Here is a 54814-nt window from a genome sequence, read left to right on the forward strand (position 1 = left end):
CGAGGAGCGAGCGGACGCCGTACTGGCGGACCTCGTGGTCCAGGGACTGGGAGTAGCCCTCGATCGCGTGCTTGGACGCGCCGTAGACGGCCATGTAGGGAGCGGGGATGAACCCCTGCACGGACGAGAGGTTGATGATGCGCCCGCGTCCCCGGGAGCGCATGTGCGGCAGCACCTCCTTCACCATGCGCATGACACCGAAGACGTTGATGTCGAAGACGCCCTGGGCCTGCGCGAGGGAGGTCTCCTCGGCCGCGCCGATCGAGCCGACACCGGCGTTGTTGACCAGGACGTCGATCCGCCCGAACCGCTCGATCACCTCTCTGACCACGGCGGCGGCCGACTTGTCGCTGACCACGTCGAGGTCGAAGAACGTCACCCCGCCCAACGGCGCGACCCGCGAGGTGTCACGGCCCGTGCCGGCCACCTCGAAACCCGCTGCGACCAGCGCGAGCGCGGTTTCCCTGCCGATGCCGGAGGACGCGCCCGTCACCAGGGCCACTGGCCGATTTGTTGTCATCATGCACTCCCGAAGTCCTTTTGGAAACCGATCGGTTTCTCGTGCCCTCACTGTAAACCGATCGGTTTCCAATGCACAAGCTCAAGCACGGAACTGATCCCAGGCCGCGCCACCGGTCGGTTTCAGGTGGAGCCGACCGGCGCCCACCGGCATGGCGGCACGGACCGGACGAGCAGGCAGGACATACGCGAGAGCGTCATCCCCAAGCGTGTCGGTGTCCCGCAGCGCCGATGAACGCCGAATACACCGTGATGTCCGTCCCGGCGTAGAGCTGACCGCTCTCGACGTCGACCACCCACCCCGCTGGCCGGCACAACCGCCGTATTCGCCCGCCGCCGACAACGAAGAACGGGCTGCTCACCCCGCGACGCCGGCCAGCGACAACAAAGCTTGGGACCGATGCTGCCGGCGACGCTCACTGTGAATTACCTATCCCCTGGTCAGCGGGGTGTCCGGGAGGGAAGGTGAAACGGGACGGGACAAGCGAAGCCGAGAGTGGGGGAGCGACCAGCCACGGACGGCCCGCAGGATCAATACCGCACTTCCCGCGGAGCGCTTAGCTGCCGAAGTTCTTGCTCTTCGGCATGAAGTTGCTGGCGGTGAACGTCGCGCCCTGCTGGTCGCCGATGACGGTGATGCGGATCGCGTACGTATCCGTGGACCAGGGCGCGTCGAACGGCGGGACGATCACCCTTCCGCCGAGCTCAGTGGCCTTCTCGGCCGTGGCGTCGGCGTCGGCGGTGGCGAAGCTCACGCTCCACTGCGGCGGCGTGTCGGGCTGGTTGTCCGCGATCGGAATGACTCCCCCGACAACGTCCTCGAACCCCTCTGGGGCTCCGGCCCTCGCCAGCCGTCGGCGCAGTCCCGGGTGGTGCTCGCGCGCAAGCCAGTCGCCGTACCCGGGCAGGGTCCACCCCTCGGCCCTGCCGCCGATGTCGGCCGTCCGCCACCCGAAGACCGATCCGTAGAACGATCTCGCCCCTTCGGCATCACGGGTGTTGAGGCTGTTGAAGACCACCGCGCCCGGGTCGTTGACCAGCCGCGCACCCTTGTGTTCCCGTGCCTCCCAGACGGAGAACGCCGCCCCCTCGGGGTCGGTCAGGACGGCCGTCCGGCAGGCATCGAGGAAGTCGAAGGGCTCCGCCACGACGCCCCCGCCGGCCTCGCGAACCCTGGACACGGTCTCGTCGGCACCGTCGACCCAGAAGTAGGTGCTCCACATCGCGGTCGGTGGCGCTCCCTGGGGGATCGACCGGATGGCCGCGACATCGCCGCTGCGCGGTTCACCCGACGTGTCGAAAATCGACGAGCCGACCGTCTCGCCCCGCGCGATGAAGTAGTTGCCCGCCACGCTCGGCGGCATCACGTCCTCGAACTCCCACCCGAACAGGCCGCCATAGAACTCGCGCGCCGCATCGAGGTCGGGCTCGCTCACATCCACCCAGCAAGGGACGCCCGGTATGTACCCGTCACGTTGGGGCATCGGGGCTCTCCCACCGATCGCCTAAACCGCCTCAAGAACAGTGAGACGGCTAAGGCCCCGACCGCACAGCCCCCTCTCAAAGCAGGGCAACGCGGACCACCCCACAAGGGGCGCGAGGAACTGCGCGACAAGCCACAACGAACCCGCACCCACCAACCCACAGCCAGTGGCCCAGCCCAACCCAGTGGAACGCCTACGCAGACTTGAAGGCCTGCCGCTGCCGCCCCAACCCCTCAATCTCCAACTCCACAACATCCCCCGCCCTCAGGAACGGCTTCGGCTCAGGCTGCCCGAGAGCAACCCCCGCCGGCGTACCCGTGTTGATGACATCCCCCGGGTACAACGTCATGAACTGGCTCACATACCGCACCACTTCAGCGACCGGGAAGATCTGGTCGGACGTACTGCCGTCCTGCTTCAACTCCCCGTTGACCCACAGCTTCAGCCCGAGCGCCTGCGGATCGGGAACCTCGTCCGCCGTCACCAGCCACGGCCCGAGCGGATTGAACGTCTCGCAGTTCTTCCCCTTGTCCCAGGTCCCGCCCCGCTCGATCTGGAACTCCCGCTCGGACACGTCATGTGCCACCGCGTACCCGGCGACATGCGCGAGCGCCTCCTCGTGCGAACCGAGATAGCGCGCAGTACGTCCGATGACAACCGCCAGCTCGACCTCCCAGTCGGTCTTCACCGAGCCGCGCGGCACCAGCACGGTGTCGTGCGGCCCGACGACGGTGTCAGCCGCCTTGAAGAAGATCACCGGCTCGGCGGGCGGCTCGGCCCCGGTCTCGGTGGCGTGGTCGTGGTAGTTGAGGCCGATGCAGACGATCTTGCCGATCCGGGCGAGCGGCGGACCGACCCGCAGCCCGGCCGCGTCCAGCACGGGCAGCCCCCCGGCACCGTCCCCGGCCTCGGCCGCGGCGCGGATCCGGCCGAGCGCCGCGTCGTCGGCGAGCAGCGCCCCGTCGATGTCGGGCACGATGCCCGACAGATCCCGCAGGACTCCCTCGGCATCGAGCAGCGCGGGCCGCTCAGCCCCGGCCGTACCGACTCGCAGCAGCTTCATGAGCACAATCTCCTCTGATCGCGGGCAGCCCGACCGATGGGTGCAGCCATCGGAGGACTGGTCGATCCTCCAAGCTCCACGTCCACTCCGCAATACCCGGTTCACAACCTGGACCATTACCTGACGGTAGTCACAGAGCCGCTCACCAGCCGCTCATCCCCCGGTGGCAGCCGCGAGCGGCGACGCCCCCGGCATGTCCCGGTACAGGACGGCCCGCTCGACCGCGCTCCACGTCGTACTGGTCACCACGTACAGCGCGGCCGCGAGCGGCACCACCGCCACGGTGAACAGCGTCATGAACGACATCAGCGGCATGAACTTGGTGATGGCACCCATGCCGGGCACCTGCGGACCATCAGTGTCCGCCGCGGGCACGGCCGACGCGGCGGCGACCGCCATCTGCCGCTTCGTACGCCGGTAGTTGAAGGTCGCGACGACGGTGACGATCACGAACAGCGCGACATACACCAGCCCCTCTGCCCCGAACATCCCACCGGCACCGAGCGCGTCCGCCCACCGGTCGCCCAGCGGCGCCGCGAACAGCTTGTGGGAGAGCAGGGAGTTCGCCTCGCCGCCGATCGTCGAGTTGGAGAACAGGTGGTAGAGGAGGAAGAAGGCAGGCAGCTGGAAGAAGCTGGGCAGACAGCCGGAGAGCGGCGACACCTTCTCCTTGGTGTGCAGTTCCAGTACGGCCTTCTGCAGTTTCTCCGGGTTCTTCTTGTGCTTCTTCCGCAGCTCGGCGATCTGCGGCTGCAGCTTGGCGCGCGCCCGCTGCCCGCGCGCCGAGGCCCGCGACAAGGGGTGCACGAGAAGTCGTACGAACGCGGTGAACAGGACGATCGCGGCGGCCGCCGCGGAGGCCTGGAACAGCGGCTGGAGCAGTTCGGCCAGCCCTTCGACCAGGCCGGCGAAAAGGGACATGAAATCGGACAGGACAGCGGACATGGATGAGCCCTCCGTGGGTCTCGTCGTGCCGGGATGTGGAATGCGGCATGACGACCCGCGAGGGGTTCTGAGAGTTCTGAGGGTTCTGAGAGGGGTCCTGCGCCTGCGAAAAGCGGTGGTTCCCTGAATCCCTGCGAGTCCCTACGCGGCCGTCAGGAGGGGACGGCCGGGTGCTCGGGGACGCCTGCGCCCCCGGGCGTCGGGATCGCGCTGCGGCAGGAACGCCGTGCGCTTCTCACGGTCGCGGATGGCCGTACGGACCCGGGTACGGGGCACGGCGGGCGCGAGCCGTGAGGCGATGAGGGAGCAGGCGGCGAGCGCGGACCCGGCGGCGGCGGTCGCGGCGAACGCGACGGCCCCGACGAGGCTGCCGGAGTCGAGGAGCGCCACCTCAAGGAGGAGGACGAACAGCACGGCGGCGGGCTTCAGGTGCGCCCAGGTCCGCGTCATCGGCTGTCCTCCCTCCATCCTCCGTGTCATTTCATGCTCCAAGCCTTCTTGCCGTTATACAGGATCGACCCGTCCCGAACATACGACCGTACGGGCCGTACACAGATCACGTCCCGGCCGGCTCAGCGGGGCCGCATCGAGCGCAGCTGCCCCCAGACCACCAGGCGGTACCTGGAGGTGTACTCCGGAGTGCAGGTGGTGAGGGTGAGGTAGTAACCGGGGTCCGTGTAGCCGTACTGCCGGTGGACGGTACTGCGAGGGACCGGCCGGATGACTCCCCCGTCCCCGGGCAGGGTCTGCGACAGCGATCTGTCGACGACGTACGTGTACACGGCCGACCGCGTCTCCACTTCGATCCGGTCCCCCTCCCGGAGCCGGTTGATGTACCGGAAGGGCTCACCGTGGGTGTTCCGGTGCCCGGCGAGCGCGAAGTTGCCGGGCCTGCCGGGCTGGGCGGTGTCCGGGTAGTGGCCGGCGTACCCCTTGTTGAGGACGTTCGGCTTGCTGATGCCTTCCGCGACGGGGACGCGGAGGTCGAGGCGGGGGATGGTGAGGATGGCGTAGGCCTGGTCCCAGCGGGGTTGCCGGGCGGGGGTGGCGGCGGAGCCCGGGGTTCGGCGGGAGTCGTCGCCGGAGCCGGGGCGGGTGTGGGCCGGGTCGCTGTCATCGGCGGTGGATGTGTCTTCGGAGCGGCCGCTCGGGGCCCCACCCCCACTGCCCCGCTCTCCCCCCTCCTCCTCTCCCTCCCCCCACTCCTGCTCAAGGGCCTGGACCTGCCGCTCGGCCCCCTCACGGGCCTGCCGGTTGGTCCACCACAGCTGATGGGCTACGAGCAGGAGGAGGACGACGCCGAGGGTGACGAGGATTTCGGCCGCGTTCCAGAGGAGCCGGGCGCGGCGGGCACGCCGTCGCCGGGCCCGCTGATGGACGACGGGAACCCGCATACGTACGCCTCCCTCCCGAAGCCGAGGCGGCACGATAGGCGTTGCGGCGCCAACTCACCATCCCCATGAACGCCACGCACGCTCCGCGTGGCCCGCACACTCCGTACGCCCGGCTCACTCCCCTCCCCCTGTTTCCCCGTGCTTCTCCCCCTGGCCTGCACATACCTCTCCTCTGTCGGCCGTCGGCAGTACGGTGTCCACCATGCGCCCCGACACGCCTGCCGAGTACGTCGACCACAACGCCGAAGCGGCACGCCTGGAGCGGACCGCCGGCCTCTACCCCGAGGACGCCGAACACCTGCTCCTGCAGGCCGCGGCCCACCTCGAACTGGCCGACGACCGCCCCCGAGCCTCGTCCCTCTACGACCGCCTGCTCACCGGCTCGACCACCTTGGAGAACCCGTTCCTGGTACGGGCCCTGAAGGCGGCGAACCTCTGGGAGTACGGCCATGAGGCGGAGGCGAAGGCGATCATCGAGGGAGTCCGCGCGGCTGCACCCCGCGACCCGGCGCCCTGGGTGATCGTGGCGGAGGCCCTGGAGGCCCACGACGAACTCGGGGCAGCGCAGGAGACGTTCACGGAGGCGGCGGTCCTCCTCCTGACGGACGTCCCGGAACCCCCGTACGCGACCCACCCCGTCCTCTTCGGCCGGCACCGCGTACGCCGCATGCTGGGCCTGACCCACGACAGCTGGGACACGCTGGCGGACACGCTCCACTCCTCGCCCGTATCCCTGGACGAGCTCCACGACCCCAAGCGCGTCTGGTCGCTGGGCTCCAACAACCCGGCGGAGCTGGAGGCGGAGATCTCCCGCCTGCGAGCGGAGCTGGGCACGTACCGACAGGCCCTGTCCCGCCCGTTCCCGGTCGCCGTCCTCCACTGGCCGACCGACGAACTGGCAGAACTCCTGGCCGCGTACCCGTCCTTGGCGGCGGAGTACCCGTCCCACGAGGAGCACCTCGCGACCATAGAGGCCTCCCTGCGAGAGCTGGCCGCATCCGGCACCCCGAACCTCGGCATCGTGACGGGCACGGTCCCGTCGTACGAAGCCTTCGCGGCTTCGGAGGCGGCTTCACCGGGCGACGCCTCGCTGCTACCGCAGTACGCGACGACGCTGGCGGCCCGGGGCAAGGCTGTGGCTTGGCCGCCGCAGCGGGGGGCGGTTTGTTGGTGTGGGTCGGGGCGGGGTTATGGGGAGTGTCACGGGACGGCGGAGTAGCCCAGACCCGATGAGCCCCAGCTTCGCTACTCCTTGCTGGGGCTGACCTCTCTTTCCCACCACTCACGGTGATCGCGAATGTAGTCCGGATGCACTTTGTGCCAGCCCTTCGTCTTGAGCTTCGGCAATACGCTTGCGCCGAACATCCCAGCACGCACGATGATCGACCAGTCATCGGCCACGACGACAGCGCCAATATCGAGCCGCACATGGCAATTGGGACAAAGACAGAGGATGTTCGGCTCAACGTCAGGCCCATTATGGGGATTACCTAAGGGCTTTATGTGAGCACCCTCGCTGTAGGGCCTACCATCCGGTCGCTCCATGCGGAGGCCACACAGTTGACACTCCCCCTCGTAGAGCTGCTTGATGCGCCTGACTGCCGCGGTATCGCGTACGAGTCGCTGCACTAGCGTGGGGCGCGCCTCGGGGAACTTCTCACCCTCTTGCTGCTCATCGAACTCGTCGAGCTCTTCGATCATTTCGACGATGTGGCCTTCGGCGGAGATGGGTTCCTGGAGAGGGCCGGGGAGACGCTCCAAGTCGAACTGACAGATTTCTATCTTCGCGCCGTCCGGTGCAGGCGACCTCGAAATCGCCGTACGGATCGCCGTGATCTCGTACAGGCCGTCATACCGATAGTCATCGGGCAGCGAGTAGCGCGAATCCCCCTCAAAGCCACGAATAACACGAATAGGATATTTGCGCTCATAGCTGCGCTTTAGTGCCGCATTATCCTGGTATGACCATGACTGGCTGCGTAAAAGCTTGCCTGTCGCCTCATCTTTGTCTTTGTCCGGTGAGGCACCCGTGTACCGCACCCACGCCCAGTGATCCTCGTCGTCTTCGTACCCACCGTGCAGCACGATGGCGTCTCCAACTTCACTGCCGTCCTCGTCGGCTAGCCAAGAGATGCCCTTCTGATTGGTTCGGTGCAACTTAGCCCGCAGCACGTCCAGCCTTCGATGGAAGACATCCCCGGGGGCAACACCCTCGATATGACCGATGACTCGTTCGATTTCCACGCTTCCATACTGGAGCGAAATCGATCATTGATGTCAAACTCTTATCGAAAGTTGACCAGTTATCGCGCATAGGGTTCCAGAACAGCCCGCCCCGCCCCGCCTGGTGTCAGTGGTCTCTGTTACACATGGCTCAGCTGTCTGAGCGATCAAGGGGGATCAGGGTGTCTGAGCCGGGGGACCTGTCGCAGCCTGTCGCGGGTGTGTACGAGGAGCTCATCACGCTGCGGTGTGAGCAGAAGTTGAAGGAGCTCGCCACCCTGGGATGGCGGCCGGTTACCGACACAGTGGGAGCCGAATCGGTTCCCCACGTCCTGGCAAGGCACGTCGCCGATGCTGTCCGACGCGTACTGCACAACCTCCCGGTTGGGGAGCGGGTGTACGCGGCGAATCACATCCTGGAGTCCATCAGCACCCTCGAAGGCGCACAGGAGTGGGTGGACCTAGTGGCCGATGGGCCTCGTCAACTCCTGGCGCTGACACGGCAGGAAGCGCCAGGAGTCTTCGCCGTCCGCCCCGCTATCCCGCTCTCGGACACTGCTTTGATCACCAACTCGCCCGAGGATCCGAGTCTCGGCTTCGAACTACGGGCTGAACTCGCCACCGCTGACCGCGTCGATCTCCTCTGCGCCTTCGTGAAGTGGCACGGTCTCCGCATCATCGAGCAGGCCCTCAAAGCAGCCCATGAGCGGAAGGTACGCATACGGGTCATCACCACGACATACATCGGAGCAACCGAGCGGCGCGCACTGGATCGCTTGGTGCGGGAGTTCAACGCCGAGGTCAAGGTCAACTACGAGACACGATCGACGCGGCTTCACGCCAAGGCGTGGCTGTTCCGTCGCGAGAGCCGTTACGACACCGCGTACGTCGGCAGCTCCAACCTATCCAAGGCCGCGCTACTCGATGGTCTGGAGTGGAACGTTCGCCTGTCCTCCATCTCTACGCCCGATGTGCTCCGAAAGTTTGAGGCGACCTTCGAGGCATATTGGAGTGACCCCTCCTTCGAGACGTACGACCCCGATGCCGACGGAACCCGCCTGCAGGAGGCATTGGCCATCGCCGGAGGCACCTCTTCAAAGCCAACGGCAGACCGAGGAATCACCCTGTCCGGTCTTGAAGTACGGCCCTACGCACATCAACGCGACATGCTGGAGCGGCTGGAAGTTGAGCGGGAGGTGCATGACCGTCACCGGAATCTCCTGGTAGCGGCAACTGGCACCGGCAAGACGGTGATGGCGGCACTCGATTACAAGCAGTTGCGTAAGAAGCACGGACGTGACCTGCGGCTGCTCTTCGTCGCCCACCGCAAGGAGATCTTGCAGCAGTCCCTGCGGACCTACCAAGACGTCCTGGTGGATCCGAATTTCGGCGAATCTCTCCACAGCGGGGAAATCCCGGAGCGCTGGACGCATGTCTTCGCCAGCGTGCAATCACTGAACGCGCGAGCCCTGGACAGGCTTGCTCCTGATCACTTCGATGTGATCGTGATCGACGAGTTCCATCATGGGACCTCGCCGACATATCGGAAGATCCTCCATCACTTCCAGCCGTTGGAGTTGCTCGGGCTCACCGCGACACCCGAGCGCATGGATGGCAAGAACATCCAAGACGAGTTCTTCGATGGCCGGATCGCTGCTGAAATGCGACTATGGGAGGCCTTGGAGAACGACCTACTCAGCCCCTTCCACTACCTCGGCATCAGCGACAACACCGACCTGAGCGCGGTGAAGTGGGAGCGTGGAGCCTACGATGCACGCGATCTGAGTAATGTGCTGTCGGGGAACGACGCGCGGGCACGACTGGTCGTGAAGGCCGTCGAAGAAAAGATCGTGGAACCCGGTGTCATGCGGGCGCTGGGATTCTGTGTGTCGGTCAAGCACGCGCACGTCATGGCGAAACACTTCCAAACCGCCGGTCTCAACGCAGTTGCCTTGTCTGGTGAGAGTCCAGCCGAGCAGCGCAAGCAGGCATTGGCCGACCTCAAATCCGGGGCACTGCAAGTGATCTTCTCCGTCGACCTCTTCAACGAAGGCCTCGACGTCCCCGACGTAGACACACTGCTCCTACTGCGCCCTACATCAAGCGCGACCGTGTTCCTCCAACAGCTCGGCCGGGGCCTGCGTCGCACCGAGGACAAAGCAGTGCTGACCGTCCTGGATTTCATCGGGCAGCATCGCAAAGAGTTCCGCTTCGAGAATCAGTTCCGAGCGCTCACGAACCTCACCCGCAAGCGTCTCCTGGATAACATCGAGCATGGCTTCCCACAGCTGCCGTCCGGCTGTCAGATCATCCTTGAGGAGAAGGCCAAGAAGACCATCATCGCGAACATCAAGGAGCAGATCGGCGTCAACGTCACCGCTCTGGCGCGCGAGGTCGCCGACTATGCCGAGCCGAAGATGAGCCGCTATCTCTATGAGAGCGGGCGCGAACTCAAAGAGCTCTACCGAGGCAACGGCAACTCATGGACTGGGCTGCTGCGCCGGTCTGGGCTGTTGAAGGGTGAGGTGCCGGAAGGTGAGGCCTCGCTACTCAAACGAATCTCAGCCTTCCTCCACGTGGACGACCCACTGCGAGTAGCGGCGTACACGCGGATGCTGGAAGACGATGCTCCCCTCTACAGCGAACTCGACGAGCAGGGGCAGGCCTACGCCCGCATGCTCTTCTTCCAGCTGTGGCCGCTCGGCGGCATCACCCGCAAGGGCTTCGCACGTTACGACGGCGGATTTGCGACTCTGCGCAAGCAGCACGCCGTCCGCAGCGAGCTGCGCCAGGTGCTGACGTACAACCTCGCTCACACCGAACATGTCCCGATCCCGCTGCTAGGGATTGGCGGGCAGAGCGGCATCCCACTCACAGTGCACGCCTCGTACAGCCGTGAAGAGATCCTCCCCGCCCTTGGCCAGTCCTACATCGGCGGCTTCATGCCAGGAGATTTCCGCGAAGGTGTGAAGTGGTGCGAGTCGCACAAGACCGACGCTCTCCTCATCACTCTAGAGAAGGACGAGAAAGACTTCTCTCCACAGACCCGCTATCACGACTACGCGCAGAGCGAGACCACCTTCCATTGGGAGTCCCAGCACCAGACTTCGGAAACCTCCCCGACCGGCCTCCGCTACCAGCATCACGCCTCTGAGGGCAGTCACGTCCTGCTCTTCGTACGCCGTTACAAGGGCACTGATATCGGAGGGGCTCACCCGTGGATGCTGCTCGGCCCCGCCGAGTACAACGGCCACACAGGCAGCAAGCCGATGGCGATCACGTGGAAGCTGAAGCACGAGATCCCAGCGGACGTCTGGACTTACTCGGCGATCGTGGCGGGGTAACTCTCACAACGATTCTCCCGCGAGGCCGGCTTCAGCCTCGAAGTGCGTCTGCGCTCGGTCGAGCACTCCATCCGCATTACGGCCATACGCCCGAAGCCAGTGCAGGAGGTCGGCGATGACGTCGATCGCCACTGCTTCTGCCTTAGCCGAATTCAACCGGCTTGGGTCTGCCGCCGTGTGTAGCGGCGTCGCTACGCGATAGAGATCGAGCACTTTCTCTACTCTGGCTACACGAGGACTTACGCTGTGCCCGTTGGGCGCGGTCAGGCTGGTGGAGAGCTCGCACCATGTCACCTTTCGATCAGCCAGGAGTTGGACACCCCAGCGATCAGCGACTGCGCCGATAAGTGCCATGCCGCGACCTGTCTCGGCATCAAGGTCCGGGCTGAGAAGCGTCGGAAGAGCTCTTGAGTCGGGGTCATGGATCTCGATACGCAGGTGGGTGCCGTTCATCGCGACGGTGAGCGTGGTCGGGGTACCGAGACCGACATGCGTGATGACGTTGGACACGAGCTCGCTGACGCAGAGTTGGGCTGCGTCGATGACCTCGGGCAAACCCCACAGCTCCAGGTGCAACCTCATGATGCGGCGCAGGCCTGCGACTTCCTCGGGTTCGGCCACGAAGGGGAGGTCCCACGGCTTCCTCGGCAAACCGGCGGTGCAGTCCATCGTTCAACTCCTCAGGCGTAACGTCGCGTTGCGATACGCAACCGACTACACACCGAGAGTTGCATTGGAACTCTCAAAATGGAACTCTCATCTCGTGTTGATGGGAGCACGGCTACGATCCGCGCGCCCCCGGCGCGCACAACCTTGCCGTTGCAGTTGATCAACACCGGCGATCTGACAGATCGACATGAAGGGCCTTGGACATGGCAGTCGGACCCACCACTCGCAGGCGTCAGTTGGGCGCCGACCTGCGCCGTCTCCGCGAGCTCAAGGGCTTGACCCTTGAAGAGGCGGGCGCACGCGTCGGCATCTCAAAAGCGACGCTGAGTCGCTACGAGACCAAGGAAGGCTCAGTCAAGTGGCCTGCCGTGGACGCCCTTTGTCGCGAGTACGGCGCCTCCGACGAAGAGCGTCTCGCTCTGGTCGAGCTGGCGAAGGGTGCCAAGATTCAGGGCTGGTGGCGGTCGCTCGCTGACCCCATCCCTGAGTCGATGAACCTCATGCTCACGCTTGAGGACGAGGTGGTGCGGGAGGACCATTACGCCTGCATGTACATCCCGGGGTTGCTCCAGACTCGCGGCTACGCAGAAGCCATTCACCGAGCCTCGGAAATGCGGTGTCCCGAGAGGGAAGTGCAGCACATGGTCGACATCCGCATGAAGCGACAGGAGCTCCTGCAGCGGCAAGAACCGCCCCACATCTGGTGCGTGATCGACGAGGCGGCGGTCCGGCGAACGGTCGGCGGGCACCAGGTCATGCGAGAGCAACTGCGGCACCTCTTGACCGTGGCGGAACTCCCCCACGTGACTGTGCAGATCCTCCCGTTCTCAACAGGGGCTCACGCGGCGGCAGTTGGCAGCTTCGTGGTCCTGGGTGGCCAGACTCCCGAACTGGATGTGGTGTACGTGGACATCCTCGGCGGTGGGCTCTTCATGGAAAAGCCCGAAGAATTGGAGCGTTATAGATTGGCGTTCCAATACCTTCGCGCGCAGGCACTTGACCTCAAGTCCTCTGTGGCGCTGATCCACCGCATAAGCGAGGAGTCTTGATGGCCACTCGGTCTGAGGCCCACTGGTACAAGTCGTCGTACAGCGGCGGGAGCGGCACCGAGTGCGTTGAGTGTGCCCACACCGTTGGCAGCACCCTCGTACGCGACTCCAAACACACCAACGGACCGGTTGTCGCTGTTCCTGTCCACGCCTGGCAAGCCTTCATATGGGCTTTGGAGGGAGGGAAGTTGGAGGGGCGCGAGCCGTGAACGGACCAGGCGTCCTGCGGCAGCGTAATTGCCTGACGTCATGGATGTGCAGGGTGACTGGTTCTGGCCCAGGTCGGTCGCCCGCGTTGTAGGCATCCCGGACGCGCGGCCCTTCCTATTGCTCTGATGGTTCAGCCTTCGAGCCACCACCTGGCCCCCGCCCAGGCAAGCACGTACCCGAACCCGTTGACCGACCAGTGCAGTGCCGCAGGCGCCAGCAAGCTGCCGGAGCGGCGGCGCAGCTCGCACAGGACCGCACCGGCGACGGCGGTGGCCGCGATGGTGGCCGTGACGGTCAGCGGCACGGCTGTCGAGTCGGTTCCGAAGGCTGCCTCGGTGGCGGCGTTGGAGCGGTTGAGGCCGCGGGAGGGTAGTAGGTGCCAGAGTCCGAAGAGTAGGGACGACATGGTGGTGGCCCATGTGGTTCCGTGTCGGCGGCTGAGCATCGACCACAGGACGCCGCGGAAGGCCGTCTCTTCCAGCAGTACGGTGCCGAAGGGGACGCGTACCAGCACCTGCCACAGCAATTGTTCCGTGGACAGGCCGGCCGCTCTGGCGTCCCGGAACGCGTCTCTGGTGAGTGGAACGGCCAGGGCGATGACGAAGACGACGAGGACGGCGGCGGCCAGGGCGGGAGCCCATCGCAGGCCCCGGCGGAGGGCTGCCGCGTCCAGGCCGAGATCGGCCGGGGTGAGGCCGTCCCAGCGGGCGATCAGGATCAGGGCGGCTGTCGCGGTCACGCAGGTGAGCACGTAGGCGCCTGGCGCGAGCCAGTTGTTGAGCAGGTTCGCGGCGACCAGGACGGCGACGAGGGCGAGAATCCGCATCTTGGTTCCAGGGTGCCCCGGAATCTCTCGGGGGCTGCCCGGATCTCTCGGAATCTCCCGTCACGGGCCGAGTGCGGGCGCGTCAAAGGGCCGCAAGCGGGCGTCCTTCGCGCCCACCTCCAAAACCGGCCCGGGTCAGAGCAGGTCAGATCAGGGCAGATCAGGTCAGCGGATGTGATGTTCGGCCCGAGGCCTCGTCTATTTCGTCGTGTGCCTTTGTCAGGAGTTTCATCGCCAGTTCGTTGAGGGCCCTGGCTCCGGCCACCTCCTCGCCGACCCGGGGCTGGTTCGAGTCGGAGGGGTGCCGGCTCGCGTAGCCGTGGGCCCGTACCTCGCTCCCGTCGGGGAGTCGTACGAGGGCGGCGGCGCGGGTGCGGTGGGTGTCCTCCAGGAATTCCAGCTCTACGTGCCATCCGACTGCGGTCTGCGTCATCACGATCACCTCCGGAACCTCTGCTTCCAGGGTGCGCCTGTTCCGGCGCCGTCGCACGGCATTGCGTGCACGGCCCACCGGGCATATAGGGCTGCGTGGGCCGACGAGCTCAGGGATGATCTGCCGTATGAGAGAGGTGGCGGGGACGGGTATGGATGACGCCCGTGCGTGGGACGAGCGGCTGGGCTGGGCATACGGGCTGATAGCGGACGACCCCGGTGAACGGGCCGCCGCGCTTGAGCGGCTGGCTGCCGAGCGGAAGAAGGTCGACAGCGCTCTGGGGCGGTTCAACGAGGCCTGGTCGACGGCGAACCGGCTGGAGCTGGAGGGCGATGCGCGGTGCCGGGACGTGCTGTGGTCGGGGGCGTACGAGGAGTACAAACGCGTCAAGGGCCATGTCCTGCCCGACGCGCTGTGGGACGGGGAACAGCATGACGAGGGTGCCGTCCCCTGGCCCGGGCTGCCCTACGCGTTGCTCTTCCTGGAGTGGGAGGCCCGGTATCCGGAGGAGTGGACCCGGCACGCCAAGGCGTGGGGCACGAAGCAAGCGGTCATCCGGGATCTGGCCAAGGCCGCCGTCGGAGGGGATCCGGTGGTCAGGGCGAAGCTGATCGATCTGGTCGAGGTCGTCGTCCGGCGGGCCTACCGCTGCAAAGACCGCGAGTACGTGCGCGTCGCCCGGGCCGTCGACGGGGACGAGCTGCGCGATCGGCTCGGCCGGGCCCGTGACTCGGAGAACCCGTGGGCGCGGCTGCACGCCGGTTACGTGCTCTGGCTCCTCGATCGTCCCGAGGTGCCGAACACCCGGCACGTCTGGCGGACCTGGCTGGAGACGGCAGCCGCGCCCTGAGGTGGCGTGAAGTGCCTTGGCTTGAGGTGCCTGTGCCTTGAGGGGTCGGGGACGACAGCCCCGCCGTACGTGGCTCGTGGCTCTCAGGCCGCGGGCGGGAGTTCGGCTCGGCCGAACAAGAGGGCGTATCCGCGCGGGAGTTGGTGCAGTACCCGGGTCACCAGGTCGTCGCCGACCGTGGACGCCACGACGCTCAGGACTGAGCTGACGTCCCAGCGGGCCGTGGCCGGGGTGGACCCCTCGATACGGGTGGCGACCTCGTCCACGAACTCGGCCGCCGTCAGGCGGCGGACGGCGGGCACCTGGGAGGCGAGGACGCGGGCCGCCTGCTCGGGGAGCCGGCGGGCCAGTTCGACGCGCTCGTCCCCTACGACGTGGCCGCCGAGGGCGGAGAGCACGATGCGGGTGACGCGTTCCGCCTCGGACTTGGTGGCGTACTGGCCGGAATCGCGTACGGCCTCGATCAGTTGGCTCCATCTCGGTGTGCCCGGCGTGCTCGGCATACCCGGCGTGCTCGGCGCGCCCTGCGCGTATGTCGGGGTCGGCGCGTCCGCCGTACTCGTCGTATTCGCCATACTCCTCGCGGTCGCCGTACTTGTCATGGTCGTCGCGGTCGTCGGGGGCATCTCGCGCGCTTCTCCTTCTCCTGTGTCGGGGGCGGGTGCGGTTGCGGGTGCGGATCCTGAGCAGACGGCGCCCCGCGGGCGCGTGCCCGCGGGGCGTTGCGGCGGTTGTCAGGTGCGGAGCTGCTTGCGGTCGCCGCCGCCGGTGATCTGGATGCGGCGCGGCTTGGCCTGTTCGGCCACGGGGATGCGCAGGGTCAGGACTCCGGCGTCGTACGAGGCGTCGATGCGTTCCGTGTCGAGGGTGTCGCCGAGGAAGAGCTGACGGCTGAAGGTGCCGGTCAGACGCTCGGCGGCGATCACGTCCGCGCCCTCGGGGGCGGGGGAACGGCGCTCGGCCCGTACGTTCAGCACGTTCCGCTCGACGTCCAGGTCGATCGTCTCCGGGTCGATGCCGGGGAGGTCGAAGTGGACGATGAGGTCGTCACCGGCTCGGTAGGCGTCCATCTGCATCGCGGCGGGGCGAGCGGGGCCGAAGACCTGCTGGGTGAGGCGGTCGAGTTCCCTGAAAGGGTCGGTGCGCATGAGCATCACGGGGCGCTCCTTCCGTGCGGTGTTGGGTGCGATGCCCTACGGCTTTTTATATAACTCGCGAGAGGAAAGTTGACAAGCCTGGGCTCATAGCCACTCTGTGTAACTGTTTTATTCCGTTCCGCATCCCGGCAACCTTTTCCCTCCCCGCTGCCACCTGCCTCTGACGAATCCCCCAACTCGTGTGCAGGGAAGGTCAGATGAGCCGCAACGCCAGTACCAGCAGTCGCAGACGGTTCCTCATCAGTACAGCGGGCACGCTCGGCGCGGGGGCCCTCGGCGCCCTGAGCCTGCCCGGTACCGCCAACGCCTCCGCCAACACCTCGGGCGCCGCCGCCGCGGCGACCGGCACCCTCTACATCGCCAGTGACTCCACCGCCCAGACGTACAACTCCCGCTACTACCCGGAGGCCGGGTGGGGCCAGAAGCTCTCCTCGTTCCTCACCTCGAACATCACCGTCGCCAACCACGCCATCGGCGGGAGGAGTTCGCGGTCGTTCATCGAGCAGGGGCGGCTGGCGGCGATCCATCAGGTGATCAGGTCCGGCGACTACCTCTTCGTGCAGTTCGGACACAACGACGCGACCGTGGGCAATGCCGAGCGGTACACGTCGCCCGCCGACTACAAGGAGTACCTGCGCAACGACTACATCCGGGCGACCCGGGCCCGGGGTGCGACGCCGGTCGTCGTGACGCCGGTGTCCCGGCGCTCCTACAACGCGTCCACCGGGAAGTTCAACGTCTCCTTCCCGGCGTACGTGGACGCGGCGAAGGCGGTCGCGCGGGAGGAGGGCGCCCCACTGGTCGACCTCTCGGCGGCCAGCCGCACGTACCTCGACGGGGTCGGGATCGAGGGCTCCAAGCAGATCTTCCTGTGGCTGAACCCGGGGCAGTACCCGAACTTCCCCAACGGCGTCCAGGACAACACCCACTTCCAGGAGCGGGGCGCGGTCGAGATGGCCCGGCTGGTATCCCGGGCCGTGGCGGGGCTGGGACTGCCGATCTCGGGTGAGGTGGTGCCGGCGGCGGTCGCGGGCTGACGGGCGTACGTACGGGGCCGGGGGCGTCCTGAGCCGAGGACGGCCCCCGGTTGCCCGCGCGGGCGCGTTAGCCTCGGTTCGGCTCGACAGGGGCAGCACCAGGAGACGAGGCAGTGATGGTGAAAGTACCGGCCGCGGTGGTGGCGGCGAGTGGGCTCATCGGTGGGTACGGGGTCGCCCGCTGGACGAAGAAGCGGCCGCTGGGCGGGGTCGTACTCGCCGTCGCGGGGGCCGCTGCCGCGCGGCAGTGGCGGCAGCGGGCCGGCGGGAAGGCGGCGGGGGCGCTGACCGCCGCGTACGTCGTCGGCTTCGCCGGGTCGCATCCGCTGGCCAAGAAGGTGGGGGCGTGGCCCGCCGTGCTCGGGACGGCCGGGGCCGTGGCGCTGGCGTCGTGGGCGGTGGCCGACCGGCGAGGCTGATCACCCTCCTCGGAAACCCCTCGGAAGCCGTGGGGCGCGACAGGGATCTCCGGGCCGAGTCAGGAGCTCTGAAAAGCCCTGCGGTACGCCTGTGGGCTCGTCCCCACCACCCTCTTGAACCGGTCCCGGAACGCCGTCGGCGACCCGAACCCCACCTGCTCCGCGATCCGTTCGACGGGGTGGGACGTGGTCTCCAGTAGGTGCTGGGCCCGGCGCACCCGCGCCCGGTGCAGCCACTGCAGGGGCGTCGTACCGGCCTGTTCGCGGAAGCGGCGGTTGAGGGTGCGGGCGCTGGTGCCCGCGTGGGCGGCGATGTCGTCGAGGGTCAGGTCGCGCTCGGCGTTCTCCTCCAGCCACGCGAGCAGGGGTTCCATCGTCGCGCCGGCCGGGGCCGGCGGCTGGGCGTGGACGATGAACTGGGCCTGCCCGCCCTCCCGTTCGAGCGGCATCACGGCGAAGCGGGCCGCTTGCGCGGCGACGGCCGAGCCGTAGTCCCGGCGGATCATGTGCAGGCACATGTCGAGGGCGGCGGCGGAGCCCGCCGAGGTGAGGAACTGGCCGTTGTCCACGTAGAGGACGTTCGGGTCGACCGTCACCGCCGGGTACATCTCCGCGAGGTCCGGGGCGGCGATCCAGTGGGTGGTCGCCCGCAGCCCGTCCAGCAGACCGGTGGCGGCGAAGACGAACGCGCCCACGCAGACCGAGGCGATCCGGGTGCCCTTGGCGGCGGCCGCGCACAGCGCCTCCGCCACACCGGGCGGCAGCGGCACGGTCGGGTCGGCGACACCGGGCAGGATGATCGTGTCCGCTTCGGCCAGGGCGTCGAGGCCGTACGGCACCCGCAGCGTGAAGACCCCCGCGCTCACCTCCCCCGCCGATCCCTCCGGTCCGCAGACCCGGACCCGGTAGGCGTCCCCCCCGTCCGGCAGCCGGGCCCACGAGAAGGTGTCGATCGGCGCGGCGAGGTCGAAGGGGATGACCTGGTCCAGGGCGAGGACGGCTATCGAGTGCATGGTGAAAGCGTAGGCCGGGCGCTGGCGAGAATCCGTTGAACCCTGGCAATCTCGCCACTTCCGCAAGATCCCGTACGCCGCCTACCGTCCCCTCGTGACCAAGTTTCTCCTCGTCCTCCACGTCCTCGCCGCGATCGTCGCCGTCGGGCCCGTCACGGTGGCGGCCAGCATGTTCCCGCCCAGTGCGCGCCGGGCTCTCGCCGATCCGGGAGACCCGCGGGCGAGCGAGACCGTGCGTCTGCTGCACCGGATCTGCCGGGTGTACGCGGGTCTCGGCATCGCCGTCCCGGTCCTCGGTCTCGCCACGGCCCTCAGCATGGGCGTACTCGGCGACGCCTGGCTGATCGTCTCGATCGCCCTGACCGGCCTCGCGGCCGCCGTCCTGCTGGCACTGGTGCTGCCCCGCCAGGAGGAGCTCCTCGAAGCGGCGGAGACGGCGTCGGAGACAGCGGAGGCAGCGGCGCCCTCCGGGACGACCGAAGTCGCCGCGAACCCTCGCGCCACAGCTCAACTCGCCATGTTCACCGGCATCTTCAACCTGCTGTGGGCCACCGTCACGATCCTGATGATCGTCCGTCCCGGCTCCACGACGGGCGCCTGACCGACGCCCGCGCACTACTCCCTCCGGCTCCCTCCGGCTCCCTCCGGCTCCCTCCAGAACCGGCGTCGTGACTCAGCCCCGGTGCCCGAGCACGTTCACCACCCGTCCGTTCGGGTCCCGGACGAAGAACCGCCGTACGCCCCACTCCTCGTCCCGCAGCCCCCGTACGATCTCCGCGCCGGACGCGGCCACCTCGGCGTACACCGCGTCGACGTCCTCGACCTCGACGCTCACGTCGGAGACGACCGGGGCGGTCCGCTCCTCGGTGAAGAGGCTGATCTGGGCGGTGGGGTTGGCGGGTGAGGCGAGGGTCATGACCCAGCCCAGGTTCATGACCTCCTCCAAGCCCAGCAAGCCGTAGAAATCACGGCTCCGGGTCATCGACTCCTTGGAGTCGACAGGCATGTTGGGGACGATCCTGCGAACGCTCACGGGACTCCACACTCCTCACGGTGCTCAGGACGCGCACGACGAGCGGTGGGCGATGACCCACCCGTCTGTCGAGTCTCCCGTGTCCTGCCTGAACTGCCGGGCCACGGACGCGGCGACCAACACCCCCGCCGCCATGACCAGTGTGAAGAACGCCCAGGCCATCGGCCAGACGGCGGCGTCGGGCGATTCCGCGTGGGTGTGGAACGAGAGGTACATGAGCGTGGCCGGGGGCACCGCCACCAGCAGCAGCGGCCAGGCGAGAGCGTCCCGGTGGCCGAAGTACGCGGCCAGGAGGAGCAGGCAGACGGCCAGGACCACGACCCCGAGGACGCTCACCGGTGTCGTCTCGGTCGTCGAACCGGGTGACTCGGGACGGTTGCGCAGGTCCCAGGGCAGACAGATGAGGTACGCCGCCGAGGACAGGGCGGCACCCAGCAGGCGGGTCAGCCAGCGTTCCGTCCAGGGGCGCTTCGACAGGGGGCGCAGCAGCTTCTCGGTCAGCGGCTTCTCAGTCAGCGGCTTCTCGGTCATGGGAACGAGGGTTCCCCGGACGCACACAGGGTCGACAGAGTACGGATACTCAGTTCCCGCGACCGCACCCCTGAGCATTCCTCTGGGTGCCCAACTAGGTCGTTCGACCGATCCGAGGCCTAGAATCCCAGGTCATGAAGGGACTGCTGCTACGGCTGTCGGCCCTAGACGCGGACGCGGCGGCGGCGCTGCGGGTCATCGCGCACTACGAGGCGCTGCTCGGCGCCGGCCGGCTCGACGCCGAGTCGCTCGTACGGTCCACCGCGGGGCTCGCCGAATGTCCGGCCGGGCTGGAGGTGGGCGGACGTGTGGTGCGGTTCGGGCCTGCCGGGACCGTGCCGGCGGGGTCCGCGGGGCAGCCGTCCGGGAGCGCGGAGTTCGCGCCGGGCGGCCGGGTGTGGCTGGAGCGGACGGGCGCGCCTGGCCCCTTCGACGAACTGGTGCTGGAGTGGATGGCCATCGCCGCGGGCGTCCTGTACGGGGGCCCTCAGCAGGACGCCGCGCACGCCCAGGTGGCGGACCCGGCGCTGGTCGAGCGGGTGCTGTCGGAACGTGAGGCCGTCGAGGACCGGGCACGGGCGCTGCGCCTGCTGGGCCTGGTGCCCGAGCAGCCGCTGCGGGTGGTGGCCGTCGCCGGGGCCTCCTCGGTGGCCGTGCTCGGGCGTCGCGAACTGCGTCCGGGGGTGCGGGTCGCCGCGATCGGTCCGCTCGCCGTGGCGCTGGCACCGGGCGCCGAGTCGGTCGCCGACGAGCTGCGGGCGTACGTCCGCGAGCACGGTTCCGAAGGCGTACGGATCGGGGTCGGCGGCAGCGCTCCCGCCCTGGACGCCGGGGCCTCCTGGGCGCAGGCCCGGCTCGCTCTGCGGTTCGCCGTCGATGTCGCCGGGCTGCCCGACGAGGCGGTCGTGGACCACGACTCCCTCGGCCCGGTGGCGCTGCTCGCCGACATCCCCGTCGACCGGCTGCGGGCCCAGCCCGACGTACGCGCCCTGGCCGACCTCGCCGAGGGCAGGGGCGGCCCGGCAGCCCTCGCCGCCCTGACCGCCTTCCTCCGCACCGGCTCCCTCCGCCACGCCGCCACGGACCTCCACCTGCACCACAGCTCGGTCGCCGCGAGACTCTCCGGCGCGGAAACAGCACTGGGCTACCGATTGAGCGACCCCCAGGACCGCTTCAGGGCCCAACTGGCGTTGTACGCACTGCGGTTGGCCGAGCCTCGATAGGGGCGCCCCGTCAGAGGCGCCCCGTAAGGGGCGCGGGGAACTGCGCGACCAGCCACGACCGGCCCGCAGCCGTATACGAGCCCCTAGCGAAGGGCTCTGCGCAACACAGCCACGGCCTCCGCCACTTCCCGCAGGGACACCTCCGCATGCGGAATCATCCCCGACCCATGAAACGTGCCCGGAAACAGATGCAGCTCCACACTCACCCCGGCCGCGAGCAACGCACGGGCATAGTCGATGCCCTCATCCCGCAACGGGTCGAACTCCATCACCGAGATGTACGCCGGCGGCAGCCCGACGAGCCGCTCGGCACCGGCCCGGGCAGGCGCGGCGTACAGGGGAACGTCGGCGCTGCCGGGCACGCCGACGCCGAGATACGCGTCCCAGCTGATGACCGCGTTGGGCCGGTTCCACAGCGGCGTGTCGGTGAAGGCCCGCATGCTGGGCGTGTCGAGCCGGTCGTCGAGTTCCGGGATGCCGAGGTACTGGAAGGCGATCGCGGGGCCGCCCCGGTCGCGGGCCAGCAGGGCGAGACCGGCCGAGAGACCGCCGCCGGCACTGCTGCCGAAGAGGGCGATACGGGCGGGGTCGATACCGAGCTCGGCGGCGTTCTTGGCGAGGTGGACAAGGCCGGCGTACGCGTCTTCGAGCCCGGCCGGGTAGGGGTGCTCGGGGGCGAGCCGGTATTCGACGGAGAAGACGGCGGCACCCAGTTCGCGCGCGAGCATCACGTTGGTGCCGTGGTCGAATTCGACGGTTCCCAGGATGAAGCCGCCGCCGTGGATGTCGTAGATCACCGGCAGCGGGCCCTCGACACCCTGCGGGCGGTAGCTGCGCAGGACGACGTCCGGCGCGCCCTGCGGCCCGGGTGCCACCAGCTCGGTGACGTCCACACCGGTGGCGTCCACGTCCGCCAGGGCCGCGGCGACACCGGCCGCCATCTCGGCCCGGGCGCCTTCGAGATCCGAGCAGTCGGCTCTGGGCAGCATGGGCACGATCGCGGCGAGCTCCGGGTCGAGCGGGTACGTCGTCATGTCGTCTCCGATCCGACGCTCCGTCCCGTCGGCGCACCGTTGCGCCGACGCCCGTCGCGTCGCTACGGAAACCGTGCCATGGCACATCCGCGCAGGTCACCCGACGGATGTCGGGCAATACGCGGGCGCGGACCGACACCCGTGCTCTTGCCCGCCCCGCCCTTGCCCGCCTCGTCCTCACCAGGGCCCAGGCCGTTTCGTCCGGATCATCGTGCGGACCGGAGCTCGGTGAGGAAGTCCACGAGCGCCGCGTTCACCTCCGTCGGCCGCTCCTGCTGCGTCCAGTGCCCGCACCCCGCCAGCCTGACCGGCTCGCGCCGCAGATTCGGCATCAAGTCCGGGAGCGCGGCGATGCGTTCAGGTGTGCCCGGGAACGCGGGCACCAGATCCCTGTCCCCGTACACGTACAGCGCGGGCACGCTCACGACCGCCCCATGCCAAGCAGCCGTCAGTTCCCAGTTCCGGTCGATGTTGCGGTACCAGTTGAGCGCACCGGTGAAGCCCTTGGCGAAGCTGTCGGTGAGGATGTCCAGGTCGGCCTCGGTGAACCAGTCCGGCAGAACCTCAGGATCGGGCATCGTCTCCAGCCATCCCCGTCCGGGCTCGACCAGCGGCTGCTCACCCGCGTCGGGGGCGTCACCGGAGGCCATGTAGAAGAACTTCCGCAGTGTCGTGCGCGGGTCCTTTGCGAACTCCGCGTCCGCAACGCCAGGTTGGTTGAAGTAGTTCCAGTAGAACCTGCCGTCGAACATCCTCTCCATGGCGGCGAGCGGAGGTTCAGCCCCTCGGAACGGCGGCGGCACGCTGAGCCCGGCCACCCCCAGCACGACATCCGGCCGCAGCAGCGCGGTGTGCCAGGCGACGGGCGCGCCCCAGTCGTGACCGACGACGTACGCCGTCTCCTCACCCAGCGCATGAATCAGCCCGACGACGTCACCGACCAGGTGGAGCATGCTGTACGCGTCCACGTCGTCGGGGTGATCACTCCTGCCGTATCCGCGCTGGTCGGGGGCGACCACGCGGAAACCGGCGGCGGCCAGCGGACCGAACTGGTGGTGCCAGGAGTGCCAGGCCTCCGGGAAGCCGTGCAGGAGGACGACCAGCGGGCCCTCACCCTCCTCCGCAATGTGCAACCGGATCCCGTTCACGTCGATCATTCGGTGCTCAACCATGTGCAAAAGCATATGCGCCCGCACAGGGCGGCGACTTCGACGGCTCGGGCTACACGTTCCCGAGGGACGCCGTCGACAGCGGCCTGGCGATGTCCTCCAGCGAGCGCCGTTCCGCCCGTACCGCGAGCGCCGCCGCGACCAGTCCCGCCGCGCACATCAGCCCGGCGCCGATCTGGAAGGCGAGCACCGTGTCGGCGACCACGCCCGTGCTGGTCAGGTCCGCGAAGAGGAGCGGCCCGCTGATGCCGCCGGCCGCGGTTCCGATGGCGTAGAAGAAGGCGATGGCCATGGCCCGGGTCTCCATCGGGAAGACCTCGGAGACGGTCAGGTACGCGCTGCTCGCACCCGCCGACGCGAAGAACAGCACCACGCACCAGCAGGCGGTCAGCGTCACCGCGCTCAGCGAGCCCCGGCCGAAGAGCCAGGCCGTACCGAAGAGCAGCAGGCCCGAGCCGAGATACGTCGACGAGATCATGATCCGGCGGCCCACGGTGTCGAAGAGCTTGCCGAGCAGCAGCGGGCCGAGGAAGTTGCCGGCCGCGATGACGGCGAAGTAGTAGCCGGTGTCGGAGGTCGGCACGTCGAAGAACTCGGTGAGGATCGCGCCGAAGCCGAAGGTGATCGCGTTGTAGAGGAATGCCTGGCCGATGAAGAGGGAGAGGCCGAGGACGGCACGCTTGCGGTACGTCGAGAAGACCGTGCGCCCGATGGTGAGGAAGCCGATGCTCTTGCGCTGGTGGATGGTGATCTCCCCGGCGGGCGGCGGGAGTCGGTGTCCCTTCTCCGCCTCGATCTGCCGCTCCACGTCGCTGACGAGGCGTTCGGCCTCCTCTCCCCTGCCGTGGATGAACAGCCACCTCGGACTCTCGGGAACGTTGCGGCGTACGAGGAGGATCACCAGGCCCAGGACGACGCCGAGGGCGAAGGTGAGCCGCCAGCCGACGTTCATCGCGAACAGGTCCGTGTTCAGCGCGACGATCGACAGGAGCGAGCCGCCGATCGCGCCCAGCCAGAAGCTGCCGTTGATGATCAGGTCGACGCGGCCCCGGTAGTGGGAGGGGATCAGTTCGTCGATCGCCGAGTTGATGGCCGCGTACTCGCCGCCGATGCCGAAGCCGGTGAGGAAGCGGAAGAGGAAGAACCACCAGGAGTGGAAGGAGATCGCGGTCAGGGCCGTCGCCGCGAGGTAGACGGCGAGGGTGACCATGAAGAGTTTCTTGCGGCCGAACTTGTCCGTGAGGCGGCCGAAGAACAGCGCCCCGGAGCAGGCTCCGGCCACGTAGAGGGCGGCCGCGATGCCGGTGACCTGGGCCGCCGAGACCGGTAATCCGCTGCCGGACTCGGAGAGCCGGCCCGCGATGTTGCCTACAACTGTGACTTCCAGTCCGTCGAGGATCCACACCGTGCCGAGACCGATGACGATGGTCCAGTGCCAGCGCGACCACGGCAGACGGTCCAGACGGGCGGGGACGGCGGTGGTGACGGTGCCGGTGTCGGCCTCGGTGACGGACATGGGCTCCCTCCTCGTCGAGCGAACCGAGCGAACCCGGCACGGGTCCCCCCGACGAAGAGGCCTACGCCCGCGTCCGTACCGGCCGGACGGCGGGTCCGTACCGGCTAGCCGCCCAGCGCCCGCGACACCGTGTAGATCACAAGACCCGCCAGCGAGCCCACCACCGTGCCGTTGATCCGGATGAACTGCAGGTCACGGCCGATGTGTGCCTCGATCTTCTTGGAGGTGTGCTCGGCGTCCCAACCGGCGACGGTGTCGGTGATGAGGGAGGTGATCTCGTCGCGGTAGGTCGTCACGACGTACACCGCCGCGCCCTCGACCCACCCGTCGACCTTGGCCTGGAGCTTCGGGTCCGTGGACATCCGGGCGCCCAGCGACAGCAGCGAGGCCCGCACGCGCAGCCGCAGCTCGCTGCGCTCGTCCTCCGCCGCGGACACGATCATCTGCCGTACGGAGGACCAGGCGGAGGCGATCAGGTCCTGGACCTCGCCGCGGCCGAGGACCTCCCGCTTGAGGTTCTCCACGCGCGCGCGGGTCTCGGTGTCGGACTGGAGGTCGGAGGCGAAGTCGGTGAGGAAGCGGTCGAGGGCGCCGCGGGCCGGGTGGGCGGGCATGTCGCGCATCTCGGTGACGAAGCGCAGCAGTTCCTTGTAGACGCGCTCGCCGACCCGCTTGTCGACGAACTTCGGGGTCCAGCCGGGGGCGCCGCCCTGCACGGCGTCCATGACCTGGTCGTTGTGGAGGACCAGCCAGTCGTGGGCACGTACGCAGATCAGGTCGACGACCCGCCGGTGGCCGCCGTCCGCGACGACCTTCTCCAGCATCTTCCCTATGCCGGGGGCGATCTCCTGGGCGTCGGCCCGCCGGTTGATGGCCTCGCCGACGACGGCCTGCACGTCGGAGTCGCGCAGCACGGCGAGCGCGCCGCGCAGGGCGGTGGCCAGTTCCGCCGTCACCCGGTCGGCGTGCTCCGGCAGAGCCAGCCAGGCGCCGAGCCGGCTGCCGATGCCGACGGCCCGCAGGCGGCCGCGTACGACGTCCCGGGACAGGAAGTTCTCGCCGACGAACTCGCCCAGGGAGACGCCGAGTTGGTCCTTCTTCGTCGGGATGATCGCGGTGTGCGGGATGGGCAGGCCCATGGGCCGCCGGAAGAGCGCGGTGACGGCGAACCAGTCGGCGAGCGCGCCCACCATGCCGGCCTCGGCGGCCGCGGCGACGTACCCCGTCCAGGCGCCCGCGCCGGAGTTGCCGGCCCACTTGGCGAGTACGTAGACGACGGCGACCAGGAGCAGCATGCCGGTCGCCGTGAGCTTCATCCGGCGCACGCCGCGGAACTTCTCCTCGTCGGCGGGGCTGAACGAGGTCATCGCACGGCCGGCCTCGGCCGCACCGCGGTTCACGGCGCCGCCGGGCCGGGCATGCTGACCCTCCGAACCTGTTTCCGCGCCCGCTCCCGCTCCCGAACCTGCTCCCGAACCTGTTTCATCCGCTTTCGTGCGTTCCATCCACGGTCCCATCCACTCCACCCGTTCCTGTCCCCCGCACCCATTGTCCCAACCTGACCGACTCCTGGAACGGAACAGGAGTTCCCGGCGTCTTCCCGGGCGGGGGCCGGAAGAACCGCAAGCGGAAAAACCGGCAGCAGCCGCGGGAGCGATGGGGGTCCTGTCGGGCATCTCCCCCGCCATGCCTCATCATGGGGTCATCACATCGGAGCCCCGAGCTCCCATTGCTCTAGGAGACACGCACCGCATGACCAGGCGTTACGGTTATGCCTTGCTGGCCGCGATCGTTGCTGTGATCGTGGTCATTTCAGCCGCCATATACGTCGGTGTATCGGCCGACGACGGTGAGGAGAACACCCTCGCCAGCGGCCGCACCCCGAACAACTCGGCGGCTCCCGCGTCCACCGGCACCTGGGTGGGCGCCTGGTCGGCGTCCCCGGCCGGGTCCGAGCCCGGCACCGAGGTGAACGGGATGGCGGGCCGTTCGGTACGCAACGTCGTGCACGTGGGCGTCGGCGGTACCGCGGTCCGGATCACCCTGTCGAACCTGTACGGGCAGCAGCCACTCAGCATCACGCACGCCTCGGTCGCCGTCGCGGTCGCCCCGAACAACGCCGAGGCGGCCGCCGACACCATGCGCCGCCTCACCTTCCGCGGCAGCCCGTCGGTGATCGTGCCGGCCGGGCAGCAGGTGGTGAGCGACGCCGTGCGGCTGCTGATCCCGCACGACAGGGACGTGCTGGTGACGACGTACTCGCCGACCCCGTCCGGCCCGGTCACCTACCACCCGCAGGCCCGGCAGATCTCGTACACGGCGGAGGGCGACCGCACGGAGGACGTGAGCGGCGCCGCCTACACCGGACAGACCCCGTACTGGCGCTACCTGACCGCGCTGGACGTGCTGAGCAACGAGTCGCAGGGCACGGTCGTCGTCATCGGCGACTCGCTCACCGACGGCGCGACCTCGTCCGTGGGCGAGAACCGGCGCTGGACGGACGTCCTCGCCGACCGGCTGCGCGACTCCTCGGACGGCCCCCGCTACAGCGTGGTCAACCAGGGCATCAGCGGCAACCGCATCCTGTCCAGCGGCCTCGGCCGCCCCGCCGAGAACCCCAGCGGTCTGAGCCGCTTCGACCGCGACGTGCTCGGCCGCACGAACGTCAGGGCCGTCGTCGTCGTGCTCGGCGTCAACGACATCCTGCGCACACCCCACGTGACAGACCCGGACAACATCACCGACGGCCTGCGCGAGCTGAAGCGGCTGGCACACGCCCGGGGCCTGCGGGTCGTCGGCGCCACCCTCATGCCCTTCCAGGGCCACCGCGGCTACCAGCGGGACCTGGAGGCCACCCGCAAGGCCGTCAACGCCAAGATCCGCGCCGGCAAGGTCTTCGACGACTACGTCGACTTCGACAAGGCACTCCGCGACCCGTACAACCCCCGCCGCCTCCGCTCCGACTACGACTCGGGCGACCACCTCCACCCGAGCGACAAGGGCTACGAACGAATGGCAGAGGTCTTCGATTTGGACGACCTGAAGGGCGCGGCTCCGGCCGAGCTGTAGCCCCGTAAGGGGCGCGGGGCTGTATCGATTTGCGGCTCCGCCGCGTGGGCGCGACCAGCCACAGCCGGCCCGCGCTATACGGCACTACCCGCGGAAGCGATCAGTCCCGATCGTGCCGGTTACCTCGCCGCTCATCCCGCTCATCACGCCGCGCATCCCGCCGTTCCCGCCGCTCCTCATGCCGCTCATCCCGATGCTGACGCAACATCTCCCGATGCTGCTCCATCGCGGCACGATGGATGGCCCGCGCCTCGTCCAGCCCGTCGTCACGCTCATCCCAGGCGCCGGCCCCCTCCAGGGCCCGGCGCCTGTTCTCCTCCAGCTCTTCCTGGCGGGCAGCCTTCCGCTCCAGCTTCTCCAACCGCCGCTCCTCCTTCTGGCGGAGCCGCTCAGCCCTGGTCAGCTTGCGTTCGACACCGACGCCACCCCAGAAGGCGAACCCGGTCACGATGACGCGCGGGGCACCCGGATCACCCGGCACGCCTTGCTGGCTGTGGTCGAAGCCGCCCATGATGCCGATCCCGCGGACGACGACCTCGACGCCGGGCGGCACGATCACGTCCAGACCGCCCATGATCGCGACGCAGTTGACGACCACCTCGCCGTCGGCGAAATCCGCCTCGCGCAGATCGATGGCCCCGCCGCCCCAGAACGCGAACGCGTTGAAGCGCCTGGGCATGGTCCAGCGCCCCTTGCGCTCGAACCCCGACATGATCGCCACGCCCCACTGGGACGAGCCGTCGCCCCCGACGATCCGGCCCGCCCAGTCCCCCGTCCCGGCGTCGGGCCGCTTGACCATCGACACCACGGGAGCGGGAGCGGCCACCCCGGGCCCGGGCAGATCCCGGGTGATCGGCGCCAACTCCTTGTACGTACGCGCCTTGTACGTCGCCTCAAGACGTTCCTCGAACTCCTCCATGTCGAGGCGGCCCTCCGCGAGGGCGTCCCTCAGCACTTCGGCCACCTGCTCACGGTCGGCGTCGGAGGCACGCAGCTCGGGAAGTCCGTCGGACCCGTCAGATCCGTGAGATCCGTCGGATCCGTCAGAAGAGCCGCCGGAAGGACCGCCGGGGAGTTCGTCCGTCATGGACAGAAGCCTACGAGGTTGCCTTCTCCGCGTACATGCGGCTGATGACCGCCTCGATGTCCGGTTCCCGCACCGACAGGTCCACCAGCGGATACTCGGCTGCGATCCGCGCCACCAGCGGCGCCGCCGACTCCGCCGCCGGGAAGGCCAGCCACTGCCGGGGCCCCTCGACCTTCACCACGCGCGCCAACTCGACCTCGATGGGCGGAAGTTCACGTTCCAGGTCCACCACCAGCGTCCGCTCGCTCTCGCCGATCTCGTGCAGCCCGGTCAGCGGCCCGTCGTACATCAGGCGTCCGTGGTCGATCACCATCACCCGCCGGCACAGCTGCTCGATGTCGGTCAGGTCGTGCGTGGTGAGCAGCACGGTCGTACCGCGCTCGGCGTTGAGCTCCCGCAGGAACTCCCGCACCCGCGCCTTGCTGATCACGTCGAGCCCGATCGTCGGCTCGTCCAGGTACAGCACCTCCGGATCGTGCAGCAGCGCCGCCGCGATGTCCCCGCGCATCCGCTGCCCGAGCGACAGCTGCCGCACCGGCACGTCCAACAGGGCGCCCAGTTCGAGGAGTTCGACACACCGGTCGAGATTCTCGGCGTACCGCGCGTCGGGGATGCGGTACATGCGGCGCATCAGCCGGTACGAGTCGATCAGCGGCAGGTCCCACCACAGGGTCGTACGCTGCCCGAACACCACCCCGATGCGATGGGCGAGCCGGGTGCGCTCGCGGGACGGGTCGATGCCCGCGACCCGCAGCCGTCCGCCGCTCGGCGTCAGAATCCCGGTCAGCATCTTGATGGTGGTGGACTTGCCCGCGCCGTTGGGCCCGATGTAGCCCACCATCTCGCCGCGCGGCACGGTGAAGGAGATCGAGTCGACCGCCCGCACCTGATGCCGCTCACTGCGCAGGAAGCCGGTCTTCTTGCGTACGTCGAAGACCTTCTCGACGCGGTCGAGCTCGATGAAGGCCGCGCCCTCGCCTGAAATGCCCATGTCCCCTAACTTCCCGTGCTCCGGTACGAACGAAGACCCGCACGCCAGGCGACCCCCGCGAGCGCACAGCAGGCGACCGCCACCAGCGGCGGCAGGAACGCGACCCACTCCGGCAGGTCGAGCGGATACGGCAGCCCCAGCACGTACAGCGCGGGCAGCCAGTTGACGAAGGCGAGCGGCAGTACGAAGGTCACCCCGCGCACCAGGTCCTTCGCGAAGACGGTCGGCGGGTACTGGAGGAGGGTGGTGCCGCCGTACGTGAAGGAGTTCTGCACCTGGGACGCGTCCTGGGCGACGAACTGGAAGGCCGCGCCCGCCACGAACACCGCCGCGAAGATCCCGGCGCCGCTGACCACCATCACCGGCATCATCAGCAGCTTCACCGGGGTCCAGTCGATGTCGAGTACGACCAGCGCGTACCCGAGGACCAGCAGCCCCTGCGTGATCCGGCCCAGGCGGCGCAGCGCGAACCGGTCCGCGGCGACCTGCGCCAGCACCGGCACCGGCCGCACCAGCAGCGTGTCGAACGTGCCGTCGCGCACCCGCCCGCCGAGCCGGTCCATCGAGCCGAGCGCCAGGTCGGCCAGGCCGAAGGAGGCGCTGGACAGCCCGTACAGGAAGGCCACCTCGCCCAGCGAGTAGCCGCCCAGCTCGTCGACCCGCGAGAACATCAGCAGGATCGCGACGAAGTCGAGCGCGGTGCCGGCGAAGTTGCCGAACGCGGTCATCACGAAGGACGCGCGGTACGCCATCGTGGAGCGGATCCACATCCCGGCGATCAGCAGGTACGCGCGCAACCCGTCCACCACCCGCGAGGTCCGCGACGTCGGCCACGAGGTCTCAGCCACCCTGGACCACCACCCTGCGCGTCGCCGCCGTCTGGACCAGGCGGCCGAGCGCGAGCAGCCCGACGGCCCAGGCGGCCTGGAAGGCGTACGTACGCAGCAGGCCGAACCCCGTGCGCTCGCCGAGCAGCACGTCGGCCGGCGCCTGGAGCAGCGCCGACCAGGGCAGCGCGCGGGCCACCTCGCCGAGCGCGCCCGGGAAGACGTTCAGCGGCAGCACCATCCCGGAGAAGAAGAGGCCCGTGAGCACGGACAGCTGCTGCACGCCCGCGCCGTCCATGAACCAGAACGCCGACAGCGCCACGAGATAGCGGATCGCGAAGCTCACGACGAGACCGAGCACGACGGCGACCAGGAACGCCAGCCAGGTCACGGGATCGGTCGGCAGCGCGATGTGGAAGACGAGCCCGCCGAACGCGATCGGTACCACCCCGCGCCCCGCCAACTGGAACGCGGCCCGCCCTGCGTCCGCCGCCAGCCACCACGCCTGAAGATCCGCGGGCCGGTAAAGGTCGATCGCGATGTCACCCGTACGGATTCTCTCGATCATCTCGTCCTCGAAGCCGCCGCCCATCACCGCGACCGCCGCGAGCAGCCCCTGCCCGAGCCACACGTACGTCAGCGCCTGCGCCTGGTCGTAGCCGCCGAGGCCCGGCCGCTCGTCCCACAGCGCGATGTACGTGTAGGCCAGGATCAGCCCGAAGACGGTGTTGGTGAACACGCCCGCCGCGGTCGCCACCCGGTAGGTCGAGTACCGCCGGAACCCGCTCGCCGCGACGGCCGCGTACAACCGCCCTGTCCCCACCTTGCCGGGCCCCCTTCGACCGTTCCGAGCGTTCTGAATGCCTGCTGAAGGCCTTCTCCAAGCCTTCTCGAAGCCTTCTGAGCCAAAGCGCAGGAGCCTAGTCGCGCGGCCGTGCACCGTGCCAGGCATTTTCCGCACACGACGCGTGCCACGAGCAGGGAACGATTCGCCGGGTGGGACAGTCTTCAAGGAGGGACGCACTAGGCGTACGAGGGCGTACGAGACGTACGACGCGAAAGCGAAACGGGAGTCCGGCACAACATGAACGACCAGCCGCAGCCAGAGCAGCCGAGCAAGGGCTGGGCACCGAGAGACCCGGAAGCCGCCTCCGCGGCGGCGCCGGACACACCCGGGAACACACCTGGGAACGCATTCGGGGAGACGACCGAGGTCCCGCCCGGGGTCACGCCAGGCAAGAAGCCCAAGCGGCCCAAGCGCACCGGCTGGCGACGGATGGTCCCGACCTGGCGGTTCGTGCTCGGCACGTTCGTCATCGTGACCCTGCTGCTCATCGGCCTGTTCGCACTCGGCTACACCATGGTCAAGATCCCGTCGGCGAACTCGGCCGCGATCAAGCAGAGCAACGTCTACCTGTACGCGGACGGCAGCCAGCTGGCCCGGGACGGTGAGGTCAACCGGGAGAGCGTGACGCTCGACCTGATCTCCAAGGACGCCCAGCACGCGGTGCTGGCCGCCGAGGACCGGGACTTCTACACCGAGTCGGCCGTCGACCCCAAGGCGATGATCCGGGCCGGCTGGAACACCGCCACCGGCAAGGGCAAGCAGTCCGGCTCGACGATCACCCAGCAGTACGTGAAGAACTACTACCTGGCCCAGGACCAGACCGTCACCCGGAAGGTGAAGGAGTTCTTCATCTCCATCAAGCTGGACCGCGAGAAGAGCAAGGCCGACATCCTCGAGGGCTACCTCAACACCAGCTACTTCGGCCGCAACGCGTACGGCATCCAGGCCGCCGCCCAGGCCTACTACGGAGTCGACGCCAAGGACCTGACGGCCGCGCAGGGCGCCTATCTGGCCGCGCTGCTGAACGCGCCGAGCGAGTACGACGTCGTCGCGCACCCCGAGAACAAGCCGGCCGCGCTGGCCCGCTGGAACTACGTCCTCGACGGCATGGTCAAGAAGAAGTGGCTGAGCGAGGCGGACCGCGCCGGCACCAAGTTCCCCGAGCCCAAGCAGACGGTGATCGCGACCGGGATGTCAGGACAGCGCGGCTACATCGTCAAGGCCGTGAACGACTACCTGATCGACAACAAGATCGTCGACGAGGAGACGCTGAACGCCGGCGGCTACCGCATCACGACCACCCTGCAGAAGCCCAAGCAGAACGCCTTCGTGAAGGCCGTCGACGACCAGGTGATGGACGAGCTCGACAAGAAGAACCGCAAGGTCGACAACTACGTCCGCGCGGGCGGCGCCTCCATCGACCCCAAGACCGGCAAGGTCCTCGCGATGTACGGCGGCATCGACTACACGAAGCAGTACTACAACAACGCCACCCGCCGGGACTACCAGGTCGGCTCCACCTTCAAGCCGTTCGTGTTCACCTCGGCCGTCCAGAACGACTCGACCACCCAGGACGGCCGCACGATCACCCCGAACACCGTCTACGACGGCAACAACGTGCGCCCCGTGGAGGGCTGGGAGGGCGGCTCGTACGCCCCGGAGAACGAGGACCAGGTCTCGTACGGCCCGGTCTCGGTCCGCACCGCCACCGACAAGTCCGTGAACTCCGTGTACGCGCAGATGGCCGTGGACGTCGACCCGGAGAAGGTCAAGAAGACGGCCGTCGGGCTGGGCATCCCGTCCGACACCCCCGACCTGACGGCGTCCCCGTCGATCGCGCTCGGCCCGGCCACGGCCAGCGTCCTCGACATGGCGGAGGCGTACGCGACCCTCGCCAACCACGGCAAGCGCGGCACGTACACGATGATCGAGAAGATCACCAAGGACGGCGCGAACGTGGTGGACCTGCCCGAGCGCAAGACCTGGCAGGCGGTGAGCCGCGAGGCCGCCGACACCACGACCTCGGTCCTGCAGAGCGTCGTCGAAGGCGGCACCGGCACGGCCGCGCAGGCCGCCGACCGCCCCGCGGCGGGTAAGACCGGCACCGCCGAGGAGGACACGGCGGCCTGGTTCGCGGGCTACACCCCGAACCTCGCCACCGTCGTCGCCGTCATGGGCCAGGACCCGGACACCGGCGCGCACAAGTCGCTGTACGGAGCACTCGGCCAGCCCCGTATCAACGGCGGCGGCTACCCGGCGCAGATCTGGGCCCAGTACACCAAGGCCGCGCTCAAGGGCAGCACGGCCCAGGAGTTCGACCTGAAGGTGCAGGAGGGCTCGGCCGAACAGCAACTCCCGCCGGCCGACCCCACACCGGAACAGCCCACCACGGCCGGTCAGGACAACGGCGGAACCACCGGCGGCGAGGAGACCCCCGCCACCCAGGGCGGCCAGACCGACGGCGGCACGACCGGAGACGGCGGCACGACCGACACCGGCGGCACGACGACCGACGGCGGCACCACCACGGACGGCGGCACGACCGGAGACGGCGGCACCACGGACGGCGGCACCACCACCGGCGGCACCGACGGCGCGGGCGGCACGACCGGCGACGGCACGACGAACACGGGCGGCGGCGACGGCTCGACGGACGGCGGTGGCGGAACGACGGACGGCACGGACATCGGGGGTCTCCCCTAGTCGCCCGGAAGGGGCCGGTAATCGCCCGGAAGGGGCCGGTAATCGCCCGGAAGGGGCCGGTGGCGATGGCCACCGGCCCCTTCTGGTGTCTCGCTGCTCTAGAGGTACAGCCCCGTCGAGTCCTCGGAGCCCTCGAACCGGTCCGCCGCCACGGCGTGCAGGTCCCGCTCGCGCATCAGCACGTACGCGGTGCCGCGCACCTCGACCTCGGCCAGGTCCTCCGGGTCGTACAGGACGCGGTCGCCCGGCTCGACGGTCCGTACGTTCTGCCCGACCGCGACGACCTCGGCCCAGGCGAGCCGCCGGCCGACGGCCGCGGTCGCGGGAATCAGAATGCCGCCGCCGGAGCGGCGCTCCCCCTCGGCGGTGTCCTGCCGCACGAGCACGCGGTCGTGCAGCATCCGGATGGGCAGCTTGTCGTGATGGGTCTTCTCGCTCACGTCAACGAACCTACCTGGCTTTGCGGAGCACGTACGTGGGTGGGTGCGGGTGAGGTGCCGACGAGGGCCGCCGACCGGACGCGGGCGCGGTCAGCCCCTGCGGCGCCGCGAGCCCACCGCGAACAGGCCGACGAGGCCGACCACCACGAGGGCCACGGGCACGACCCGCTCCAGCCGGGGCGCCCCCTCCTCCGTGACGAACTGCCCCTTCACATCGCCGACGATCCGGTTGACGCCGACGTAGGCACGCCCCAGCGAGTGGTCGATGCTGGACGCCACCTTCGCCTTGGCGTCCCCGACGATGGTCTTCGGGTGCACCCGCACACCGATCTCGTCGAGCGTCTCGGCAAGGGTTTCGCGACGGCGTTTGATGTCCGCCTCGATCTGCGCCGGAGTCCTGGTGTCCGGCGAGCTCGACGTGTCCGACACGCGCTGCCTCCGTGGTCGTGGTCGTTTTCCGGTGGCCTGTTCTCATCGGCCTTTTCTCTGGTCGACAGTCTGTCAGCTCCGCTCGCCGCGCACCGCTCGGCACCCCCATTACGCTCGGGTGCGTATCCACCACCCCGCAAGGAGACCGAACCGAGATGAGCGAGCGACTCCAGCCCGGCGACACCGCCCCCGCCTTCACCCTGCCCGACGCCGACGGCAACGAGGTCTCCCTGGCCGCCCACAAGGGCCGCAAGGTCATCGTCTACTTCTACCCCGCCGCCCTGACCCCCGGCTGCACGAAGCAGGCCTGCGACTTCACCGACAACCTCGACGTCCTGGCGGGCGCCGGCTACGACGTCATCGGCGTCTCCCCCGACAAGCCCGAAAAGCTCGCCAAGTTCCGCGAGAAGGAGTCCCTGAAGGTCACCCTGGTCGGCGACCCCGACAAGACGGTCATCGAGTCCTACGCCGCCTACGGCGAAAAGAAGAACTACGGCAAGACCTACATGGGCGTCATCCGCTCCACGATCATCGTGGACGAGGAGGGCAAGGTCGAGCGAGCCCTCTACAACGTCCGTGCGGCCGGCCACGTAGCGAAGATCATCAAGGACCTGGAGATCTGAGCCCCACCGGTTCGCGCCCTCAGGCGCTCCCCGGCGCTGGAACGGCCCGCCCGCGAAAAGCGGTGCGGGCCATTCCATATTCCGGACGTGACCATCCGATAAACGGTTCGATACTCCGTACGAGGTTGCGAACGCGCGGCCGGAACGGAGGGGAACGGTGCCAGTCAGTCCGTACACCAGGGAGCGCCTGGAGGAGGCGGCGAGTTCGTCGCGGACGCTGTCGGAGGCGTTGGGGAAGCTGGGGGTGGATGCGAGGAGTTCGACGCGGGATTACATCCGGGGGCGCATGAAGAAGTTGGGGGTGGACACGTCCCATTTCGAGCGGGAGGGGGTGCGATGGACGAGAGAAATCCTTGCAGCGGCCGTCACGGCATCGACAAACATGTGCGAGGTGCTCCGCCGTCTCGGACTTGAGGTCGTCGGCGGTCACCACACGCACATCAGCCGCCGCATCAAGACTTACGGCATCGACACCTCGCACTTCCAGGCACCGTCCCGACGAGGGGAGACCAAACGCCCCCGGACACCGGAAGCCGTGCTCGTGGAGCAGGCGGCTGCCCACGCCCGACGCATCCCGAGCGACCGCATCAGATGGGCGATGACAGCCCTGGGAGTGTCGGAGCGTTGCGCACGCTGCAGTACGGAACCGGTCTGGCGAGGACACCCACTCCCCCTGGAGGTCGACCACATCGACGGCAACTGGCGTGACAACCGCATCGAGAATCTCCGGTTCCTCTGCCCCAACTGCCACTCGACGACGGACAGTTACCGAGGACGCGCCAAAAGGCGCACCAAGAGCGGCGGATCATGAGCAACGGCGTGCAGTACACCCGCGAGCGACTGGTCCAGGCCGCCGCGCAGTGCTCCGACATCGACGAGGTCATCACCCTCTTGGGCACCCGGCCTTACGGAAATCTCCGTCCACACCTCTACAAACGCTTCGAGCACTTCGGGATCGACATCTCACACTTCCCCCGCAAGCGTCGGCATGGTCCTCAGGACCCGCCCAGCGAGAGCGAGCTACGGCAAGCGGTCGCACAGTCCATATCCATTGCCGGAGTTCTCCGGCTGCTGCAACGCTCGGACCACTCGTGGCTACGCGCGCAGCTTCCCCAGTTGGCCGCCGCTTACGGCATCGACACCTCGCACTTCCTGGGGCAGGCGCATCAACGCGGGAAGCCCGGCCCGACACCGCTGAAACGGCCAGAGGAACTGCTCGTGAAGCACGGCGGCAGGCGCCGTACAAAGACGCCACTACTCCGGCGAGCGCTTCGCGAAATCGGAGTGCCGGACGAATGCGCCGCGTGCGGCACTGGCCCGGAGTGGCTCGGCGATCCGATGACGTTGGAGGTCGATCACATCAACGGAGACTGGAGCGACGACCGGCGGGAGAATCTGCGGCTGCTTTGCCCGAACTGTCACGCGATCACCAGCACCTGGTGCCGGGGTGGTCGACGACGACGCCCGTAATCGGCCTCCCCTCACCGACGGTCGGCTTCGCCCAGTAAAGTGGGGCGCGGTACACGCGCCCGTGCGCCAACGGCTGAGCGGCGATCTTTAGGTGGTCGTGTCTGTCGGTTCGAATCCGACCGGGCGCACCAAAGCCGAAGGCCCGGCTCGCGCATCCCGCGAGCCGGGCCTTCGCCGTAGACATCCCTCAACCCACCAACTCCCGCACCACCGGCACCAGCCCCCTGAACGCCTTCCCCCGATGGCTGATCGCGTTCTTCTCCTCCGGGGTCAGTTCCGCGCACGTGCGCGTGTCGCCGTCCGGCTGGAGGATCGGGTCGTAGCCGAAACCGTTGGCGCCGACGGGGGTGTGGCGGAGGGTGCCGCGGAGGCGGCCCTCCACTACCCGTTCCGTGCCGTCCGGGAGGGCGAGGGCGGCGGCGCAGGCGAAGTGGGCCGCCCGGTGTTCGTCGGCGATGTCGCTCAGCTGGTCGAGGAGGAGCTTGAGGTTCGCGCGGTCGTCGCCGTGGGCGCCGGACCAGCGGGCGGAGAAGATGCCGGGGGCGCCGCCGAGGACGTCGACGCACAGGCCCGAGTCGTCGGCGACGGCCGGGAGGCCAGTGGCCCGGGCCAGGGCGTGGGCCTTGAGGAGGGCGTTCTCTGCGAAGGTGACGCCGGTTTCCTTGACGTCGGGGATGTCCGGGTAGGCGTCCGCGCCGACGAGGTCGTGATGGAGACCTGCGGCGACGAGGATCGCCCTCAACTCGGTGATCTTTCCGGCGTTGCGGGTGGCGAGGATCAGGCGGCTCATGGGGCTCAGCCTAGCCAGAGTCCGAGCTGGGGCCTGTCCGGCGGATCTTTCCGGGCCCGGCGCTCCTGGCACGGCTGCGCTACTGGGCCGCATCAAGGTTGGCCGGACAGTCACGCGAGCGATGGCCACCGATCGGCGGCCCACTCCAGCCATCCTGACCACCCGGGAGGCGGACCTCCAACCTCATGTCCATCGAGTTCCGTGGCGTCGGGCTCCTCGAACAGCGTCCTCCAGTGCATGAGGTCCGTCTCGCTCATCGCGAAGGTCTGATCAGGGGCGGTCGACTGGCGATGGGAGATCCGAGCACGTTGGGTCTCATGGTCCACCGGCACGTACACAAGGTGACAGGACGCGCCCACAGACATCACCAACCAGCGGATCGCGGACCTCTCGTCACGAGACCAGCATCCGAAATCCAGGACCACGTTCGTTCCCAGCTTCAGCGCCTCCAGACCAAGCCAGAGCAGCCGTCCTTCCAGCACATCGCGCTTCCCTTCCGGCTGCGGATCACCGAACAGCGGGATCATCCACTCATCCGGCGTCAGCCGCAGCGCACTGTGCTCCTTGGCCAGCTGCCGCGCTCTCGTGGTCTTTCCGGCCCCTGGCAGACCGACCGTCAGGAACAACGTCGTCACGCCCAGATCTTGTCACGAAGGCCAAGTGATCACGGCCTGGGTCAAAGGCGGATCGAAGCCACGGTGACGGTGCCATGGAAGACGTAGGCGCGCTTGTCGAATCTCGTGGCCACGGCCCGGGAGCTCTTCAGCGCGTTGACCGTTCGCTCAACTTCGTTCCTGCGCTTGTAGATCGTCTTGTCGAAGCCGGCGGGCCGGCCGCCCTTGCTGCCGCGGCGTTGGCGGTTGGCCCGCTGGTTCTTCGGCTCGGGGATCGTGTGCTTGATCTGGCGACGTCGCGGGGAGCGGCGGTTGCGTCGGGAGGAGTACGCCCTCACCGGGGCGGTGCTGCCGAGGCGCGCGTCTTTCCCCGGCAGCCTCGGAGGCGTTTTGCGTGCTCCGGCGGCGTGCTGATGGGCCCGGCAGGAGGTGGAGTCCACGCTCACCATCGACCAGTCGATGCGGCCTTCCGCGTCAGCATCGGCCAGGACAGACGCGAAGAGCCTGGCCTATGTGCCATCCGCTGACCATCGCCGATGCCGCTCGTACACGGTCTTCCGCTTGCCGAAACGCGTAGGCAGACACCGCCACGGCACCCCGGTCCGGTTCTGGTACAGGATCCCGTTGATGATCCTGCGGTGACTGCCCCAACGTCCCCCACAGAGCCCGGATTTCGGCACATGCGGTTTCAGCCGGACCCATTCGTCGCTTGTGAGATCTCCCCGCCCCATGAGCCTGCCAACGAACCGAGACCAAAACGGTCACAAGATCCGTCGGACAGACCCTGGCCAGAGCCCGGCTCCGTTACGGCGTGCAGACCTTCGTCAGTTCGCCCGCCGCGTCCGTCACCGGGCTGATGTCGGGCGTCGCGTCGCCGGCCTTGATGGACTCGCGGACGTTGGTGACCGCCGTCTGGAGGTCGTCCACGGCCTTGTTGATGTCCGTGTCGTCGGTCTTGTCGCCGATCGTGTCGAGGTTCTTGTCGATCGAGTCGAGCGCCTCGTCGGCCTGCGTCGGGTCGTTCGCCGCGTTCTCGACGGCCTGCTGGAGGTCGGTGACGCTGTCGGCGATGGTGTCGGCGGTCTGGACGCAGTCCAGGGCCTTGTTGACGGCGTCACAGCCGGTGGTCAGGCCGGCCGTCAGTGCGACGGCGGCCACGGTGGCGGCGATGGCGGTGATACGGCGGTGTCGGCGGCGGCTCGCGGCCATGGAACGGTCCTCCCGTTTGGCAGGCCCCACGGGCCCCGTTTGTTCTGGCCGGGCGCACAGCGGCGGTCCGCCGTGCACCCGTACTCGTAGGGACGCGGCGGCCCGTGCCGTGGTTGCCCGCGGCGCGCGGCTGCCTTGGTGCGTCCTTTACCTTTCCAGGACCGTATCAAGTGCCTTGTGCTGGGCGACAGCGAGTTCCGTGCAGCCCTGAACGGCCAGGTCCAGCAGGGAGTTGAGCTCGTCGCGGGCGAACGGCTCGGCCTCCGCGGTGCCCTGGACCTCGACGAACCGTCCGTCGCCGGTGCAGACGACGTTCATGTCGGTGTCTGCGCGCACGTCCTCCTCGTAGCAGAGGTCGAGGAGGGTGACCCCGCCGACGATGCCGACCGAGACGGCCGAGACCGTTCCGGTGAGGGGCTGGCGGCCGGCCCTGATGATCTTCTTGCCCTGGGCCCAGGAGATGGCGTCGGCGAGGGCGACGTACGCGCCGGTGATGGCGGCGGTGCGGGTGCCGCCGTCGGCCTGGAGGACGTCGCAGTCGAGGACGATGGTGTTCTCGCCGAGCGCCTTGTAGTCGATGACCGCGCGCAGGGAGCGGCCGATGAGGCGGCTGATCTCGTGCGTGCGGCCGCCGATCTTGCCGCGGACGGATTCGCGGTCGCCGCGGGTGTTGGTGGCGCGGGGCAGCATGGAGTACTCGGCGGTGACCCAGCCCTCGCCGCTTCCCTTGCGCCAGCGCGGGACGCCCTCGGTGACGGAGGCGGTGCAGAAGACCTTCGTGTCGCCGAAGGAGACGAGGACGGAGCCCTCGGCGTGCTTGCTCCAGCCGCGTTCGATGGTGATCGGGCGGAGCTGTTCGGGCGTGCGGCCGTCGATTCGAGACATGGCGTTGAGCCTAGTCGTATACGGGTGAAGGGCCGCCCCCGGTAACGGAAGCGGCCCTTCAGGGGTGAACCCCGGTGAGCTTCAGCGAGTCCGGCGACTCACCTCGTTCACATCATGTCCTCGATGTCCGCGGCGATCGGGTCCGCGTCCGTGCCGATGACGACCTGGATCGCCGTGCCCATCTTGACGACGCCGTGGGCGCCCGCGGCCTTCAGGGCGACCTCGTCCACCTTGCTCGGGTCGACGACCTCGGTGCGCAGCCGGGTGATGCAGCCCTCGACCTCTTCGATGTTGTCGATGCCGCCGAGCCCGGCGACGATCTTCTCAGCCTTGGTGGCCATGTCCTGTCTCCCTGATCCGAACCGCTTTGTCGCAGTAACCCACAGTTGGCCCATCTTCGCGAGCGGTCACGCCCTGTGTGCCGAAGGATGGCGATCACGACAGCGCGATCGTTCCGCGAACCGTTCGCCGACTGGTCTACACCACTTTCCAATGGCCGCCAAGCCCGGCCCTGTTCCCCGACCTTCTTCCCGGCGGGCGCGGGAGAACACAGGAGGACACCCATGACCGCCGACAGAGCCGACAGCGCGGGCGGCGCGCTGCTGGTTCCAGAAGGGCTGTGCGGATCATCCCGATCGCTGGGCCGGGCCGGGGGAGTGCGGGTTTGTGGGTGATCTGCGGGTAGGCGGGGGCTGAGCGCGCAGTTCCCCGCGCCCCTTACGGGGCGCTATGGGGCGGCCACAGAACTACGGGTTCCTTATCCTGCCTTCACCGTGCTACAACAGGTCTACACCACTGAGTGGTGTAGACCACGCGGTCGATGGCCGCGTTCCCTCGGAGACGCGCCGCCCCTCGTATTTTCCCTGTCCCCAGGCGGCGCCATGCCTACTGGAGGAAGTTGTGTCCACGGACAGCGCCGCCCCCGCGGCCGCGAAGAAGAGGGGCTCCGGTGCGATGGCTGTCATGCAGCGCATCGGCCGCAGCCTGATGCTGCCGGTCGCTGTCCTGCCGGCGGCCGCGCTCCTGGTGCGCCTCGGCAACACCGACATGCTCGGGCGCGAGTCGTTCCCGGAGTTCATCACCAAGATCGCCGGGTTCATGGCGGCGGGCGGCAACGCGATCCTCGACAACATGGCGCTGCTGTTCGCGGTGGGCATCGCGATCGGCTTCGCCAAGAAGTCGGACGGCTCGACCGCGCTCGCGGCCGTCGTCGGTTACCTGGTCTTCAAGAACGTGCTCGCCACGTTCACCGACAAGAACCTCCCGCAGGTCGCGGAGGCCGTCGACGGCAAGGTCGTCATGGTGGACGCCCCGGTGGACGCCAAGGTCCTCGGCGGGGTGGTGATGGGCATAGTCGTCGCTCTGCTCTACCAGAAGTTCTACCGGACCAAGCTGCCCGACTGGGCGGGCTTCTTCGGCGGCCGCCGCCTCGTCCCGATCCTCTCCGCCTTCGCGGGCCTGTTCATCGGCATCGTCTTCGGTTACATCTGGCCGGTCCTCGGCACCGGTCTGCACAACCTCGGTGAGTGGCTGGTCGGTTCGGGCGCCGCGGGCGCGGGCATCTTCGGTGTCGCCAACCGTGCGCTGATCCCGATCGGCATGCACCACCTGCTGAACTCCTTCCCCTGGCTCCAGGCGGGCGAGTACGAGGGCAAGAGCGGCGACATCGCCCGCTTCCTGGCCGGTGACCCGAACGCCGGGCAGTTCATGACGGGCTTCTTCCCGATCATGATGTTCGCCCTGCCCGCGGCCTGCCTCGCGATCGTGCACTGCGCCCGCCCCGAGCGCCGCAAGATCGTCGGCGGCATGATGCTCTCGCTCGCGCTGACGTCCTTCGTCACCGGCGTGACCGAGCCGATCGAGTTCACGTTCATGTTCATCGCGCCGGTCCTGTACGCCATCCACGCGGTCCTCACCGGTGTCTCCATGGCGCTGACCTGGGCACTCGGCATGAAGGACGGCTTCGGCTTCTCGGCCGGCGCGGTCGACTTCTTCCTGAACCTCGGCATCGCGACGAATCCATGGGGCCTGGTCGGGGTGGGCCTCTGTTTCGCGGTGGTCTACTACGCGGTCTTCCGCTTCGCGATCATCAGGTTCAACCTGCCGACACCGGGCCGCGAGTCCGACGAGGAGCTGGCGGAGCTGCAGAAGGCGGAGGCCAAGTAGCCCCGCTCGCCCTCCCCGGTACGTGAAGGCCCCGGAACCGAATCGGTTCCGGGGCCTTCGGGTGCGTACGGGTGCGGCCGGGTCTCAGATCTCGTACGTCACTCGCGGTGCCGCCAGTTCCACCGGTCCACCGAACACCGCGCGGGCGTCCGCCAGGTTTGCCTGGGGGTCCGTCCACGGGGGGATGTGGGTCAGGACGAGGCGGCGGGCCGCGGCGCGGGCCGCGGTCTCACCGGCCTCGCGGCCGTTGAGGTGGAGGTCCGGGATGTTCTCCTTGCCGTGGGTGAACGCGGCCTCGCAGAGGAACAGGTCGGTGTCCCGGGCGAGTTCGTCGAGCGTGTCGCACACGCCCGTGTCCCCGGAGTAGGTCAGCGAACGCCCGCCGTGCTCCACGCGGATGCCGTACGCCTCCACGGGATGGCTCACCTTCTCGGTGTGCACCGAGAACGGGCCGATCTCGAAGGAGCCCGGCTTGACCGTGTGGAAGTCGAAGACCTCGCTCATGGAGGAGGCGGAGGGGGTGTCCGCGTACGCGGTGGTCAGGCGTTCTTCCGTGCCCTCGGGTCCGAATACGGGGATCGGGGCGCAGCGGCCGCCGTCATGGCGGTAGTAGCGCGCGACGAAGTACGCGCACATGTCGATGCAGTGGTCGGCGTGCAGGTGGCTGAGGAAGATCGCGTCAAGGTCGTAGAGACCGCAGTGGCGCTGCAGCTCGCCAAGGGCACCGTTGCCCATGTCGAGAAGCAGCCGGAAGCCGTCGGCCTCGACGAGGTAGCTCGAGCAGGCCGATTCCGCGGACGGGAACGACCCCGAGCAGCCGACGACGGTGAGCTTCATAGAGCAGAAACCTCCGCGGGCGGGGGGTGAAAACGGGGGTCGTGCGGTCTGTCGAGCGTAAGGCGCAAAAGGGCCGGTCGCTCCTCAGTCGAGGGCCGTTGTGGGGGAACTCACCTGCGGTGTCACCGGTTCGGGGGCCGACGGGGTGGACGGGCGTCGGCGGGGGGCGTGCCGGTACCGTCGTAGGCATGAACACGTCGTGGTGGCTCGCGCTGGCCGCCGTGGTGCTGCTCGCGCTTGTCGCGTCGCTGGTCGACGGGTGGGGGCGGGGGCGGCGGCCGCCGGGTGGGCGGGGGCGGGTGGTTCGGCCGCGGGTCGCGGAGATCTGGTGGGCGGCCGTGCCCTCCGGGGGTGGGGCCGGTGTGGAGGATCGGCCCTGTCTTGTGCTGGCCGTGCGGGGCCGTACCGTCGTCGTCGCGAGGATCACCGGGGAGTATCGGGGCCGGGGGCGGGACGGGCGGACCGGGGTCATCTCGCTGCCGCCGGGGTCTGTGGGCGAGGCCCATGGCCGGGCGAGCTTCCTGGAGACGGATGAGCTGCGGGATCTGGCTGTGCGGGATTTCCGGTGGAGGGTGGGGGTGGTGGATCCGGTGGTGTGGGATCAGGTGCGGTATCTGGCGGGGTAGGGCTTTTCTTCGCCCCCGCCGCCCCTACCCGTCCCATCCCTGGGGGCTGCGCCCCCAGACCCCCTTTTCGGCCTGAACGGCCTCGTCCTCAAACGCCGGACGGGCTAGAGGGGCCTGGGCTGGGCTGGAAGTGCGGGCTGGCGGGGTGCACGGGCTGGCTGGGTGCCCGAGCGGGCTGGAAGTGCGGGTGGGCAGAGTGCCGCGGGCGGGCGGGGTGCGTGGGCTCGCTGGGTACGCGGGCGGGCTGAAGGTTCCTGGACGGGCTGGGTGCGCGGGCGGGCTGGAGGTTCCTGGACGGGCTGGGTGCGCGGGCGGGCTGGAGGGCAGGGCGTAGCCCGCCCTCCAGGGGCGCGGGGAACTGCGCGACCAGCCCCACCCACCCGCACCCGACACCACACCCCCCGGCGCCCCGAGGCGGAGCCCTACGCCCAGAGTTGGCCCTGCAATGTCTCGATGGCCTCCTCCGTCGTGGCCGCCGTGTAGACGCCTGTGGAGAGGTACTTCCAGCCGCCGTCCGCGACGACGAAGGCGATGTCGGCGGACTCCCCCGCCGCCACGGCCTTCTTGCCGACCCCGATCGCGGCGTGCAGCGCGGCCCCAGTGGAGACACCCGCGAAGATGCCCTCCTGCTGGAGCAACTCCCGGGTACGGGTCACGGCGTCGGCGGAGCCGACCGAGAAGCGGGTGGTCAGGACCGAGGCGTCGTACAGCTCGGGCACGAAGCCCTCGTCGAGGTTCCGCAGCCCGTACACCAGGTCGTCGTAGCGCGGCTCGGCGGCGACGATCCTGACGTCCGGCTTGTTCTCGCGGAGGAAGCGGCCGACGCCCATGAGCGTGCCCGTGGTGCCGAGGCCGGCGACGAAGTGGGTGATCGAGGGGAGGTCTGCGAGGATCTCAGGACCGGTCGTGGCGTAGTGGGCGCCCGCGTTGTCCGGGTTGCCGTACTGGTAGAGCATCACCCAGTCCGGGTGCTCGGCCGACAGCTCCTTGGCGACGCGTACCGCCGTGTTGGAGCCGCCCGCCGCCGGGGAGGGGATGATCTCGGCGCCCCACATGCCGAGCAGTTCCCGGCGTTCCTGGGAGGTGTTCTCGGGCATGACGCAGACCATGCGGTAGCCCTTGAGCTTGGCCGCCATGGCGAGCGAGATGCCGGTGTTGCCTGAGGTGGGCTCCAGGATGGTGCAGCCGGGCGTCAGCCGGCCGTCCTTCTCCGCCTGTTCGATCATGTGGAGGGCGGGCCGGTCCTTGACCGATCCGGTCGGGTTCCGGTCTTCGAGCTTCGCCCAGATCCGTACGTCCGTGGACGGCGAGAGCCGCGGCAGGCGCACCAGAGGGGTGTTGCCCACCGCGGCCAGCGGGGAGTCGTAACGCATCAGCTATCAGAGCCCGGGCCGGTCAGACCATGCCGCCGGCCACGGCCGGCAGGATCGTGACGTTGTCGCCGTCGGTGAGTTTGGTGTTGATGCCGTCGAGGAAGCGGACGTCCTCGTCGTTCAGGTAGACGTTCACGAAGCGGCGCAGCTCACCGCCGTCCACGATGCGGGCGCGGATGCCCGTGTGGCGGGTGTCGAGGTCGGTGAAGAGCTCGGCGAGGGTCTCCCCGCCGCCCTCGACTGCCTTCTGGCCGTCGGTGTAGGTGCGGAGGATGGTGGGGATGCGGACCTCGATGGCCATGGTTGCGGGCTCCTGTCGGAAGAAGTCTGGTCGGTGGGCGCGCGACAGCGCGGATTGCGCACGTTCGGTGTTGCGCGCCGCGGCTCACGGCCGTACGGCGGCAGGGGTCAGCGCGTACAGATGGCGCTCTGCAGCCTGCACAGGTCGACGTGCAGCCGCGCCACGAGCAGCATGCCCGGCGTCTTTTCGCTCACGTCGTGGGAAACCATGGGGTCATCGTATCGATTCCCGGCCCGGGCTCTGGAGTGTGATCCCACATTCCGGACGCCATCCGGCCGATAGATGAGATTGACGGAGATCGGCAGGTCTTCCCGGCGGGTCAGTAGGCCTCCACGACCTTGATCTCCTCCTCGGTGACCTCGCCCTCGACGATCCGGTACGAGCGGAACTGGAAGGGTCCGGCGTCGTCGGTGTCCGCCGTGGAGACGAGGACGTAGTGCGCGCCGGGCTCGTTCGCGTACGAGATGTCGGTGCGGGAGGGGTACGCCTCGGTGGCGGTGTGCGAGTGGTAGATGACGACCGGTTCCTCGTCGCGGTCGTCCAGCTCGCGGTACAGCTTGAGCAGGTCGCCGGAGTCGAACTCGTAGAACGTGGGCGAGCGGGCGGCGTTGAGCATCGGGATGAACCGCTCGGGGCGGCCGGTGCCCTCCGGGCCCGCGACCACGCCGCACGCCTCGTCGGGGTGGTCCTGGCGCGCGTGCGCGACGATCTGGTCGAAGAGGGCCTGGGTGATGGTCAGCATGGTCGTCAGGATAAGCAGAAGGGCAGCCGCGTACCGAGGGGTGGTACGGGGCTGCCCACATGCTGAGTTACGAGTGCTGGGTCACGAGACCGCCGGACTCTCGGCCGATCGCTATCAGGGGGTCTTCTCGAACACCGGCTCGCGGCGCTCGGTGACCTCCGGGTTCCGTGACTTCAGTACGGCCCAGCCGATGCCGAGCGCGGCGGCCCAGCCCGCCATCACGTACAGACAGACGCGGGAGTCGGGGTCGTACGCGATCAGGCCGGTGACGAAGAGGAGGAAGGCGACCGCGACCCAGCTGAGCTTCGCGCCGCCCGGGGCGGGGAAGGGCGAGGCGGGCAGCCGTCCGGCGTCGACCGCGCGGCGGTACAGGATGTGGCTGACGAGGATCATCAGCCAGGTCCAGATGCCGGCCGCGGTGGCCACCGAGACGACGTAGCCGAAGGCCTTCTCCGGGACGATGTAGTTCAGGATCACGCCGATGCCCATGAAGAGCATGGAGACGGTGATGCCGAACGCGGGGGTCTTCGTGGAGGAGAGCCTGTTGAAGATCCTCGGGGCCTCGCCGTTGTCGGCCAGGGTGCGCAGCATGCGGCCCGTGGAGTACATGCCGGAGTTGCAGGAGGAGAGGGCCGCGGTCAGGACCACGAAGTTCACGATGCCCGCGCCGGCCGGGATGCCGATCTTCGCGAAGGCCTCGACGAAGGGGCTGACGCCCTCCGCGAACTCCGTCCACTTCACGACGCAGAGGATGACGGTGAGGGCGCCGACGTAGAAGAGGGCGATGCGCCAGGGCAGGGTGTTGATGGCCTTGGGGAGGGTCTTCTCGGGGTTCTCGGACTCACCGGCGGTGACGCCGACGAGTTCGACGGCGAGGTAGGCGAACATGACGCCCTGGAGGGTCATCAGGGACGAGCCGATGCCCTTGGGGAAGAAGCCGTCGAAGGCCCAGAGGTTGGAGACGGCGGCGGAGTCGCCCGCGGAGCTGAAGCCGAAGGTGAGGACGCCCAGGCCGATCACGATCATGCCGATCAGCGCGGTGACCTTGACCATCGAGAACCAGAACTCGATCTCGCCGAAGAGCTTCACCGAGATCAGGTTGGCCGCGAAGAGGACCAGCAGGAAGACCAGGGCCGTGACCCACTGCGGTATCGCCGGGAACCAGTAGTTGACGTAGATCGCGGCGGCCGTGAGCTCCGCCATGCCGGTGACGACCCACATCAGCCAGTACGTCCAGCCGGTGAAGTAGCCGAAGAACGGGCCGAGGAACTCGCGGGAGTACTCGGCGAAGGAGCCCGACACCGGGCGGTAGAGCAGGAGTTCGCCGAGGGCCCGCATGATGAAGAAGATGATGACGCCCGCGAGGGCGTACATGAGGATGAGGCTGGGGCCCGCCTTCGCGATGTTCGCCCCCGCGCCCAGGAAGAGGCCGACGCCGATGGCGCCGCCGATGGCGATCATCTGGACCTGGCGGCTGCCGAGTCCGCGTTCGTAACCCTCTTCGGGGGCTTCCTCGCCCCCGGCCTCATTGCTGTCGTGATGCTTACCGACCTGCGCTGAGGTCATGTGTGGTGGCCTTTCTCCATGCCGATCCGAGCCGGCTGTGCGGCCTCGGACCGGATCCCGATCCCCCCGGATATGGATGGAGCTGTGCCGTGCCGACGGTCCGCCGGTGCGTGGCGCTGCCGCGGGGCATGGGTGGTGTCCCGTCGGCGGTCGTGAAGATCTATCACGGCCGCACCGGTGATCGGCTACGGGAGTTGTGGCGCACACCACAGGAAAAAGGGGACGAAATTCCCCTCGTTTGCCAAAGGCGGCCAGGGCGTTAACTTGATCGTTATCCGGATTTGAGGATCCGTTGAGCGAACGCCAGGCACCAAATGTCTGGTAAATGTCCGGACAGATCAGGGCAAGCGGGTGAGGGTGGGTGCGCTCACGGCATGAGGGTCTCGACGAGCGTCTCCTGGAGTCCGCCCAGCCACAGGTACGCCATCACCATCGGCTTGCGCGGGTCCTCGTCCGGCAGCCGGTAGAGGAGGTCGGTGTCCTCCTCGTCGATGACGTCGAGCCGGGAGCCGATCGCCAGGCGCAGGTCGTTGAGGGAGCCCAGCCACTGCTTCGACTCCTCCGGGGTCAGCTTGAGGACCGCGCCGCCCTCACCCGCGGACGAGAGCGCGTCCAGGGAGCGGATCACCGTGAGCGCGTTCTCGCGTTTGCCGGCGCGCAGGTCGTTCTCGGTGAAGCGGCGGAACTCCGAGGAGTACGCGCGCTGCTCCTCGGCCTGTTCGGGCGAGGATGCCTCGACGTCCGGGCCGCCGTACGCGTCGGGGAACAGCCGCTGGAGGACGGGGTCGGAGGGCGGTTCGCTCGGGCCTTCCGCGAACAGCTCGGCGAGCGGGTCGTCGGAGGCGTCCTCGCCCGGGCCCGGGCCGATGAGCTCCATGAGCTGTACGGCGAGGGAGCGGATGATGGAGATCTCGACCTCGTCGAGCGCGACGGCCGCGCCGCCGCCGGGGAGCGGTTCGAAGTGTCCTGGCATCAGGTTGCGTCGCTACTTCCAGTGCTGCGCGCTGCGGTCGGTTGTTTCCGGTGCTTCCGGACCTACGGGTCGTCGGCCGGTTATTTCCGGTCCTGCTGGAGGGTCGCCCACAGGCCGTATCCGTGCATGGCCTGCACGTCGCGTTCCATCTCCTCGCGACTGCCGCTGGAGACCACCGCCCGGCCCTTGTGGTGGACGTCGAGCATGAGCTTGGTGGCCTTGTCCTTGGAGTAGCCGAAGTAGCTCTGGAAGACGTAGGTCACGTAGCTCATCAGGTTCACCGGGTCGTTGTGGACGAGGGTGATCCAGGGAACGTCGGGCTCGGGTACGGCGAAGACCTCCTCCGCCGACTCGGTCTTCTCGGTCTCTAGGGGTGCGGGAGCCGTCACACGGCCCATGCTGCCACCACAGGTGGGTACCCGGCCAAACGAGCCCTACAAATCGTCAGAGTGACGAGATTGGGGGTACCATCTCTTGCCATGAACACTGCGGACCTAGGGCTGCCGGTGGACGTCCCGTCGACCGCGCTCTTCACGGACCACTACGAGCTGACCATGCTGCAGGCGGCCCTCAAGGGCGGTGCCGCCGACCGGCGTTCGGTCTTCGAGGTCTTCACCCGCCGGCTGCCCGAGGGCCGCCGCTACGGCGTCGTCGCGGGGACCGGACGGGTCCTGGACGCGGTCGAGAACTTCCGCTTCGACGCGGACGTGCTCGGCTTCCTGCGCGAGCGCCGGGTGGTGGACGAGCCGACGCTGGAGTGGCTGGCCTCGTACCGCTTCGGCGGCGACGTCTGGGGCTACCCGGAGGGCGAGGTGTACTTTCCCGGCTCGCCGATCCTGCGGGTCGAGGGCTCCTTCGCGGAGTGCGTGCTCCTGGAGACCGTGATCCTCTCCATCCTCAACCACGACTCGGCGATCGCGGCCGCCGCGTCCCGGATGGCCTCGGCCGCCGGGGGGCGCCCGCTGATCGAGATGGGCGCCCGGCGCACGCACGAGCTGGGCGCCGTGGCGGCCTCCCGGGCGGCGTACGTCGGCGGGTTCACGACCACCTCGGACCTGGCCGCCGGCTTTCGCTACGGCATCCCCACCGTCGGCACCGCCGCCCACGCCTTCACCCTCCTCCACGACAGCGAGCGGGACGCCTTCCAGGCCCAGGTGGACTCACTCGGCCGGGGCACCACGCTGCTCATCGACACGTACGACGTCACCGAGGCCGTCCGGACGGCCGTCGAGGTGGCCGGGCCCGAGCTCGGGGCCGTCCGCATCGACTCAGGGGACCTGCTGCTCGTGGCGCACCGGGTGCGGCAGCAGCTGGACGAGCTGGGCGCCACGAACACCCGGATCATCGTGACCTCGGACCTGGACGAGTACGCGATCGCCTCACTGGCCGCGGCGCCCGTGGACGCGTACGGCGTGGGCACCCAGCTGGTGACGGGTTCCGGCCATCCGACGGCTTCGATGGTCTACAAGCTCGTCGCCCGTGCCGAGTCCGCGGACCCGAAGGCTCCGCTGGTGCCGGTGGCCAAGAAGTCCTCGGGCGGCAAGACGTCCATCGGCGGCCGCAAGTGGGCCGCGCGGCGGCTCGACGAGCACGGGACGGCCGAGGCCGAGGTGATCGGCACGGGGGCCGTCCCGGCGGAGCTCGCCGACCGCCAGCTGCTGGTCGAGCTCATCAAGGGCGGCCAGGTCCTCGCCCGCGAACCCCTCGACGTCGTCCGCGACCGGCACGCCGCCGCCCGCGGAAACCTGCCCCTCTCGGCGACCCAGCTGTCCCGCGGGGAAGCCGTCATTCCGACCGAGTACGTGTGAGGTGCGTGGGTCAGGTCCGGCCCGATACTCATGGCACGCCTCCGGCCAGCCTCACGCGCACGCGAATGAACGGGCGGGGAGAGGGAATGCAACGCCCGAACCCGAAGTGTCCAGGCTCGGTCCCACAGTCGCGCCCCGCAAGGGGCGCGGGGAACTGCGCGACCAGCCCCCACGACCCGCACGTCACCAACCGGCCTCCCTCCGGAGCGCCTCTCCAAGCAGAAGGACACTGACATGCGCCGCGCCCTGATCGTCGTAGACGTCCAGAACGACTTCTGCGAGGGCGGCAGCCTCGCGGTGCCCGGAGGCGCCGACGTGGCCGCCGCGATCACGGAGCTGATCGGGCAGGCACCCGCCGGTTACCGCCACGTCGTGGCGACCCGCGACCACCACATCGCCCCCGGCGGCCACTTCGCCGACAACCCCGACTTCGTCCACTCCTGGCCCGCGCACTGCGTCGCGGGCACCGAGGGCGTCGGCTTCCACCCGAACTTCGCGCCGGTGGTGGCCTCCGGCGCGATCGACGCCGTCTTCGACAAGGGCGCGTACTCGGCGGCGTACAGCGGCTTCGAGGGCGTCGACGAGAACGGCGTGACGCTGGGCGACTGGCTGCGCGCCCGCGAGATCACCGAGGTCGACGTGGTGGGCATCGCCACCGACCACTGCGTCCGCGCCACGGCCCTGGACGCGGCCCGCGAGGGCTTCCGTACGCAGGTCCTGCTCGACCTCACGGCCGGCGTGTCCGAGGAGACCACCGAGCGGACCCTGGAGGAGCTGCGCGGAGCGGGCGTGGAACTGAGCGGCAAACCGGTCGTCTAGAGACCGGGCCCCGGTTCGACGCGCCCCAAAGGGGCGCGGGGAACTGCGCGCCCAGCCACGACGAACCCGCAGGCGAAGAACCGCGTCCCCAACCCCTCAGGGCAATGCGGCTAGCGAGGGGCAGCCGGCTGCCTCATCAGCGCACGGATCGGATGCCACAACTCCCCCACACAGGCATCGGCCCCGGGCGCCGTACGCCATATGAGGCCGTCCGGGTGGTGCAGGACGGCGGTGACCTCGTCCGGGCTCGGAGGCTGCCCGTTGCCGCGCAGGTACACCGCCCGCAGCCCCAGGTTCCGCAGCCGCGTCAACGCGCGGGCGCGGTTCTGGGCGTGCACGAGCACACGTACCGAGCCGCTGCCTTCGGCGGACTGGCTGGGCAGGTTCAACGCCACCACCACCCTGCCGTTCGGCAGTCTGCAGAAGCCTCCTGCGGCCATGCGGTCATCCCCCCGTGAGAACTGGTGTCAATAAGTCAGCCACAGGACGCACCTAAACACGATCGGCCGCAACCCGCCAGGGGGTTGCGGCCGATCATGGTCTGACCTGCGAAAACGCCTTCTACTTCGTCGCGGCGCCGACCTTCACCGTGATCGTCGAGCCGTCGCGGGGCTCCTTGACGATCGCGATCTTGGTGTTGGTGTCAGTGACTTTGACGCCCGCGTACGGGGTGCTCTCGTCGTAGTACGTGTTCGTGTGGTCGTTGAAGATCCGGTTGCCCGGGAGCGAGGGGATCTTCGTGGCGATGTCCGCCTTGTGCAGCGTGAAGCCGTCCGTCCGGTACGAGCTGAACGTCGAGTCGTACGACTGGATGCGGCTGCGCATGAACGTGCCGTCCGCCCACTTCAGCGCCTTCGGGTGGGCGTCCACCGGCAGCAGCAGGCCGGTGCCCTTGTGCTGGCTGACGTTGTTGTCCCGCTGGGAGGTGTCCCACTTCCAGATCAGCAGGCCGTTCTGGTACGGGAAGTGCTCCACCCAGTCCGGACGCGTGGTCGAGAAGCCGAAGTTGTACGGACCGGTCTTGAGGGTCTTGTCGTACGACACGTACTGGCGGTTCTCGGCGATGTAGTACTGCGCGTAGTCCTTGGTGAAGGACGCGCCGATACGGGAGAAGCCGTTGGCCGTCCAGGCGGCGTCCGCGGTCTCGGCGTTGTCCGCGAAGAGCGGGGAGCCGTCGGCGGTGACGGTGATCCGGTCCGCCGCGAAGCCCCTCTGCGCCACGCCGCCGTCGGTGGAGTAGCGGAAACGCAGGTCGATCTTCTGGCCCGCGTAGGCGTCGAGCGGGTACGACAGCTTCTTGTACGCGTCCACCGTGCCGGTCAGCGCGGGGGCGCCGCTCGCGTCGCGCGGGATCGCCGTGCCGTCGACCGTGCCGTCGACCGGCGTCCACTTGGTGCCGCCGTCGGTGGAGACCTCGGTGTAGAGGTAGTCGAAGTCCTTCTCGATGTCGTAATAGCCGTCGAGGGTCAGCGTGGCCGAGGACTTGCCGGTCAGGTCCACGGAACGGGTCAGCGTGTTCTTGAGGTTGTTGGCGCTGCCGCTCCACCACTGGGTGGCGCCTTCGGCCGGGGGAACGACCTCGGTGGTGACCGCCTTCTTCGGCAGTTCGACCACCAGCGCCTGGGCGTTCTTGGTGTTGTACTCGGCCACGCCCAGCTTGTGGGTGGAGCGCGTCGCGGCCTTGGCCTTGTCGTACTTCAGCCAGCCGAGCTGGAGCTTGTCCCAGGCGTTCATGTCACCGGGCACGTCGCCGATGGCGTTCTTGCCGGTGCCGAGCCAGGAACCGGAGGACATCAGGGTCCAGAACGCGGTCGAGTTCTCGGCGGCGTTGGTGGTGTCGTAGTGGTCCGGCAGACCGAGGTCGTGGCCGAACTCGTGGGCGAAGATGCCGAGTCCGCCGTTCTCCGGCTGGATGGTGTAGTCGCCGACCCAGATGCCGGTGTCGCCGATCGGCGCGCCGCCCATCTTGTTGTCCGCGGGGCCTGTGGCGCCCGCGTCGGTGCCGAACGCGTACGAGCGGTGGGCCCAGATGGCGTCCTCGCCCTGGGCGCCGCCGCCCGCGGACTCGTCCTCGCCGGCGTGCACGACCTGGAAGTGGTCGATGTAGCCGTCGGGCTCGTTGAAGTTGCCGTCGGCGTCGAAGTCGTTGCGGTCCCACTTGTCGTAGGCGGACAGCTCGGACTTGATGGCGGCGTCGGACTTGCCGGCCGCCTTCTGGGCGTCGACCCAGGCGGTGACCCCGTCGGCGACGGCGTTCCACGCGCAGGTGTCGGGAACGCACTTGTTGGAGCCGTAACGGGCCTCGTTGTAGGGCACCTTGACCCAGTCGGAGACCCCGCCGTCGACGGAGTAGCGGCCCGAGGACTGCTTCTCGTAGTACTTCTTCATCGACTCGGTGTTCTTGCCGGTGCCGAAGAGGAGCTCTTCGAAGTGCGCCTTGTCGTAGTCCGCCTGCCAGGCCGTGCTGTTGTCCTTGGC

At 68.6% G+C, this 54814-nt stretch carries 58 protein-coding genes, 1 tRNA gene and 1 pseudogene (1 of these 60 cut by a window edge); 19 read left to right on the plus strand and 41 right to left on the minus strand.

Features of this window, described 5'->3' with window-relative positions; all coding sequences use genetic code 11:
• From AB0I18_RS23260 to AB0I18_RS23285, 6 genes are all read right to left on the minus strand, one after another.
• Positions 1-520 (minus strand): SDR family NAD(P)-dependent oxidoreductase (locus AB0I18_RS23260; RefSeq protein ID WP_363107467.1); only part of this gene is annotated, 520 nt, incomplete at its 3' end.
• A 556-nt stretch (positions 521-1076) separates the two neighbouring features.
• Positions 1077-2003 (minus strand): VOC family protein, encoded by a 927-nt coding sequence (locus AB0I18_RS23265; protein WP_363107468.1) that lies wholly within the window; start codon positions 2001-2003, stop codon positions 1077-1079.
• Between the two features lie 193 nt (positions 2004-2196).
• Positions 2197-3066: a fumarylacetoacetate hydrolase family protein gene (locus tag AB0I18_RS23270; RefSeq protein ID WP_363107469.1), complete on the minus strand. Its 870-nt coding sequence runs from the start codon at positions 3064-3066 to the stop codon at positions 2197-2199.
• Between the two features lie 153 nt (positions 3067-3219).
• On the minus strand, positions 3220-3987 hold the full coding sequence (locus AB0I18_RS23275) for a YidC/Oxa1 family membrane protein insertase (protein WP_363107549.1): 768 nt from the start codon (positions 3985-3987) through the stop codon (positions 3220-3222).
• A gap of 165 nt (positions 3988-4152) precedes the next feature.
• Entirely contained in the window at positions 4153-4461 is a 309-nt protein-coding gene (locus AB0I18_RS23280; protein WP_363107470.1) for a DUF6412 domain-containing protein, read from the minus strand.
• A gap of 122 nt (positions 4462-4583) precedes the next feature.
• Positions 4584-5405: a class E sortase gene (locus tag AB0I18_RS23285; protein WP_363107471.1), complete on the minus strand. Its 822-nt coding sequence runs from the start codon at positions 5403-5405 to the stop codon at positions 4584-4586.
• A gap of 202 nt (positions 5406-5607) precedes the next feature.
• On the opposite strand from AB0I18_RS23285, the gene AB0I18_RS23290 reads away from it, so the two are divergent.
• The gene (locus tag AB0I18_RS23290) at positions 5608-6624 is read left to right on the plus strand and encodes an SEC-C domain-containing protein (protein WP_363107472.1); all 1017 of its coding nucleotides are present in this window, start codon (positions 5608-5610) and stop codon (positions 6622-6624) included.
• A 26-nt stretch (positions 6625-6650) separates the two neighbouring features.
• On the opposite strand, the gene AB0I18_RS23295 is transcribed toward AB0I18_RS23290, so the two are convergent.
• The gene (locus AB0I18_RS23295; RefSeq protein ID WP_363107473.1) at positions 6651-7649 is read right to left on the minus strand and encodes a YDG/SRA domain-containing protein; all 999 of its coding nucleotides are present in this window, start codon (positions 7647-7649) and stop codon (positions 6651-6653) included.
• A 125-nt stretch (positions 7650-7774) separates the two neighbouring features.
• Between AB0I18_RS23295 and AB0I18_RS23300 the strand changes: the two genes are divergently transcribed.
• Complete coding sequence (locus AB0I18_RS23300; protein WP_363107474.1) at positions 7775-10972, plus strand: DUF3427 domain-containing protein; 3198 nt, start codon at positions 7775-7777, stop codon at positions 10970-10972.
• Between the two features lie 3 nt (positions 10973-10975).
• Here the strand turns inward: AB0I18_RS23300 and AB0I18_RS23305 are convergent, their stop codons facing one another.
• Positions 10976-11641 carry an ATP-binding protein gene (locus tag AB0I18_RS23305; RefSeq protein ID WP_363107475.1) on the minus strand — a complete coding sequence of 222 codons (666 nt, stop codon included), beginning with the start codon at positions 11639-11641 and terminating at the stop codon, positions 10976-10978.
• A gap of 203 nt (positions 11642-11844) precedes the next feature.
• On the opposite strand from AB0I18_RS23305, the gene AB0I18_RS23310 reads away from it, so the two are divergent.
• Positions 11845-12690, plus strand: coding sequence for a helix-turn-helix transcriptional regulator (locus AB0I18_RS23310; protein WP_363107476.1), 846 nt, complete (start codon positions 11845-11847; stop codon positions 12688-12690).
• Positions 12690-12899: a DUF397 domain-containing protein gene (locus tag AB0I18_RS23315; protein ID WP_363107477.1), complete on the plus strand. Its 210-nt coding sequence runs from the start codon at positions 12690-12692 to the stop codon at positions 12897-12899. The genes AB0I18_RS23310 and AB0I18_RS23315 overlap by 1 nt, the downstream gene beginning before the upstream one ends.
• A 131-nt stretch (positions 12900-13030) precedes the next feature.
• Here the strand turns inward: AB0I18_RS23315 and AB0I18_RS23320 are convergent, their stop codons facing one another.
• Both AB0I18_RS23320 and AB0I18_RS23325 read right to left on the minus strand, forming a co-directional pair.
• Positions 13031-13726: a CPBP family intramembrane glutamic endopeptidase gene (locus AB0I18_RS23320; RefSeq protein ID WP_363107478.1), complete on the minus strand. Its 696-nt coding sequence runs from the start codon at positions 13724-13726 to the stop codon at positions 13031-13033.
• A 160-nt stretch (positions 13727-13886) separates the two neighbouring features.
• Positions 13887-14159, minus strand: a complete 273-nt coding sequence (locus tag AB0I18_RS23325) for a DUF1876 domain-containing protein (protein WP_363107479.1) — start codon at positions 14157-14159, stop codon at positions 13887-13889.
• A 151-nt stretch (positions 14160-14310) separates the two neighbouring features.
• Here AB0I18_RS23325 and AB0I18_RS23330 point away from each other — a divergent pair, with 151 nt between their 5' ends.
• A complete protein-coding gene (locus AB0I18_RS23330) occupies positions 14311-15009 on the plus strand; it encodes a hypothetical protein (protein ID WP_363107480.1) in 699 nt (232 codons plus the stop codon).
• A gap of 83 nt (positions 15010-15092) precedes the next feature.
• Here AB0I18_RS23330 and AB0I18_RS23335 read toward each other — a convergent pair whose 3' ends face one another.
• Complete coding sequence (locus AB0I18_RS23335; RefSeq protein WP_363107550.1) at positions 15093-15512, minus strand: DUF2267 domain-containing protein; 420 nt, start codon at positions 15510-15512, stop codon at positions 15093-15095.
• Positions 15513-15743: 231 nt separating this feature from the next.
• Complete coding sequence (locus AB0I18_RS23340) at positions 15744-16163, minus strand: Hsp20/alpha crystallin family protein (RefSeq protein ID WP_363107481.1); 420 nt, start codon at positions 16161-16163, stop codon at positions 15744-15746.
• Positions 16164-16363: 200 nt separating this feature from the next.
• Between AB0I18_RS23340 and AB0I18_RS23345 the strand changes: the two genes are divergently transcribed.
• Together AB0I18_RS23345 and AB0I18_RS23350 are read left to right on the plus strand one after the other, a co-directional pair.
• On the plus strand, positions 16364-17203 hold the full coding sequence (locus tag AB0I18_RS23345) for a rhamnogalacturonan acetylesterase (protein ID WP_363107482.1): 840 nt from the start codon (positions 16364-16366) through the stop codon (positions 17201-17203).
• Positions 17204-17319: 116 nt separating this feature from the next.
• Positions 17320-17622, plus strand: coding sequence for a hypothetical protein (locus AB0I18_RS23350; RefSeq protein WP_363107483.1), 303 nt, complete (start codon positions 17320-17322; stop codon positions 17620-17622).
• A 59-nt stretch (positions 17623-17681) separates the two neighbouring features.
• Here AB0I18_RS23350 and AB0I18_RS23355 read toward each other — a convergent pair whose 3' ends face one another.
• Positions 17682-18635, minus strand: coding sequence for a helix-turn-helix domain-containing protein (locus AB0I18_RS23355; protein ID WP_363107484.1), 954 nt, complete (start codon positions 18633-18635; stop codon positions 17682-17684).
• A gap of 94 nt (positions 18636-18729) precedes the next feature.
• On the opposite strand from AB0I18_RS23355, the gene AB0I18_RS23360 reads away from it, so the two are divergent.
• The gene (locus AB0I18_RS23360; protein ID WP_363107485.1) at positions 18730-19236 is read left to right on the plus strand and encodes a DUF2269 family protein; all 507 of its coding nucleotides are present in this window, start codon (positions 18730-18732) and stop codon (positions 19234-19236) included.
• Positions 19237-19308: 72 nt separating this feature from the next.
• On the opposite strand, the gene AB0I18_RS23365 is transcribed toward AB0I18_RS23360, so the two are convergent.
• Positions 19309-19668: a VOC family protein gene (locus tag AB0I18_RS23365; RefSeq protein ID WP_363107486.1), complete on the minus strand. Its 360-nt coding sequence runs from the start codon at positions 19666-19668 to the stop codon at positions 19309-19311.
• Between the two features lie 24 nt (positions 19669-19692).
• Entirely contained in the window at positions 19693-20169 is a 477-nt protein-coding gene (locus AB0I18_RS23370) for a hypothetical protein (RefSeq protein WP_363107551.1), read from the minus strand.
• A 164-nt stretch (positions 20170-20333) separates the two neighbouring features.
• Between AB0I18_RS23370 and AB0I18_RS23375 the strand changes: the two genes are divergently transcribed.
• Positions 20334-21422: a helix-turn-helix domain-containing protein gene (locus AB0I18_RS23375; RefSeq protein WP_363107487.1), complete on the plus strand. Its 1089-nt coding sequence runs from the start codon at positions 20334-20336 to the stop codon at positions 21420-21422.
• A gap of 83 nt (positions 21423-21505) precedes the next feature.
• Here the strand turns inward: AB0I18_RS23375 and AB0I18_RS23380 are convergent, their stop codons facing one another.
• From AB0I18_RS23380 to AB0I18_RS23395, 4 genes are all read right to left on the minus strand, one after another.
• A complete protein-coding gene (locus AB0I18_RS23380; protein WP_363107488.1) occupies positions 21506-22456 on the minus strand; it encodes an alpha/beta hydrolase in 951 nt (316 codons plus the stop codon).
• Between the two features lie 206 nt (positions 22457-22662).
• Positions 22663-23628, minus strand: a complete 966-nt coding sequence (locus tag AB0I18_RS23385; RefSeq protein WP_363107489.1) for an alpha/beta hydrolase — start codon at positions 23626-23628, stop codon at positions 22663-22665.
• A 49-nt stretch (positions 23629-23677) separates the two neighbouring features.
• A complete protein-coding gene (locus AB0I18_RS23390; RefSeq protein ID WP_363107490.1) occupies positions 23678-25141 on the minus strand; it encodes an MFS transporter in 1464 nt (487 codons plus the stop codon).
• Between the two features lie 104 nt (positions 25142-25245).
• Positions 25246-26646 carry a DUF445 domain-containing protein gene (locus AB0I18_RS23395; protein ID WP_363107491.1) on the minus strand — a complete coding sequence of 467 codons (1401 nt, stop codon included), beginning with the start codon at positions 26644-26646 and terminating at the stop codon, positions 25246-25248.
• Between the two features lie 247 nt (positions 26647-26893).
• Between AB0I18_RS23395 and AB0I18_RS23400 the strand changes: the two genes are divergently transcribed.
• A complete protein-coding gene (locus AB0I18_RS23400; protein ID WP_363107493.1) occupies positions 26894-28210 on the plus strand; it encodes an SGNH/GDSL hydrolase family protein in 1317 nt (438 codons plus the stop codon).
• A 100-nt stretch (positions 28211-28310) separates the two neighbouring features.
• On the opposite strand, the gene AB0I18_RS23405 is transcribed toward AB0I18_RS23400, so the two are convergent.
• Genes AB0I18_RS23405 through AB0I18_RS23420 form a run of 4 tightly spaced genes read right to left on the minus strand, consistent with a single transcriptional unit; the run spans position 28311 to position 31938 of the window.
• Complete coding sequence (locus AB0I18_RS23405; protein WP_363107494.1) at positions 28311-29297, minus strand: DUF1707 domain-containing protein; 987 nt, start codon at positions 29295-29297, stop codon at positions 28311-28313.
• A gap of 10 nt (positions 29298-29307) precedes the next feature.
• Positions 29308-30288, minus strand: coding sequence for an ABC transporter ATP-binding protein (locus AB0I18_RS23410; protein WP_363107495.1), 981 nt, complete (start codon positions 30286-30288; stop codon positions 29308-29310).
• Positions 30289-30293: 5 nt separating this feature from the next.
• The gene (locus AB0I18_RS23415) at positions 30294-31136 is read right to left on the minus strand and encodes an ABC transporter permease (protein ID WP_363107496.1); all 843 of its coding nucleotides are present in this window, start codon (positions 31134-31136) and stop codon (positions 30294-30296) included.
• Positions 31129-31938, minus strand: a complete 810-nt coding sequence (locus AB0I18_RS23420; protein ID WP_363107497.1) for an ABC-2 family transporter protein — start codon at positions 31936-31938, stop codon at positions 31129-31131. Before AB0I18_RS23420 ends, AB0I18_RS23415 begins: the two co-directional genes overlap by 8 nt.
• Before the next feature lie 261 nt (positions 31939-32199).
• Between AB0I18_RS23420 and AB0I18_RS23425 the strand changes: the two genes are divergently transcribed.
• Entirely contained in the window at positions 32200-34665 is a 2466-nt protein-coding gene (locus AB0I18_RS23425) for a transglycosylase domain-containing protein (RefSeq protein WP_363107498.1), read from the plus strand.
• A gap of 98 nt (positions 34666-34763) precedes the next feature.
• Here the strand turns inward: AB0I18_RS23425 and AB0I18_RS23430 are convergent, their stop codons facing one another.
• Both AB0I18_RS23430 and AB0I18_RS23435 read right to left on the minus strand, forming a co-directional pair.
• The gene (locus AB0I18_RS23430) at positions 34764-35105 is read right to left on the minus strand and encodes a co-chaperone GroES (RefSeq protein ID WP_363107499.1); all 342 of its coding nucleotides are present in this window, start codon (positions 35103-35105) and stop codon (positions 34764-34766) included.
• Between the two features lie 90 nt (positions 35106-35195).
• The gene (locus AB0I18_RS23435; protein WP_363107500.1) at positions 35196-35534 is read right to left on the minus strand and encodes a DUF3618 domain-containing protein; all 339 of its coding nucleotides are present in this window, start codon (positions 35532-35534) and stop codon (positions 35196-35198) included.
• A gap of 155 nt (positions 35535-35689) precedes the next feature.
• Here AB0I18_RS23435 and bcp point away from each other — a divergent pair, with 155 nt between their 5' ends.
• The 4 genes from bcp to AB0I18_RS23455 all read left to right on the plus strand — a co-directional run bounded on the left by bcp (position 35690) and on the right by AB0I18_RS23455 (position 37758).
• Positions 35690-36157, plus strand: coding sequence for a thioredoxin-dependent thiol peroxidase (gene bcp / locus AB0I18_RS23440; RefSeq protein ID WP_363107501.1), 468 nt, complete (start codon positions 35690-35692; stop codon positions 36155-36157).
• A 157-nt stretch (positions 36158-36314) separates the two neighbouring features.
• Positions 36315-36968 carry an HNH endonuclease signature motif containing protein gene (locus AB0I18_RS23445; protein ID WP_363107502.1) on the plus strand — a complete coding sequence of 218 codons (654 nt, stop codon included), beginning with the start codon at positions 36315-36317 and terminating at the stop codon, positions 36966-36968.
• Entirely contained in the window at positions 36965-37627 is a 663-nt protein-coding gene (locus AB0I18_RS23450) for an HNH endonuclease (RefSeq protein ID WP_363107503.1), read from the plus strand. The genes AB0I18_RS23445 and AB0I18_RS23450 overlap by 4 nt, the downstream gene beginning before the upstream one ends.
• Before the next feature lie 55 nt (positions 37628-37682).
• A tRNA-Leu gene (locus AB0I18_RS23455) sits at positions 37683-37758 on the plus strand.
• A 56-nt stretch (positions 37759-37814) separates the two neighbouring features.
• Here the strand turns inward: AB0I18_RS23455 and rdgB are convergent.
• From rdgB to AB0I18_RS23485, 6 genes and pseudogenes are all read right to left on the minus strand, one after another.
• Positions 37815-38417, minus strand: coding sequence for an RdgB/HAM1 family non-canonical purine NTP pyrophosphatase (gene rdgB, locus AB0I18_RS23460; protein ID WP_363107504.1), 603 nt, complete (start codon positions 38415-38417; stop codon positions 37815-37817).
• 110 nt (positions 38418-38527) lie between these two features.
• A complete protein-coding gene (locus AB0I18_RS23465; protein WP_363107505.1) occupies positions 38528-39052 on the minus strand; it encodes an ATP-binding protein in 525 nt (174 codons plus the stop codon).
• A 41-nt stretch (positions 39053-39093) separates the two neighbouring features.
• Positions 39094-39762, minus strand: a pseudogene (locus tag AB0I18_RS23470) (IS5 family transposase).
• Between the two features lie 73 nt (positions 39763-39835).
• A complete protein-coding gene (locus tag AB0I18_RS23475) occupies positions 39836-40240 on the minus strand; it encodes a hypothetical protein (protein ID WP_363107506.1) in 405 nt (134 codons plus the stop codon).
• 147 nt (positions 40241-40387) lie between these two features.
• On the minus strand, positions 40388-41125 hold the full coding sequence (gene rph / locus AB0I18_RS23480; RefSeq protein WP_363107507.1) for a ribonuclease PH: 738 nt from the start codon (positions 41123-41125) through the stop codon (positions 40388-40390).
• Positions 41126-41232: 107 nt separating this feature from the next.
• Positions 41233-41466, minus strand: coding sequence for a PTS glucose/sucrose transporter subunit IIB (locus tag AB0I18_RS23485; RefSeq protein ID WP_363107508.1), 234 nt, complete (start codon positions 41464-41466; stop codon positions 41233-41235).
• A 559-nt stretch (positions 41467-42025) separates the two neighbouring features.
• On the opposite strand from AB0I18_RS23485, the gene AB0I18_RS23490 reads away from it, so the two are divergent.
• The gene (locus AB0I18_RS23490) at positions 42026-43291 is read left to right on the plus strand and encodes a PTS transporter subunit EIIC (RefSeq protein ID WP_363107509.1); all 1266 of its coding nucleotides are present in this window, start codon (positions 42026-42028) and stop codon (positions 43289-43291) included.
• Between the two features lie 84 nt (positions 43292-43375).
• On the opposite strand, the gene AB0I18_RS23495 is transcribed toward AB0I18_RS23490, so the two are convergent.
• The gene (locus AB0I18_RS23495) at positions 43376-44128 is read right to left on the minus strand and encodes an MBL fold metallo-hydrolase (RefSeq protein WP_363107510.1); all 753 of its coding nucleotides are present in this window, start codon (positions 44126-44128) and stop codon (positions 43376-43378) included.
• A 188-nt stretch (positions 44129-44316) separates the two neighbouring features.
• Here AB0I18_RS23495 and AB0I18_RS23500 point away from each other — a divergent pair, with 188 nt between their 5' ends.
• Positions 44317-44754 (plus strand): type II toxin-antitoxin system PemK/MazF family toxin, encoded by a 438-nt coding sequence (locus tag AB0I18_RS23500; RefSeq protein ID WP_363107511.1) that lies wholly within the window; start codon positions 44317-44319, stop codon positions 44752-44754.
• Between the two features lie 422 nt (positions 44755-45176).
• Here AB0I18_RS23500 and AB0I18_RS23505 read toward each other — a convergent pair whose 3' ends face one another.
• The 7 genes from AB0I18_RS23505 to clpS all read right to left on the minus strand — a co-directional run bounded on the left by AB0I18_RS23505 (position 45177) and on the right by clpS (position 50107).
• On the minus strand, positions 45177-46127 hold the full coding sequence (locus AB0I18_RS23505; protein WP_363107512.1) for a cysteine synthase: 951 nt from the start codon (positions 46125-46127) through the stop codon (positions 45177-45179).
• Between the two features lie 22 nt (positions 46128-46149).
• Positions 46150-46428: a MoaD/ThiS family protein gene (locus AB0I18_RS23510; RefSeq protein ID WP_363107513.1), complete on the minus strand. Its 279-nt coding sequence runs from the start codon at positions 46426-46428 to the stop codon at positions 46150-46152.
• 107 nt (positions 46429-46535) lie between these two features.
• Positions 46536-46637, minus strand: a complete 102-nt coding sequence (locus AB0I18_RS23515; RefSeq protein ID WP_315903768.1) for a putative leader peptide — start codon at positions 46635-46637, stop codon at positions 46536-46538.
• A 110-nt stretch (positions 46638-46747) separates the two neighbouring features.
• The gene (locus AB0I18_RS23520; RefSeq protein WP_363107514.1) at positions 46748-47170 is read right to left on the minus strand and encodes a M67 family metallopeptidase; all 423 of its coding nucleotides are present in this window, start codon (positions 47168-47170) and stop codon (positions 46748-46750) included.
• Positions 47171-47284: 114 nt separating this feature from the next.
• The gene (locus AB0I18_RS23525) at positions 47285-48736 is read right to left on the minus strand and encodes an amino acid permease (protein WP_363107515.1); all 1452 of its coding nucleotides are present in this window, start codon (positions 48734-48736) and stop codon (positions 47285-47287) included.
• 367 nt (positions 48737-49103) lie between these two features.
• Entirely contained in the window at positions 49104-49709 is a 606-nt protein-coding gene (locus tag AB0I18_RS23530) for a DUF2017 domain-containing protein (protein ID WP_363107516.1), read from the minus strand.
• 80 nt (positions 49710-49789) lie between these two features.
• Positions 49790-50107: an ATP-dependent Clp protease adapter ClpS gene (gene clpS / locus AB0I18_RS23535; RefSeq protein ID WP_363107517.1), complete on the minus strand. Its 318-nt coding sequence runs from the start codon at positions 50105-50107 to the stop codon at positions 49790-49792.
• 81 nt (positions 50108-50188) lie between these two features.
• Here clpS and AB0I18_RS23540 point away from each other — a divergent pair, with 81 nt between their 5' ends.
• Entirely contained in the window at positions 50189-51517 is a 1329-nt protein-coding gene (locus tag AB0I18_RS23540) for a nicotinate phosphoribosyltransferase (protein ID WP_363107518.1), read from the plus strand.
• A 234-nt stretch (positions 51518-51751) separates the two neighbouring features.
• Positions 51752-52336, plus strand: coding sequence for an isochorismatase family protein (locus AB0I18_RS23545; protein ID WP_363107519.1), 585 nt, complete (start codon positions 51752-51754; stop codon positions 52334-52336).
• 110 nt (positions 52337-52446) lie between these two features.
• Here AB0I18_RS23545 and AB0I18_RS23550 read toward each other — a convergent pair whose 3' ends face one another.
• On the minus strand, positions 52447-52776 hold the full coding sequence (locus tag AB0I18_RS23550) for a hypothetical protein (RefSeq protein ID WP_363107520.1): 330 nt from the start codon (positions 52774-52776) through the stop codon (positions 52447-52449).
• A gap of 121 nt (positions 52777-52897) precedes the next feature.
• Positions 52898-54814, minus strand: the 3' portion of a protein-coding gene (locus tag AB0I18_RS23555; protein ID WP_363107521.1) for an immune inhibitor A domain-containing protein. Its footprint extends 432 nt past the window's final position; only the last 1917 of its 2349 coding nucleotides appear in the window; its start codon lies off the right edge, out of view; it ends in the stop codon at positions 52898-52900.

It is taken from the genome of Streptomyces sp. NPDC050704 (assembly GCF_040654355.1).
Classification (GTDB): Bacteria; Actinomycetota; Actinomycetes; order Streptomycetales; family Streptomycetaceae; genus Streptomyces.

Excerpts from the sequence above, each read along its gene's own strand:
- AB0I18_RS23265 (WP_363107468.1), bottom strand. The coding sequence starts at position 2,003 with ATGCCCCAACGTGACGGGTACATACCGGGCGTCCCTTGCTGGGTGGAT.
- AB0I18_RS23270 (WP_363107469.1), bottom strand. The coding sequence starts at position 3,066 with ATGAAGCTGCTGCGAGTCGGTACGGCCGGGGCTGAGCGGCCCGCGCTG.
- AB0I18_RS23275 (WP_363107549.1), bottom strand. The coding sequence starts at position 3,987 with ATGTCCCTTTTCGCCGGCCTGGTCGAAGGGCTGGCCGAACTGCTCCAG.
- AB0I18_RS23280 (WP_363107470.1), bottom strand. The coding sequence starts at position 4,461 with ATGACGCGGACCTGGGCGCACCTGAAGCCCGCCGCCGTGCTGTTCGTC.
- AB0I18_RS23285 (WP_363107471.1), bottom strand. The coding sequence starts at position 5,405 with ATGCGGGTTCCCGTCGTCCATCAGCGGGCCCGGCGACGGCGTGCCCGC.
- AB0I18_RS23290 (WP_363107472.1), top strand. The coding sequence starts at position 5,608 with ATGCGCCCCGACACGCCTGCCGAGTACGTCGACCACAACGCCGAAGCG.
- AB0I18_RS23300 (WP_363107474.1), top strand. The coding sequence starts at position 7,775 with ATGGCTCAGCTGTCTGAGCGATCAAGGGGGATCAGGGTGTCTGAGCCG.
- AB0I18_RS23305 (WP_363107475.1), bottom strand. The coding sequence starts at position 11,641 with ATGGACTGCACCGCCGGTTTGCCGAGGAAGCCGTGGGACCTCCCCTTC.
- AB0I18_RS23310 (WP_363107476.1), top strand. The coding sequence starts at position 11,845 with ATGGCAGTCGGACCCACCACTCGCAGGCGTCAGTTGGGCGCCGACCTG.
- AB0I18_RS23315 (WP_363107477.1), top strand. The coding sequence starts at position 12,690 with ATGGCCACTCGGTCTGAGGCCCACTGGTACAAGTCGTCGTACAGCGGC.
- AB0I18_RS23320 (WP_363107478.1), bottom strand. The coding sequence starts at position 13,726 with ATGCGGATTCTCGCCCTCGTCGCCGTCCTGGTCGCCGCGAACCTGCTC.
- AB0I18_RS23325 (WP_363107479.1), bottom strand. The coding sequence starts at position 14,159 with ATGACGCAGACCGCAGTCGGATGGCACGTAGAGCTGGAATTCCTGGAG.
- AB0I18_RS23330 (WP_363107480.1), top strand. The coding sequence starts at position 14,311 with ATGGATGACGCCCGTGCGTGGGACGAGCGGCTGGGCTGGGCATACGGG.
- AB0I18_RS23335 (WP_363107550.1), bottom strand. The coding sequence starts at position 15,512 with ATGCCGAGCACGCCGGGCACACCGAGATGGAGCCAACTGATCGAGGCC.
- AB0I18_RS23340 (WP_363107481.1), bottom strand. The coding sequence starts at position 16,163 with ATGCTCATGCGCACCGACCCTTTCAGGGAACTCGACCGCCTCACCCAG.
- AB0I18_RS23345 (WP_363107482.1), top strand. The coding sequence starts at position 16,364 with ATGAGCCGCAACGCCAGTACCAGCAGTCGCAGACGGTTCCTCATCAGT.
- AB0I18_RS23350 (WP_363107483.1), top strand. The coding sequence starts at position 17,320 with ATGGTGAAAGTACCGGCCGCGGTGGTGGCGGCGAGTGGGCTCATCGGT.
- AB0I18_RS23355 (WP_363107484.1), bottom strand. The coding sequence starts at position 18,635 with ATGCACTCGATAGCCGTCCTCGCCCTGGACCAGGTCATCCCCTTCGAC.
- AB0I18_RS23375 (WP_363107487.1), top strand. The coding sequence starts at position 20,334 with ATGAAGGGACTGCTGCTACGGCTGTCGGCCCTAGACGCGGACGCGGCG.
- AB0I18_RS23380 (WP_363107488.1), bottom strand. The coding sequence starts at position 22,456 with ATGACGACGTACCCGCTCGACCCGGAGCTCGCCGCGATCGTGCCCATG.
- AB0I18_RS23385 (WP_363107489.1), bottom strand. The coding sequence starts at position 23,628 with ATGGTTGAGCACCGAATGATCGACGTGAACGGGATCCGGTTGCACATT.
- AB0I18_RS23390 (WP_363107490.1), bottom strand. The coding sequence starts at position 25,141 with ATGTCCGTCACCGAGGCCGACACCGGCACCGTCACCACCGCCGTCCCC.
- AB0I18_RS23395 (WP_363107491.1), bottom strand. The coding sequence starts at position 26,646 with ATGGAACGCACGAAAGCGGATGAAACAGGTTCGGGAGCAGGTTCGGGA.
- AB0I18_RS23400 (WP_363107493.1), top strand. The coding sequence starts at position 26,894 with ATGACCAGGCGTTACGGTTATGCCTTGCTGGCCGCGATCGTTGCTGTG.
- AB0I18_RS23405 (WP_363107494.1), bottom strand. The coding sequence starts at position 29,297 with ATGACGGACGAACTCCCCGGCGGTCCTTCCGGCGGCTCTTCTGACGGA.
- AB0I18_RS23410 (WP_363107495.1), bottom strand. The coding sequence starts at position 30,288 with ATGGGCATTTCAGGCGAGGGCGCGGCCTTCATCGAGCTCGACCGCGTC.
- AB0I18_RS23425 (WP_363107498.1), top strand. The coding sequence starts at position 32,200 with ATGAACGACCAGCCGCAGCCAGAGCAGCCGAGCAAGGGCTGGGCACCG.
- bcp (WP_363107501.1), top strand. The coding sequence starts at position 35,690 with ATGAGCGAGCGACTCCAGCCCGGCGACACCGCCCCCGCCTTCACCCTG.
- AB0I18_RS23450 (WP_363107503.1), top strand. The coding sequence starts at position 36,965 with ATGAGCAACGGCGTGCAGTACACCCGCGAGCGACTGGTCCAGGCCGCC.
- rdgB (WP_363107504.1), bottom strand. The coding sequence starts at position 38,417 with ATGAGCCGCCTGATCCTCGCCACCCGCAACGCCGGAAAGATCACCGAG.
- AB0I18_RS23475 (WP_363107506.1), bottom strand. The coding sequence starts at position 40,240 with ATGGCCGCGAGCCGCCGCCGACACCGCCGTATCACCGCCATCGCCGCC.
- rph (WP_363107507.1), bottom strand. The coding sequence starts at position 41,125 with ATGTCTCGAATCGACGGCCGCACGCCCGAACAGCTCCGCCCGATCACC.
- AB0I18_RS23485 (WP_363107508.1), bottom strand. The coding sequence starts at position 41,466 with ATGGCCACCAAGGCTGAGAAGATCGTCGCCGGGCTCGGCGGCATCGAC.
- AB0I18_RS23495 (WP_363107510.1), bottom strand. The coding sequence starts at position 44,128 with ATGAAGCTCACCGTCGTCGGCTGCTCGGGGTCGTTCCCGTCCGCGGAA.
- AB0I18_RS23500 (WP_363107511.1), top strand. The coding sequence starts at position 44,317 with ATGAACACGTCGTGGTGGCTCGCGCTGGCCGCCGTGGTGCTGCTCGCG.
- AB0I18_RS23505 (WP_363107512.1), bottom strand. The coding sequence starts at position 46,127 with ATGCGTTACGACTCCCCGCTGGCCGCGGTGGGCAACACCCCTCTGGTG.
- AB0I18_RS23510 (WP_363107513.1), bottom strand. The coding sequence starts at position 46,428 with ATGGCCATCGAGGTCCGCATCCCCACCATCCTCCGCACCTACACCGAC.
- AB0I18_RS23515 (WP_315903768.1), bottom strand. The coding sequence starts at position 46,637 with ATGGTTTCCCACGACGTGAGCGAAAAGACGCCGGGCATGCTGCTCGTG.
- AB0I18_RS23520 (WP_363107514.1), bottom strand. The coding sequence starts at position 47,170 with ATGCTGACCATCACCCAGGCCCTCTTCGACCAGATCGTCGCGCACGCG.
- AB0I18_RS23525 (WP_363107515.1), bottom strand. The coding sequence starts at position 48,736 with ATGACCTCAGCGCAGGTCGGTAAGCATCACGACAGCAATGAGGCCGGG.
- AB0I18_RS23530 (WP_363107516.1), bottom strand. The coding sequence starts at position 49,709 with ATGCCAGGACACTTCGAACCGCTCCCCGGCGGCGGCGCGGCCGTCGCG.
- clpS (WP_363107517.1), bottom strand. The coding sequence starts at position 50,107 with ATGGGCCGTGTGACGGCTCCCGCACCCCTAGAGACCGAGAAGACCGAG.
- AB0I18_RS23540 (WP_363107518.1), top strand. The coding sequence starts at position 50,189 with ATGAACACTGCGGACCTAGGGCTGCCGGTGGACGTCCCGTCGACCGCG.
- AB0I18_RS23545 (WP_363107519.1), top strand. The coding sequence starts at position 51,752 with ATGCGCCGCGCCCTGATCGTCGTAGACGTCCAGAACGACTTCTGCGAG.
- AB0I18_RS23550 (WP_363107520.1), bottom strand. The coding sequence starts at position 52,776 with ATGGCCGCAGGAGGCTTCTGCAGACTGCCGAACGGCAGGGTGGTGGTG.